Below are 55,156 nucleotides of genomic sequence, written 5' to 3'. Positions count from 1 at the left end.
AGGCAGACTCCATAAAGCGAGACGGCCCCGACGCCCAAATTTCGAAAGACAGGGCGACGGGACCGCTTCAAAAAGGGTCAAGCCTTGTCCGACGAGGGGGCCTGATAGTCAACACCGCCGCCGAGGCGACCTGACGCCTTGGCCTCCGCCACAAGCGCACGAAAGCGATCCATCTGATCACCATCCAGCAGCCGTTTGGGAAGAACCGGATTGTTCGATGGAGTAACGAGAAATAGAAAGCGGTCAGCTTCCTCCTGAACAGTCTTCACCCCGGCCCAATCAAGACGGTTGGACTGCAGGCCATTCTCAAAAAGCAGCCCTTGCTGATCGATACTCCACCGCCACTTCAATGACCCGGTCGGCGCGCTCCGCGTCGCTGATGCCGATGCGCGCTGAACCAGTCTCAGCCCGCCCCGCCACACCAGCCAGGACGCGACCACAACCCCACTGAACAACAGTGGCGGCAACACGTCGCCAGCGATAACGCTAACAACGACCCCATACACCAACAACCCAGCCAAGAAGGCATAGGTGTAAGGAATGCAGGCCCAGTGAATCGCCCCCCAGCCCTTAGTTATGGTCCTATGCTCTCGAGGCGTCGGCTGGACGTCATCAATGACGATCACGGCGTCACCAACTGCGCATCCAGTTTCTGGATCAGGGCCGCATAGGTGGCGCCGGCGGTGGCGATGGTCGCGCCTTCGACAGCCTCGATGGCGTCGTCCTTGGAGTGGATGACGCGGAAGACCTGGGGCACGAAGCCCTCGGCCAGGCCGTTGTCCTTGCCGCCGTTGAAGGCCAGCCACATCTGGTGCGCGCCGACCTGATCCTGGAAGCCCAGCGACACCACGGGCACGCCCGCCGCCGAGAAGGCGCGGTCGTCCGAGGGCGGATACTCGGGGAAGCCCACGCACTGCATCGCCCGCTCGGCGCACAGTTCCTGGGTCGCACGCGTGACGAAGGCCGACTGCGCCCCGTTGTTCTGGCCGTACATCAGGGTGTCGCCATAGGCGGCGACGTCCGAGTTCACCACGGCGGCGACATTGGCGACGCCGTGCGCCTCGATCCACTTCCTGGCGCCGATCAGGCCCAGCTCTTCCTGATCGAAGAAGATGACGCGGACCCGGTGGCTCAACGGCTTGTCGCGCAGGATCTTAGCCGCTTCGATCAGGGCCACGACCGAGCCGGCGTTGTCGACCACGCCCTGAGACATGGTCCCGTCGCGCAGCTTCACCGCGTCATAGTGGGCGGTCAGCAGGATGTCTTTCGGGCCGTCGCCGATGGTGACGACCACGTTCGAACCCTGCATCGGCCCGGCGCGACCGCCGCCCTCGAAGGTCTCGACGGTCGGGTTGAAGCCCGCGGCGCGCAGCTGGGCCACCAGAACATTCATCCGCTCGGCGTTGGACGGCTGAACATAGGCGCCGACCTGGGCCTTCATGGCTTCCGCGTCTTGAGCGGCCGCAGGCGTGGACAGAAGCGCAGCGACGGCGACGGCCGACGCCAGAACGGATCGAAACAGCATAGGAACCTCCCAAGCCCCTCCCCTGGGGCGTTCAGTTCTGCCTAACGGTTCAGCTCTTCAGACGCCAGCCCGAGCGGAACACCAGCCAGCAGGCCGCGCCCATCAGCACGGTCAGCACGCCGCTCATGACGACGCCGACCCACAGGTTGCCCTCGGCGTGGCCGATGAAGCCCGCCCGGAAGCCGTCGATCAGGTAGAAGAAGGGGTTGAAGCGGCTGATGCTGGCGAACGGCTCCGGCAAGCTGTCGATCAGGTAGAAGGTGCCCGACAGGAAGGTCATCGGCATGACCACGAAGTTCTGCACCGCCGAAAGATGGTCGAACTTCTCGGACCACAGACCCGCCAGCACGCCCATCATCCCCATCAGCAGGGAGGCGATCAGGCCGAACCAGACGATCAGGGCGACGTTGGCCAGACCCAGCTTCGCAAACGGCAGGACGCACAGGGCCGTCACCAGACCGACCGCCACCCCGCGCGTCGCCGCGCCCAGGGTAAAGCCGATGGTCAACTCCAGCGGGCTGAGCGGCGGAGTCAGGAAGTCGGTGGCCGTGCCCATGATCTTGGCCTGGATCAGGCTGGACGAGGCGTTGGCGAAGGCGTTCTGAAGAATGGCCATCATGATCAGGCCCGGCGCCACGAACTCGGCGAAGGGGGTGCCGTGCAGCGGCGGGCGCGCGCCTTTCAGCGCCACCACGAAGACCAGCATATAGAGCAGGGTCGTCACCACCGGCGCCGCGACCGTCTGGGCGCCCACCTTCCAGAAACGGCGCACTTCGCGCAGGTAAAGGGTGCGCAAGCCCACCCAGTTGATGCCGTCATAGCGACGCGGCTGGGGCAGGCCGGAAGGGCGAGTAGAGGCGAGATCGGTCTTCATGGAGGCCCAGATGCGCCCGCTAAGCTGGTTTCGCAAGGCGCCCGACGTTCGATGAAGGGGCGCAAAACTGATTCAAAACGGGACGTTAACCACACTACATCTGGTTTCTGTGGACAGCTGAATTGCCACATCTTGCGTGTTTTAAGGGCTGCTTTACGATTAGTAGCAGGTCGAGGCGGGGAAATTCGTCGGCGACCCAAGATATTGAATCCGATCCCCGGGAGGGTGGCCATGACCACAGCTAGCTGGACTGAAGACCGCGTCGGCGCGCTGAAGAAGCTCTGGCTGGAAGGCCAGTCGGCAAGCCAGATCGCCAAGACCCTCGGCGGCGGCGTGACCCGCAACGCCGTGATCGGCAAGGTGCACCGCCTGGGCCTGTCGGGCCGCGCCGCGCCGTCGCAACCGGCCCGCACCACCTTCCGCGCCGCCGCCCGTCCGCGCCCCGCCGCGCCGGCGGCTCCGGTTCAGGCCCCCTCGGCTCCGCGCCGCATCGAGGCCGCCGCCCCGCGTCCGGTCATGGCCGTCCAGCCCTCGGCCCCCGCACCCATGCCGGAACTGCCCGGCACGGCCACGGTGATGACCCTGGGCGCCCACATGTGCAAATGGCCGATCGGCGACCCCTCGTCGCGCGAGTTCAGCTTCTGCGGCCGCCGCGCCACGGAAAACGTCTATTGCGGCGAACACGCCCGCGTCGCCTACCAGCCCCAAGTCCGCCGCGGCGCGACCAAGGACGGCGCCACCGAGCTGGCCCGCAGCCTGCGGCGCTATATCTAGGCGTTAAGAGCGCTATCGCTCGCCGCGCGGCGGCTCGCTGCTTGAGCGCGTCGCGAAGCGCCAGGCCGCGTCGGGTCGAAAAGGCGGAGCCTTTTGACCGCGGCCCAACAAGAAACTGATTTCGTCCGGCTTGCCGGATGAAATCAGGGGGCTGCGGTTCATCCGGGTTGACGCAGCCCTATCGCCCTCGCCTCGCGGCGGGGGTTTTTCTTTGGGCGCGACATATCCGCTACTCGCCATCATCCCGGGGCCGCGCAGCGGAACCCGGGACCCAGACGCCTGATAGGCGCACCGTCGCTTCCGATCTGACCGTCCGGGATGACGGCAAGGTCTATGGATCAGTTCAGCGTCCGCCGCGTGTCCGGCACATCCAGCGAAAACGCCGGGATGGCCGCCTCGAACATCCGCCCGTCCACGTCGGTCATGTAGTAGGCCCCGACCATCGAGCCCGAGGGCGCGCCCAGCGGGCAGCCCGAGGCGTAGGAATAGCTGTCGCCGGCCTCGATCACCGGCTGTTCGCCGACCACGCCCTGACCGCGCACCTCTTCGACATGGCCGTAGGCGTCGGTGATGGTCCAGCGGCGCGCCACCAGCTGCACCGGCGATCCGGTCAGGTTGACGATCTCGATCTGATAGGCCCAGACCCAGCGCCCCGCCGCCGGGTCCGACTGGGCCGCCAGATAGGAGGGGCGGACGCGAACGACGACGCCTTCAGTTTCGGCGGTATAGGCAGGAGGGGCGTGCATGCGCTATATGCAGCCCGCCGACCTCGGGGTTCAACCCGTCTGGCGCATCGGATGTCGCATTCCGAAGCGAGACAGGCGGAAAAATCCGTGTGAGACAGGACGGCATGAGCATCTTCGAGATTTCCGCCCAGCCCGGCATTCTGCCCTATCAGAGCATCGAGACCCTGATCGCCACAGGCGCGATCCGGTCCGACACCCCCTTCGATCATGATCAGGTGCAGCCGGCCAGCCTGGACCTGCGTCTGTCGAACCAGGCCTGGCGCGTGCGCGCCTCCTTCCTGCCCGGTCAGCGCAAGGTCGAGGATCGGATCAAGGACGTGGCCATGCACACGGTCGACCTGTCGGGCGGCGTGGTGCTGGAAAAGGGCTGCGTCTATATCGCGCGCCTGCAGGAACGCCTGACCCTGCCACGCGGCCTGAACGCCCGCGCCAACCCCAAGAGCTCGACCGGCCGCGTGGACGTCTTCGTCCGCCTCCTGACCGATCAGGGCGGCAGCTTCGACGACGTGGACGAGGGCTATGACGGCCCCCTCTATCTCGAGATCGCGCCCCAGACCTTCTCCATCCTGGTCCAGCCCGGCACCCGCCTGAACCAGCTGCGCCTCAAGGCCGGCGATCCGCCCAAGCTGGAGACCCGCAGCGTCGGCGTCGATCTGGAGGCGGGCGAGCACGGCATCGTCGGCTTCCGCGGCCGTCGCCACGCCGGGGTCGTCAACATGGACCACATCGACGGCCACGACCCGCGCGACTTCTGGGAGCCCCTGACCCTGCGCCGCAACGAACTGCTGCTGGACCCGGGCGAGTTCTACATCCTGGCCTCGCGCGAAGCGGTCGAGATCCCTGTGGACCAGGCCGCCGAGATGACGCCCATCGACCCCTCGGTCGGCGAGTTCCGCGTTCACTACGCCGGCTTCTTTGACCCCGGCTTCGGCACGGACGAGGCCCATGGCGCCGGATCGAAAGGCGTGCTGGAGGTTCGCACCCACGACACCCCCTTCCTGCTGGAACACGGCCAGATCGTCGCCCGCCTGGTCTATGAGCCCCTGACGGAACGCCCGTCGCGCCTCTATGGCGAAGGCGGCAGCCACTATCAGAGCCAGGGCCTGAAGCTGTCGAAACACTTCCGCCCCTGGGGGTAGGTTCGACTTTCCTCCCCATTCCATGGGGAGGGGGACCACGAAGTGGTGGAGGGGGCGGCACAACGATCAGCCGTCGAGACGCCCCCTCCGTCACGTCGCCTTCGGCGCCGCGCCACCTCCCCATGGAATGGGGAGGAAAAAGCCATCCTCAGGTCAGCCGGTTCGCCTTCCTCAGGCTGGGGAAGACCTTGGCCCATATCCCCGTCGCGGCCAGGGCCCCGACCCCGCCGAACACCGCCGCCCCGATGGGCCCGAGCAGGCGCACCATGACGCCCGAATAGGCCTCGCCCAGTTCATTAGAGGCGCCGATGAACAGCATGGACACCGAGGAGACCCGGCCGCGCATGTGATCGGGCGTGGCCAGCTGGATCAGGGTCTGGCGGATATTGACGCTAATCATGTCCGCCCCGCCGCCGATGAAGAGGGCCAGGGCGCTGAGCCAGACCCAGTGCGACAGGCCGAACGTCAGCGTCGACAGGCCGAACACCGCCACGGCCGCGAACATCCAGCGCCCGCCGTGCTTCACGATGGGGAAGCGGCTCAGATACAGCGCCACCAGCAAGGCCCCGACCCCGAACGAGGCCCGCAGCAGGCCGAAGCCCTGCGGCCCCACGTGCAAGATGTCGCGCGCGAAGATCGGCGTCAGCAGGGCCACGCCCGCCAGCAGCACCACGACCAGATCCAGCGAGATGGCGCCGAGCACGATCTTGGTCTTCCAGACATAGGACAGACCCTCCTTGACCAGTTCCAGCGGCACCACCCCCGTCTCGACGAACTGCGGCTTGCCCTTGGTGCGGATCAGCAGGAAGCAGCCGATGGCCACGAAGAACAGGGCCATGGCCGAGGCGTAGGCCCAGGGTACGGCGAAGCCGACAATGACGCCGCCGAGCGCCGGCCCGGCGATGGCTCCAGTCTGGAAGGCGATGGACTGGGCCGCGATGGCCGGCGGCAGGGCCTTGCGCCCCACCACCATGGGCAGGAAGGCCTGACTGGCCGGAGCGAGGAAGGCGCGCGCCGCGCCGAAGACGGCGGCCACGGTCAACAGCCCCCACAGGGGCGGCGACCCGTGCAGGGCCATGGCGAGAAAGGCCAGAGCGCACAGGCTCTCGACCACGATGGACAGGGTCACGGTGTGCTTGCGGTCGCGCCGGTCGGCCATGGCCCCGGCGGGCAGGGTGAAGGCGAGCAGCGGCAGGAACTGACACAGGCCCACCAGACCCAGATAGAGACTGGCCTCGGCGATCGGATGGTCCCGACGGGCGATCTCATAGACCTGCCACAACAGGGCCGACGACTGGATCTGGATGCCCAGAACCGCCGCCACCCGCCCGACCCACAGCAGGCGGAAATCACGAATGGCCCAGGGACTGGACGGCCCTCCATCGTGCGACGAAGGCGGCAAGGGCGGCTGGGGCGGGACGGTCGGGGCGGTGTCGATACTGTCTGTGGTCACGTTCTTCGGGGCGTCTTCGGATAGGGGGTTCCGTCGCGATGGAAGTAGCGGTCGGCGCCCTTTGGAAGGATCATGTCGATGTCGGGATAGTCGCAGGCGTCTTCCGTCGGGCGGCGCGAACCGACCTCCAGCAGCACCGCCTCACGGTCGCTGCGGTTTTCTATTCTGTGGCCGTTGGCGACGCCCGCCTTGAAGCCGGCGCAGTCGCCGGGGCGCAGCACCGTCTCGCCATCCTCCTCGACCAGAACCACCTCGCCCTCGACCACCCAGACGAACTCGTCCTCGGCCGTGTGCCAATGGCGCTGACTGGACCAGGCCCCGGCGGGCAGGCGCAACAGGTTGACCCCGAACTGGTCCAGACCGGCCGCATCGCCCAGCCGCCAGCGCCGCCGCGACTTGCACGGGGCGGCGAACTCGTCCGGGTAGCCCGTCCCATGTCCGGTGGGCGCATTGTCGATGTCGATCTTCGGCACGGTTCGGGCCTTCTCGCGGATGCGGGATATGCCTAAAGCATAGAGCCCATGAGCGCCGCATCACATTCCGTCATCGATCCTGTCGAACTGACCCGCGACCTGATCCGCATTCCCTCCGTCACCCCCGCCGACGAAGGGGCGATGGACGTGCTGGAGCGGACCCTGACCGGGCTGGGCTTCACCTGCCGCCGCATGGTGTTCGAGGGGCCGACCGGCGTGGGTCATGACGCCCGCATCGAGAACCTCTACGCCCGGCGCGGCACAGCCTCTCCCAACCTCTGTTTCGCCGGCCACACCGACGTGGTGCCGACCGGCGACGTCGCCGCCTGGACCGCCGCCCCGTTCGAGGGCGAGACCCGCGACGGCATCCTCTATGGACGCGGCGCCGTGGACATGAAGGGCGGCATCGCCGCCTGGGTGGCCGCCGTCTCGCGGGTCCTGGCGGAAGGCGAAGTCCCCGGCTCCCTCTCCTTCCTGATCACCGGCGACGAGGAAGGCCCGGCCCTGCACGGCACCAAGCGCGTGGTCGAGGCCCTGAGGGCCGAGGGCGAGGTCATCGACGCCTGCGTGGTCGGCGAACCGTCCTCGGCCCACCATCTCGGCGACATGATCAAGGTCGGACGGCGCGGCTCGCTCAACACCTGGATCACCGTCCACGGCAAACAGGGCCACGTCGCCTATCCCGACCGCGCCGCCAACCCGGCCCCGGTCGTGGCCAAGCTTTTGGCCCGCCTCGACGCCCACGTGCTCGACGACGGCTATCCTGAATTTCCGCCGTCCAACCTCGAGATCACCACCATCGACGTGGGCAATCCGGCGACCAACATCATCCCGGCCGAGGCGAAGGCGCGGCTCAACATCCGCTTCAACCCGACACACACGGGCGACGGCCTGATCGACTGGCTGAACCGCGAGGCGGGCCTCGTGCAGGCTGAAACCGGCCTGCGCATCGAGCTGACTCACATGTGCTCGGGCGAGGCCTTCCTGACCGAGCCGGGCGTCTTCGTCACGGCGGTGCAGGACGCGGTGGAGGCGAGCCTGGGCCGCCGCCCCGAGGCCTCGACCACCGGCGGCACCTCGGACGCCCGCTTCATCCGCGCCCTGTGCCCGGTGCTGGAGCTGGGCCTGGTCGGCCAGACCATGCACCAGGTGGACGAGCGCGTGCCCGAGGCCGAGCTGCGCGCCCTGACCGACGCCTATCAGGCGGTCATCGGCACGGTGTTCGAACGCCTCTGATCAGGGCGTCCGAACACCGCCGAGGCCTTAATTGCCGCGATAGGTGCTGTAGCCGTAGGGGCTGACCACCACCGGCACGTGATAGTGGACGCTGGGATCGACCACCTGGAAGACCACGTCGATCTCCGGGAAGAAGGGCGGCGTCGTCGGCTCGCCGTAACGCGACATGTCGAACACCAGGCGATAGGTCGCCGCCTCGGTCTTGATTGCGTCGCCGAACGAGCGGACGCGACCGTTCTCGTCGGTGCGGCTGGTCGCCAGATCGCGCCAGCCGCCGTCGGTCGACTTGATCTGCAGCGTGACCGGCACGTCCCGACCGCCGACGCCGCGCGCCAGGTCCAGCACGTGGGTCGAGATCGTCTCGGCCGCGGCGGGGAAGGCGAAGGCGGACAGGGCGGCCGCCGCGACGGCGAGGGTGCGAAGATTCATCGAACGAACTCCTGAAAGTGAAATGCAGTAGCGCGGCCTTATTCGCGCGAAAAACGGCGACGGATGGGTCGCGCCCCACATTTCGTCAGTCGCTGAAGATCAGGCCTCGCCCGCCGCCTCCAACCGCGCGATGCGGCGATCCATGTCGGCGACCTGGTCCTTCAGCCGCTGGGCCTCTGACGCCATGTCGACCGGCGTGCCGTCCTCATAGGTCAGCTGCGCCCCCTTCTCGATCAGGTCGAGCCGGTAGAGGGCGGTGACCCGGGTCGCCTTAAACCGCTCCAGTTCGCTTTCTTTCGACACGATCAGATCGCCGCCACGACGATGATCTCGACCCGATACTCGGGCGAGGCCAGTCTGCCTTCGCTGGTGGCGCGCGCGGGCGGGTTGGCCTTGTCGACCCAGGCGTCCCAGACCGCGTTCATGGCCTCGAAGTCGGCGATGTCGGCCAGCCAGATGGTGGCCATCAGGATCTTGGACTTGTCGGTGCCCGCCGCCGCCAGCAGGGCGTCGATCTCGGCCAGGGTCGTCTTGGTCTGGGCCGTGACGTCGTCGCCCGGCTCCCCGACCTGACCGGCCAGATAGACGGTGTTCCCGTGGATGACGGCCTCGCTCATGCGGGCGCCGGGCTGGATGCGGGTGATCATGGGGAGGCCTCCTGAAATCGGACCCCCGGCTTAACCCAGCATCATCTCCATCGCCAGCAGGGCGGCGAGGAAGACCGCCGCGAAAGCGATGCAGAAGAAGAGCGCGTCGCGCAGACGACCACGAGCGGGACGCAGGGGCGCAGCAGGCGGCAGGTTGATCGGCAGGCGCGACATCGGCGGACCCTCGTCAGGAACCGCGAGGATGCGCCCTGATGCTTACCCCTTGATAAACAGAAACAATCAGTTTTCAGCCGTCCTTTGTGAACTTCCCGTGGCGCAGCGTCGGAGGCCTTGCACGCCCCGCCGCGAACAGCGATCTTCGGCTTCATGAGCAAGACGCCCAAACCCTTCAAGGTGTCGAAGACCCGCTGGAACGAGGTGGTTCTGGTGTGCCGCAAATGCTCGAAGAAGCTGGACGGCGGCTTTGGCCCTGACGGCGACAAGACCCTGAAAAAGGCGCTGCGTCGCTATCTGCACGCCGGCAAGGGGCGAAAGGCGGACCTGGCCGTCGTCGGCGCCGACTGTTTCGACGTCTGCCCCAGGAATGCGGTGGTGGCCGTCAACACCCGCCGCCCCGAGGAACTGCTCATCGTGCCCGCCGGTGCGGACCTGTTCGAGGTCAAGGCGCGCCTGGGTCTGGACGACGGTCGCCGCCTGAAGCGCCCCCTCCCCGCCGTCGATCCTGTCGAGACGACTTCCTAAAGTCGAAAAGCCGTGTCAGAGGCAAATCCATGGACACGACCCGTATCGAGAAGCGTATCGGCGTGCGCGCGCCGTCGGACCGCATTTGGGAGATCCTGTCGGATCTCGAGAACTGGCACAGCTGGAACCCCTATGAGACCGGCCTGAGCGGCGCCCTGGCCTTCGGCGCAAGCATCAGCCTGACCGAGGCCCTGCCCGGGATGGCCGAACGTCAGGTTCAGGCCCGCCTGGGCGACTGGCAGCCCTACGCCCAGTTGGTCTGGGCCGAGAAGCGCGGCTTCCTGTTCAACGCCATCCGCTACTACGAAATCGAGGAGCTGGAGCGGGGCAACTGCATCGTCGCCAACGGCGTGATCTTCTCCGGGCTGCGCGGCGAACTGTTCCACGACAAGCACCGCAAGACGATCCGCAGCGCCTATGACGACATCAGCGAGGCCCTGAGGCGCGCCGCCGAGGGCTGATCAGCCGCCGTTCTTCATCATGTCCTGGATGTTGATGATCGCCGGTCCCAGAATGACCACGAACAGCACCGGCAGGAAGAACAGGATCATCGGCACGGTCAGCTTGGCCGGCAGGGCCGCCGCCTTCTTCTCCGCCGCCGCCAGACGCAGGTCGCGGTTCTCCTTGGCCATCACCCGCAGCGCCGAACCCAGGGGCGTGCCGTAGGTCTCGGCCTGGGTCATGGCCGTGGCCACCGCCTTGATGCCCGGATGGTTGGTCCGCTTGGCCATGCCGTCATAGGCCATGCGGCGTTCCGGCAGATAGCTGAGCTCGGCGGACAGCAGGCTGAGCTCCTCGGCCAGTTCGATCGACTGGCTGCCGACCTCTTGGCTGACCTTCTGGATCGCCGCCTCGATCGACATCCCGGATTCGACGCAGATCAGCAGCAGGTCCAGCGAGTCGGGGAAGGCCGCCACGATCGACTGCCGACGCGCGGCGATGCGGTTCTGGACATAGATGTTGGGCGCATAGAAACCCGCCGCAAACGCCGCGCCGCAGATCGCCAGGATCATGGTCGGGGGCTGACCGAAATCATTGATGACCAGCAGGTAGAAGGCCACCAGCCCCAGGAAGAGAAAGGGCATGGAGAAGCGGAAGAAGTAGAAGGCGTTCAGCGGTTTTGGCCCGCGCCACCCCGCCTGGGCCATGTTTTCGGCCACCTTGGGGTCTTCCAGGAGCTTGCTCAGGTTCAGCCGTTCGACCACCCGCTTCTTGAAGCCCTCGTCGCTGTGACGCAGGCTGGCCCCGGCCCCGCCGGCGCCGCCGTTCATGGCCTGACGCGACTTGCGGCGCAGTTCCTCGCGGCGTTCCGCCACGGCCTGCATCCTCTTGCCCAGGGTCGCCCCGCCCGTATAGGCGCTGAGCAGGGTCAGGACGCTGGCGAAGACGGCGACGCCGACCCCGATGCTGAGCAGGTTCTGGATGTCGGTGATGAAGTGCATGAAGCCGTTCATGTGAGCCTCTGCATCAGAACTTGAACGAGATCATGCGCTTCATCGTGAAGACGCCGCAGGCCATCCAGATGGCCGAGCCCAGCAGCATGACCTGGCCGCGCATGTCGGTGAACAGCAGCAGCATGTAGCCAGGGCTGGACAGGGTCACGAGGATCATCACCACCGGCGGCAGCGAGGCGATGATGCCCGCCGAGGCGACGGCTTCGGACGACAGGGCCTTGATCTTCTCGCCCATCAGGCGCCGCGCCCGCAGCACCGTCGTCAGGTTGCCCAGGGCCTCGGCCAGGTTGCCGCCGCTCTTCTGCTGGATGGCGATGACGATGGCGAAGAAGTTCAGCTCGGGCGTCGGCATACGCTCGTACATCTTCTCCAGGGACTGGCTCAGGGTCATGCCCACGCCCATGCCCTCGACCAGACGCTGAAACTCGCCGGCCAGAGGCTCGGGGCTTTCGCGGGCGATGATCTTGAAGCAGTCATGGACCGGCAGGCCCGTCTTGATGCCGCGCACCAGGATGTCGACGGCGTCGGCGAAGGCCAGCGAGAACTTCTTCATCCGCTTCTTGCCCAGGTGGCCGACGATCCAGCGCGGCAGACCCAGACCCACCGCCACGCCGACGCCCAGCGCCAGGAACAGGTTCAGGCCCGCGATCAGGGCGATCAGGAAGCTGAGCACGCCCGCCACGACGCTGATGATGATGAAGGTGCGCAGGCCTATCGACAGCCCGGCCTGCTTCAGCTTGGCGGCCATGGTCATGCGCGCCTTGCGCTCGCGCCGCTCCACGTCCTGAAGTTGGGTCAGGATCTGCTTGCGGCGCGCCTCGGGCGTGTTGGCGACGGCGGCGGCGGTCCGCTTGGCGGCGGTGGCGTCGCGCGCCCCGCCGATGGCCTTGGCGCGCTTGACGGCCTCAGCCGAGGTGTCATCCCCGCCGACCAGAACCCAGCCGAACCCGCCGATGGTGATGAAGGCCAGGATGGCCGCAAGAATGGGAAGCATCAGGCCCTACTCCGCCGCGTCCAGGGCTTCGGCCAGTTCGCGCTCCAGCCCGTAGTAGCGGGCGCGGTCCCAGAAGCGGGGCCGAGCGATGCCGGTCGAACGGTGACGGCCAGTGATCTTGCCGTGGGCGTCCTCGCCGGTGATCTCATAGACGAACAGGTCCTGGGTCACGATGACGTCGCCTTCCAGCCCCACCACCTCGGTGATGTGGGTGATGCGGCGCGAGCCGTCGCGCAGACGCGCGGCCTGGATGATGACGTCGACCGAGCCGACGATCATCTCGCGAATGGTCTTGGACGGCAGGCCGTAGCCGCCCATGGTGATCATCGACTCCATCCGGCTGATGGCCTCGCGCGGGGAGTTGGCGTGCAGCGTGCCCATGGAGCCGTCATGGCCCGTATTCATGGCCTGCAGCAGATCGAAGGCCTCGGGTCCCCGGACCTCGCCGACGATGATCCGTTCGGGTCGCATCCGCAGACAGTTCTTGACCAGGTCGCGCATGGTGATCTGGCCCTGGCCTTCCAGGTTCGGCGGGCGGGTTTCCAGACGCACCACGTGCGGCTGCTGCAACTGCAGTTCGGCGGCGTCCTCGCAGGTGATGACGCGCTCGGTCGGGTCGATGAAGGCCGTCAGGGTGTTGAGCAGGGTGGTCTTGCCCGAGCCCGTGCCGCCCGAGATGACCAGGTTGCATCGCGCCGCGCCGATGACGCCCAGGACGCGCGCGCCCTCGGGGCTGATGGAGGCGTACTCCACCAGGTTCTTCATCGTCAGCTTGTCTTTTTTGAACTTACGAATGGTCAGCGTCGGGCCGTCGATGGCCAGGGGCGGGGCGATGACGTTGACGCGCGACCCGTCCGGCAGACGGGCGTCGCAGATGGGGCTGGATTCATCGACCCGGCGACCGACCTGGCTCACGATCCGCTGACAGATGTTCATCAGCTGGGTGTTGTCGCGGAAGCGGACGTTGGTCAGCTGCACCTTGCCGCTGACTTCGATGAAGACCCGCCCGGCGCCGTTGACCATGATGTCGGCGATGTCGTCGCGGGCCAGCAGCGGCTCCAGCGGGCCATAGCCCAGGACGTCGTTGACGATGTCCTGAACCAGATGCTCCTGCTCGGCCACCGACATGGAGACGTTCTTGATCGCCACCAGTTCGGCGACGATGTCGCGGATTTCCTCAGCCGCCGCCTTGGTGTCCAGCTGCGCCAGCTGCGACAGGTCGATGGTGTTCATCAGCGCGTTGAAGATGGTGGTCTTCGTGGCGTGATAATAGTCGGACTGCTCGCGGACGATCTCGGCGACCGCCTGGGCCTTCTTCAGCTGTTCCAGACCGGCGGTGGCGCGCGGTCCCTTGACCGGACCGCCGGGCGTCGGCGCAGGGGCCTCGGTGCGGGGACGCGCGGCCAAAGCGTCCAGCCGATCGGCGGCGTCCGACGGCGGGCGCGCCACGGCTTCCAGTTCCTCGATGGAGAAGGCGTCGACGGCGTCCAGCACACGCGCCTGCGCCGCCGGCTGAGGCGCCGGGGCGGGTCGGGGCGCGACCGCGACCCCAGGCTGGGCTGAACGCTTGCCGAACATGGCCTAGCGCTTCTTGCTGAACAGGGAGGCCAGCAGAGAGCCGCCCTTGGCTGCGCCGCTCTTGGCCGCCCCATTCTTGGCTGCTGCGCCCTCAGCCGCCTTGCCGCGCGCGGGAGCCGCGCTCGGCAGTTCGCGTTGCGACACGATCTGGGCCAGGGTCTGGAAGGCCTCGGCGGCCTTGGTCTTGGCCCCGGACTCGACAATCATCTGGCCATTGTTGGCGGCCGAGCCGAAGACCTTGGCGTCGAACGGGATCACCAGGCTGGGATGGACGCCCAGCGCGGCGCCAAAGTCCTTGGTCGGGATTTCGGGACGGCCCGGCACGCCGACCTGGTTCAGCACCAGACGCGGCGGGGCGTCGTTGGGACGCCCCTGCTTGATCAGGTCGATCATGTTCTTGGCGTTGCGCAAGGAGGCCAGGTCCGGCGTCGCCACGATCACCACCTCGTCCGCCGAGATCAGCGTCTTGCGCATCCAGCCCGACCACAGGTGCGGCAGGTCCAGCACCACGAAGGGCGCCGTCGAGCGGATGCGGCTCGTCACCTCCTCGAAGGCGTCCGGCTGGATGTCCCAGTCGCCGTCCAGGGTGGCCGGCGCTGCGAACAGGCTCAGCTTGTCGGTGCAGCGGACCATCATCCGGTCCAGCAGGGTGGCGTCCAGGCGGTCCGGCTGACTCAGGGCGTCGGCGACGCCGCCCAGCGGGTCCTGGTTGAAGTCCAGCCCGGCGGTGCCGAACGGCAGGTCATAGTCGACGATGACGGTGTTGACGCCGATCCGCTCGCTCATGGCGTAGGCGGTGTTGTGGGCCACGGCCGAGGCCCCGGCCCCGCCGCGCGCGCCGACGAAGGCGATGGACCGACCGACGAAGGGCTGAGCCGGATCGGCGAACAGGCCGCCGATGGCCGCGATCAGTTGCAGCGGCTGCAAGGGCGCCACCAGATATTCGCTGACCCCGCGCCGCATCAGTTCGCGGAACAGAAGGATGTCGTTGGTCGCGCCGATGACCACCACCTTGGTGCCCGCGTCGCAGACCTCGGCCAGTTGGTCGATCTCCCACAGCAGGGTCTGCGGGTCCTTCAGGCACTCGACCACGATCAGCGGCGGGGTCGGCTCGGCCTGATAGGCCTCGATCGCCGCCGCGACGCCGCCGACGCGGATCTGGGTGGTGGCGCGCGACATGCGCCTATCCTGCCCCGCCCGCTCGGCGGCGGCCAGGGTGTCCTGACGCTCGGCGAAGACGTGGACGGCGATGCGCGGGATCGAAACCTCGACCGTGGAACCCGCACTGATCGGCAGAGAAGCGGCCTCCGCCAGAGCCGGCGTGAAGGGCTCGGGCACAGCCGGAACCTGGACCTCGGCAACGGGCGTCGCCGCGACCAGAGGCGCCACGCTCGCCGCCGCCGCTTCGGTCGCATCGACCAGACGTCCGACAGGATTATAGGCCTCGACGTCCGCCTCGATCCATTCGTCGGGCGTTTCGTCGAGCGCTACGGCGAAGGGCTCGGAGACGGCGTTCAGGACATCCTGCGGCTGAGCCTGCGGCGACCGGGGCGCGGCGTTGAGGAATTCATCTTCCAGGTCGAAACCGTCCAAAGCGTCGAAATCCTGAGCAGCATAGGATTGGGTCATGATCAGTTCACCGCCCGAGAGACGCGCGACTGAGAGACCAGCTCTTCTCGCGCGGCCGAGGTCTGTGTCCCCTCGCGATAGGCGTCGAACACCACGCTGCGGCGACCGGCCTCGGCGGGGGTCATGGCGCGCGGCGAGACGATGTCGCGCGGGTTGGCGATCTGGGCCGCCAGGTTGGCGTTGACCGCGCAGCCGAAGTTCGAGGCCGACTGATTGTCGCCGGTGCGGCCCAGATTGCCCCAGACGGTTCCGCACTGCGGCGTCACGGCGCGCACCGTTTCGAAGCCGACCAGGACGGGCGCGCGCGGGTCCGGCCCAGCGTAGCTGACCACACGGACGCGATGATCGGGGGCGCCTGCCGCAACCAGGGCCGACTTGACGTTCCAGGCCGTCTGCGTCGCTACGGGATCATCGCCCGCCGGCGCCTCTACCACCAGGGTCGGCGCGCCTTCGAGGGCGAAGCGGCTGACCAGGGCGGTCAGGGCCGCCTGCTGGTTCGCCGACAGGCCGGTTTCGTGCACCGCCAGGGCGATGCGGTCCAGACCCGGCTCGACCTGAAGCGTGTAGCGCGAGAGCGGCGTCAGCGGCGGCTCGCCGCCCAGGCTGGCGGGTCCGCCCATGCAGCCGGCCAGCGCCAGCCCGGCGAGCGCCAGAGCCGCGCTCAGGGAGAGGATGGATTTGGCGGAACGGGTCATGGCGCTCACTCGATCACATAGCCGACAGGCCCCTGCCATCCGCCGCCCGACTGGGCGGCGGGGGCGGGCACGCCATAGGCCTGGTTCAACTGGCCGAAGAAGATGGTCTGGGCGTCTTGCGCGATGCGCAGGCCGTCGGCGGGCGTCTGCATCCGGCCCGGCGCGGTCGGATTGACCACATAGGCCTCGACGATGACCACCAGTTCGGTCTCGCCCATCAGATAGTCGCGCGAGCGGAACAGCTGGCCGAGAACCGGCAGATTGGTCGCGCCCGGCAGAGAGTCGATGTTCTGGCGGGTCGATTCCTGCAGCAGGCCGGCGATCATCATCGAGCCGCCCGACGGCAGTTCGATCGTATTCTCGCTGCGGCGCACCGAGAGGCCCGGCAGGGTGATGGAGGAGGGCGTGCCCGCGCCGATGGTCAGGCCGCCCTGGCTGGTCAGTTCCGACACCTCGACCTTGACCTGCAAGGAGATGCGTCCCTCCGACATCACGACCGGACGGAAGGACAGGCCGACGCCGAAGGGCTTGTACTCGACCGTGATCTGGCCGTTCTGGTCGCGACCAGCGGGCACAGGGAATTCGCCGCCCGCCAGGAAGCTGGCGGCCTCGCCGTTGACCGAGGTCAGGTTCGGCTCGGCCAGGGTGCGGACCAGGCCGACGCGTTCGAAGGCCTTGATCATGGCCTCGCCCTTGTTCAATCCGTCCGAGCCGGGGCCGGTGCCGGGCTTGGCGGTGTCCCAGTTGCTGGGGTCGCCCGGGGCGCCGCCGTCAACCGTTACCGGGCACAGGGACCCCGCAGGAAAGCCGCCGCCGCAGGGCGCCTGCATCTGATAATTCTGGGTGGTGTCGCGCGACACCCCGCCTGTGATCCCGCCTAGCAGCGCCCCGTTGACGCCCCAGGTGGCGGCGCTGCCCAGCAGCCACTGGGTGTCGCCGATGCGGCCCAGCACCGCCTTGGTGTCGAAGCCCAGTTGCTTGATCGCCGTGCGCTGCACCTCGACCACACGCACCTTGAGCGTCACTTGGTCCGAGCCGACGACCGTGGTCATGTTCATGACCTTCTCGGGGGCCGAAACAAAGGCGCGCGCCACCTGGGCCGCCCGGGCGGCCTCGGCGGGGCTGGCGGCCACGCCGCTCAGAATGATGCTGTCGTTGACCGCTTCAGCACGAATGCCGGAGCCCGGCATCACGCGGCTGAGCGTGTCCTGAAGCGCGCTGGTTCCCGCGTCCACGCGGACCCGCAGGGCCAGGATCGTGCGACCGGCGGCGTCCAGGAAGACGGCGTCCGTCTCGCCGGGCGCGAGGCCGATGACGGTGATCCGGCGCGGCGAGTGCAGCATGGCCTCGGCCACCTGCGGATTGGACACGATCACGTCGCGCGCATCCGCCGGCAAGTCGACGGCGAACGACGTCCCGCGCGGCAGGTTGACCATCTGCGGCGCCGCGCCGGTCGACACGGCGGCGCGCGTCGGGGCCGTCTGGCTCCAGGCGACGACGGGCGCCGAGACGGCGCCGCCCAGCGCCAGCAGCGAAACACAGGTCGCGGCGATCAGTCGGTTCATCCCTGGGTTCCTCATCGAACGACGACCGCCTCGGCCTCGCCCTCGCGATAGACGCGCACGACATTGGCGGCGGCGTCGCTGCGTCGCGTCGCGGCGGGCGTCCGCCCTGACGGACCGGCGGTGTCGGCATAGGAGCGCAGCACCAGCGACAGTTCGCCTTCGGACTTGGCCAGGGCCAGGACCTCGGCGTCGCGGCCGCTGATTTCGAGGGTCGCGGTGGCGCCGACCACGGCCTGGGCGTCGTCAGCCGCGCGCGTGGCCTGGTCGATGGCCAGAACCTTGACGTTCTGCATCACCGTCGCGCTGACAAACTTCGTGTCCTCGCCGCTGGCCGAGCCCGCCGGCATCTTGACCTGACGGGTCAGCAGGACGTCGGCCCGGTCGCCGGGCAGAATGAAGCCGCCCGCCGCCGTCTCGACCGTGACGCGGATGGCCATGGCCCTCATGCCCGGCTCCAGGTAGGCGGCCATGAAGCCGCTGTCTCCGGCGCGCACGATCTTGCGGGCGACGATCGGCTCTCCGGCCAGAATGGGTTCGCGCACGACGGCGCCGATATAGTCGGCCTTGGCTCCGCCGGTCGCCAGGGCGGTGGCGGCGCGGCTGACGCGAGCGGCGGCGTCTTCGGCCTTTTTGACCTTGTCGTCCGCGGGCTTGGCCTCCTTGGCCGCCCCCTCGGCGGCGACGCCGGGGATGGGCACGCTGCCGTCGGTGATGAAGACCGGATTGACCTCGGCGATCGGCCAGTCCTTCCACGTCAGATCCGCGTCGGTCAGGCGGCTGCCCGGCTCCAGATTCTTGGCGGCGACCAGGACCTTGGCCATCGGCACGGCTTCAACGGCGGCGACGGCGGTCGCGGCGGGCGCGCCGGACGACGACCCCATGGCGCGGACGACCAGAGCCAGGCCGATAGCCGCCACGGCGGCGATACAGATGACGGCGATTTTTGCAGGCTTCATCGACGGTCTCCGGCGGGCGCGGCGACGTGGATTCAGTTCTCGCCCCTCTGCCGTTAACGATAGTGGCGATCTTCGGTTAACGCCGCCCTAAGCGCCCGCGGGGCGCTCAGACCCCAGCGAAGGCGCGCACCAGGGGGCTGGCGGGATAGGCCAGCAAGGCCCCGATCGCGATCGCCACGCCGTAGGGAACATCGCCCTTGGGCTCCAGCAGACGCGAAACCCAGACTGGACCGTTGCCGGCGTAGACCTGCAAATGAGCGCGCGCCAGGATCAGCACCAGACACAGCCCGCCGCCGGCCATGGCCGTGAACAGCAGGAAAGGCATGGCGCCGGGCAGACCGAGCCACAGCATGACGGCGGCCAGAAGCTTGGCGTCGCCCCCGCCCAGCCAGCGCAGGGCGAACATCCCGGCGCCGATCAGCAAGGCGACGACCGCCGCCCCCACAGAGACGCCGACGACCGACAGGGGCAAACCCAGCGCCAGGGCGGCCGGAAAGAAGCCGAGGATCAGCAGACCCGAGAGCCAGTTGGGGATCTTCATCGTGGTCAGGTCGTGCAGACCCGCAACGATCACCAGAACAGGCATGAGGCCCAGGAGGGCAAAGGAAAGCTCGGTCATGAGCGGATCATGGCGCCTCGATCTTTAAGACCGGGTTTCCTTATTCCCCGATCGCGGATCGGCAAATGAAAACGGCCGGGCGTTTCCGCCCGGCCGTTCCCGATCACAACGACTGGTGTTGCAGCGTCTTAAGCAGCCGGAGCCTTGCCGACGTCGCCGCCGAGGTTGCCGGCGATATTGTCGAACGTCGTCTTCAGCTCTTTGCCGACCAGACCGACGCCGGCGATGATGACGACGGCGATCAGAGCAGCGATCAGGCCGTATTCAATGGCCGTGGCGCCGGATTCGTCTTGGGCGAAGTTCTTGATGAAGTTACGCATGATGTGTCTTCCTTGTTTTCTAAGCGAGCAACAGTTCCACTACCAGGGTCACCGGCTTTGCCCGCTTGACCCCCGTTTGCATGACGAACATGAGCCCGCGATCCTTAAGTTCGAGTAAAACGAAACAGCCGCATCTCGATTATTATTGGTTACTAGTCGTTTACTACGTTTTATGCCTCAAAAGCGACCAGCGTCGCCCTTCAGGAAATCTTGATCTTTGAAGACGACCTTGCGTCCGAGCGATCACGCGCGCGCCTTTCCATGTCACCGGAGCCCTCCGCCATGCCCCGACACCTCCTTCGATCAGCCGCCGCTCTCTTGGCCGCCGCAGGCCTCGTCGTCTCCGCCGCCGCGGCCCAGGCCAGCCCCCTGAACATCGAGATCGACAGCTCGACGCGGATTCAACTGCGCGCGCCAGCCGGCTCGGTCATCGTGGCCAATCCCAAGATCGCCGACGTCACCGTGGTCGACGCCAACACCCTGTTCATCACGGGCAAGGGCTATGGCGTGACCGAGATCGTGGCCGTCGACGCCATCGGCCGCCCCCTGTTCCAGAGCCGGGTGGTGGTCAGCGCCGGCTCCACAGGTTCGGTCCGCGTCTGGCGCGGCGCTGAGGCGACCGACATGGCCTGCGGCGTCAGCTGCTCGCCCAGCGTCCGCACGCCCTCGGCGCCCTGAAATCATGGCGCGGCGGCTTCAACGCGATACGAACCGTCCGTCGTTCGCGCGGCGGCTGATGCGCGCCCGCGAGGGCTCGACCGCGGTCGAGTTCGCCCTGATCGCCCTGCCCTTCTTCATGCTGCTGTTCGCCATCCTCGAAATCGGCCTGATCCTGCTGCTCGACGCCGTGGTCGAGACCGCCGTGGCCGACACCGGCCGTCTGGTGCGAACCGGACAGACGCAGATGCAGAACATCGACAAGGACATGATGAAGGCCAGACTCTGCGAAGAGATGAGCGTCTTCGCCAACGACTGCGCCAGCCGCGCCTATCTGGATGTGCGGGTCGTCAATGACTTCAGCACGCCGCTGGACCCGGAGGACCCCATGGCCTCCGGCGCTTTCGACAAGAGCAAGGTCGACGTCAAGCCGGGCGCTCCCGGCGACATGGTCATGGTCCGGGTCTGGTACGAACACCCGGTGGTGACGCCCTTCCTGAAGCAGGCCCTGACCAAGGGTCAGGACGGCAATATGATGCTGACCACCACCATGGCCTTCCGCAACGAGCCGTTTTTATGACCCGGCGCGCGTCTGCCTTTTTCGCCCGGCTGATCGCCGATCGACGCGGCGTCTCGGCGGTCGAGTTCGCCCTGATCGCGCCGGTCATGATCCTCATCTATTTCGGCCTGACCGAGTTCAGCCAGGCCTATATGGCCCAGCGCCGCACCGGCCACACGGCTGCCATGGTGGCCGACCTGGTGGCCCAGGGCGACAAGACCAGCCCGACCGCCATCCAGCCCGTCTTCGCCATCGGCCAGATGATCATGAAGCCCTTTTCCGCCGATCCGCTGGCGATCCGCGTCACCAGTGTCACAATGGGGTCCAACGGCCAGGCCACCGTCGACTGGAGCCTGAGCAGCAAGGAAACGATCCTGAAAAGCCTGGGCAAGGACTCGCCCATCGCCGACCTTCCCCCCGGCCTGATCGCCACCGGCGAGAGCCTGATCATCGGCGAAACCCAGTATAAATATCAGTCCGCGATCAAGGACATCCTGCCCAAGGCGATCATCTTCGAGCGGACATATTATCTGCGCCCCCGCACCGTGAACCAGGTCGTCTGCACCGGCTGCTAGCCCCCGGACAAAGCGTCCTTCAACGCCCGAATCTTGGCCCCGGTCTCCTCGCATTCCGCGCGCGGATCGCTGTCGGCGACGATGCCGGCCCCGGCCAGAGCGCTCCAGCGCCAGCCCCTCTCATCCTGCTGAAACGACGCGGTGCGGATCAGCACCGAGGCGATCAGCGCCCCGCCTCTCGGCGCATCTCCCGCCAGACCCAGACCGAACAGGGAGCCGCACCACGGCCCGCGCGGCGGCTCGTGCCCGGCGATCACCTTCATGGCCTGATGCTTGGGCGCGCCGGTGATCGAGCCGGGCGGGAAGGTCGCCTCCAGCACTTCGGCGGCGCCGACGCCGGGCCGCGCGGTCGCCGTGACGGTGGACACCAGATGATGCACGGTGGGATGGCTTTCGACCTCGAACAGCCGCTCGACCCGCACTGTTCCGGGGACCGCCGCCCGGGCCAGATCATTGCGCATCAGATCGACGATCATCAGGTTCTCGGCCCGGTCCTTGGCGCTGGCGGCGAGGGCGGCGGCCAGGGCGGCGTCGCGCGCCGGATCAGCGTCTCTCGGACGCGTGCCCTTGATCGGACGGGTCTCGATGCGGCCTGTGACAGGATCAAAGGTCAGGAACAGCTCCGGCGAGTTGGACACCAGCGCCCGCTCGCCCAACCGCCAGAAGGCGCCGTAGGCTGCCCCCCGTTCCACCGCCAAGCGCGCGAAGACCTCGAACGGGTCGCGCCCCCCATTCAGCCGCCCGCCCCAGGCGCGGGCGATATTGGCCTGGAACAGCTCGCCCGCCGCAATGCGCGCCACAACGTCGGCCACGGCGGCCTCATAGGCTTCGGGCGGCGCCTCGCCGGTAAAGGCGTCGGCGGGCGCGGGCGGGATCGGCAGCGTCACCGCCTCCGCCAGCCAGTCTGCTGCACGGCGGCCTTGAGCCTCGGCCTCGGCGGCGTTCGCGCCCCGCCCCACGGCCCGCACTTCGCCCGCCGCATGATCAAAGGCCAGCAGGGCCGGATAGCGGGCCAGCATCAGGTCGGGCCAGACCTCGGCCCGCGCGCCCGTCGCCGGTCGCGCCCCGGCGTCATAGCTCATCAGCCCGACCACGCCGCCGCCTGAAAACTTAGGGTCGCGCAGAGCCTCGAACGCCGCCGCGTCATTGACCGCGCCGACCCGCACCCGGTCCGGCTCGCAGCCGACGAAGGACCAGCGCCCGCCATGCGCCGTCGGATCGCCCGCCCCGGCCAGGAGCGCCAGCGCGCCCTCGCGCCGGTTCAGCCCCGCCGCCACCGCCAGCGGCTCGCACCAGCCCCGCCGCGCGACATGGACGACCGGCAGGCTCATGCCGTCAGCCGCGCCCGGATGCCTTCGGCCAGGGCGTCATCCACGCCCAGCGCCTGCTCCAGATAGGCCCGCAGGGAGCCGTGCCGCGCCGTGATCTCGGCGAAGGCCCCGTCAAGATAATCGGCCTCGACGCCGAGGAAAGCGACCACCGCCCCGTGCGAGGCCGGACGCCCCGTCATCTCGGTCAGCTTCTTCGCAATTCCCTCGGCTCGGCCCTCCAGATCGACGGCGATGTTGGTCAGCAGATAGTCGTGGATGAGGTCATCGCGCGACACGCCCAGCAGACTGTGGGTCAGGGCCGCCAGCAGGCCAGTGCGGTCCTTGCCCGCGGCGCAGTGGATCAGGACGGGCCCGGCGTCCTCGGCCAGGGCGCGAAAATAGCGGCTGAACAGGTCCACATGGGCAGCCCCGAACGGCAGGCGGCGATAGGTGCCGATCATGAAGGCGCGGCCGGAATCCTCGGTCAGGTCGGCGGTCTTCAGGAAGGTGATGTGCGGGGCCTCGCCGCCGTCGTCGTGAGCGCTCTCGATCACCCGGCCGGCCCAGCCTGAGGGCCGCCGCGACGGCTGGTCGCGCCGTTCGCTGGGGCGACGCAGGTCCACCACCGTCGCGATGTTCAGCTGCGCCAACTGCGCCAGATCCGCCTCAGTCGCCTTGGCCTGATGCGCCGAGCGGTAAAGGCGTCCACGCGTCAAACGCGCCCCCGCTACAGCATAGCCGCCATAGTCGCGGAAATTATCGATAGCCTGAAACGGCGGAAGGCGGTCGCTCATGACCGCCTTCTTTAGACTATTCACGCGCCAAGGCTAACGGGCGCCGACCAGACCGGACATGGCGTCCAGATAGGCGACGAAGGCGTCGCGCCCGGCCTCGGTCATGGTCGCCCGCGTCAGGGGCTTGCGGCCCTGAAAGCTCTTGGCGACCTCGACGAAGCCCGCCTCCTCCAGCTTTCTCAGGTGCACCGACAGATTGCCGTCCGTGGCCTGCAGCCGGGTCTTCAGCTCGTTGAAGTCCGCCGTCCCGACGCCCGACAGATAGGCCATGATCCCCAGACGCACCCGCCCATGGATCACCTCGTCGATGCGGCCGATGTCAAAGGCGTCAGCCGCATCCCCCGCCGTGTCCGAAACCATCAGATCACCTCCGACGGTTCCTGACGCACCAGCAGAACGCCGGGCAGCAGGGCGAACAGGAACAGTCCCGCCGCATAAGCCAGCCACATCAGCGGGCTGCCGGTCAGGAAGGCGATCAGCGGCGCGGCGATCCAGCAGGCGATGGCCAGCGTCCACTGCCATTTCTGATCGCTCATAGTGGCCGACACCGCCCAGCCCGAGCCGTAGAGGGCGAAGATCAGCGAGGGGAAGAGCATGAAGCTCACTTCGCTCCCCGTCTTCCAACTGACCACCGTCATCGCCAGGGCCATGACGAAGATGGCCAGACCGACCCCCATCCAGCCCGCGCCTCCGGCCCGGTTCACCACCGAGTTCGCGCCGGGGCGGCCGGTCGTTCGACGAACCTGCAGCATCAAAACCGCAAAGAAAATCAGTCCAGCCCCGCCCCACAGAAAGGCGTAGGCGACCGGCGGCACATTGAGGATGCCGCTGTCGATCCCATAGGCGACGATGGACGCTAGGCCGAACACCAGCCCGGCGGCGATCAGGATCGACCCGCCCAGCAAGGGAGCGCGCCGCCCCTCCTGGGCCAGGGCCTTCATATAGGCGATGTCGTCGTGGACGGACTGAACTTGATCTCGGGTCATGGCGTCTCTCCCTGCCTGTTGATCGGAAGGTGCGCCAAGAACTTTATGTTGTAAAGTTCTTTTTCAGACTCCAACCCGAACCAGGAAGAGTAAGGGCGCCCGGGTGATCCCGGACGCCCTCATCAGCAGGCCATCATTTTCGCTCAAGCAGCGCACGACCGCGTCGCGAGCGATAGCGCCCTTCTTTTACCGGAAAGGCGGCTCGTCGAAGGCGCGCAGCTTGCGGGAATGCAGCTTGGCGCCCTCGGCCCGCAGCAGGTCCACGGCCTGGATGCCGATCTGCAGGTGCTCCGAGATCGAGCCTTCGTAGAAACGATTGGCCTGACCCGGCAGCTTGATCTCGCCGTGCAGCGGCTTGTCCGAGACGCACAGCAGCGTCCCGTAGGGCACGCGGAAACGATAGCCCTGGGCGGCGATGGTGGCGCTTTCCATGTCGATGGCGACGGCGCGGCTCTGGTTGAAGCGCAGGGCCGACTTGGAATAGCGCAGCTCCCAGTTACGGTCGTCGGTGGTGACGACGGTGCCGGTGCGCAGACGCTTCTTGACCTCTTCGCCCGGCGCGCCGGAGACCAGCTTGGTCGCGTCATAGAGGGCGCGCTGCACCTCGGCGATCGACGGGATCGGGATGTCGGCGGGCAGGACCGCGTCCAGCACGTGGTCGTCGCGCAGATAGGCGTGGGCCAGGACGTAGTCGCCGATGGTCTGGCTGGCGCGCAGGCCGCCGCAGTGGCCGATCATCATCCAGGCGTGCGGGCGGGTGACGGCCAGGTGGTCGCAGATGGTCTTGGCGTTGGACGGGCCGACCCCGATGTTGACCAGGGTGATGCCCTGACCGTCGGCGCGGGTCAGGTGATAGGCGGGCATCTGATGCCGGCGCCAGGCCGCGTCCATGATGGCGCGTTCCGGGTCCGGGGTCTCGCGGTCGATGATCACGCCGCCGGCGCACGACAGGGTCTGATAGACGCTGGTCGGATCAGCCAGCTGGGCGCAGGCCCAGCGCACGAACTCATCGACATAGCGGTGATAGTTGGTGAACAGGACATAGGACTGCACGTCCTCGACCGGGGTGCCGGTATAGTGGCGCAGACGAGCCAGCGAGAAGTCGGTGCGCAGACCGTCGAACTGGGCCAGAGGGAAGTCCTCGCCCGGCGCGAACAGGCCGTCCGAGATCTCGTCGCCTATGTGAGCCAGGTCCGTCGTCGGGAACCAGCGCGCGATCGACGCCGTCATGGTGCTGTCCAGCGCCACGCCGGACCCGTCCAGCACATAGGGGAAGGGAATTTCCTGATCCGACGGCTCGACGGTGATCGTGGCGCCGTACTCGGTCGCCAGCAAGGTCAGCTGTTCCAGCAGATAGTCGCGATACAGGTCGGGGCGGGTGACGGTCGTCGTATAGACGCCGGTGCGCGACAGGCGGGCGAAGGCCCGTGTCTCAAGGTCCTGGGGACGGTCGCCGAACCAGCTGACGGTCAGTCGCGGATAGGCGAACAGGCCGGCGGCCCGCGCTTCGGGATCGGCGCGCTCGCCGGTCTCGAGGAAGCGCTTCACTGCATTACGCAGATTGGCGACGGATTGATTGTAGAGGGTTTCGAGGCGGTCCAGCGCCGCCTGGGGGGTCATCTTGTCTGTCATGACTTCCTCTAGCCGAAAACCGTGACCGTGGCGAGACGGGGGAAACACAAGGACACGACTGTTGACCGCAGGCGGCGGTTGGCGTTCCGCTTTCGCTCAGGAGGAACCCTATGTCCCGACAGCTGATTTCGGTCGCCGCCGCCTTGCTGATGCTGACCGCCGCCCCCGCCCTCGCCGAGGTCAAGTCGGCCACGCAGGGCGGGTTCGAGGTCGGCGGCACGGTCGTGATCGAGGCCACGCCCGCCCGCGTCTGGGCCGTGCTGACCGCGCCCGACGCCTGGTGGAGCCGCGACCACCGCTGGTTCAAGGCCTCGACCCTGTCGCTGGACCTGTCGCCCGGCGGCTGCTGGTGCGAGCGGGCGGCGGACGGCCGCGTCTCGCGTCATCTGGAGACGGCCCTGGTCGAGCCGGGATCGAAGCTGGTGCTGCGCGGCGGGCTCGGTCCCTTGCAGGGTCAGGGCGCGACCGGCGGGCTGACGTTCGAGATCAAGGCCGACGGCGAGGGCAGTCTCCTGACCTGGGCCTATATCGTCGGCGGCTATACGCCGGGCGGACTGGAGGCCTGGGCCGCGCCGGTCGACGGCGTCCTGTCGGCGCAGCTGGCCAATCTGAAGGCCCGCGCCGAGGCCGATTAGACCAGTTCGCGGCGGAAGAAGCCGACCACGTCGTCCAGCACCGGCGCCTTCTTCCTGAACAGGGGCGAGAAGGTCGCGATCAGGTCGGCGTGGTCCAGTCCTAGATAGAGACGCGCCTCCGAGCGCCCGCCGACCGCCCGCATCCGGTCGTTGAGGATGGTGGTGTCCTCGGCGTGGACCACCGTGTCGGCGGTTCCATGCCCCAGCCACAGCGGCGGGGCGTCGGCCCGCGCAAAGGTCACAGGCTGGGTCAGGGTCGGATCGGGCGCCCGGCCAAAGGCGTTCTGCGACGCCGCAACGTCGAACGGCAGGAAGTCATAGGGGCCCGCCAGCCCCGCCGCCGCCCGGATCAGATCGGGCCGATCCACGGCGGCCATGTAGCGGCGGTCCAGGGCGATCATCATGGCCAGATGGGCGCCCGCCGAATGCCCCAGCACGCCCAAGCGCCCGGCGTCGCCGCCATAGGTCACGGCCAGTTCGCCGGCCCGCGCCGTCGCCGCCGCGGCATCCTCGATGAAGCTCGGGAAGCGCACCTGGGGCACGACCCGATAGTCCGGCACGAAGACGACAAAGCCGCGCGCCGCCAGCGCCTGGGCCGCCCAGCCATAGACGTCCTTCGACCCTGAATCCCAACCGCCGCCGTAGAAGAAGACCAGCATGGGCAGGTCCGCCGCACCCACGGGCGCGTAGACGTCCATCGTCTGGCGCGGATCATCGCCATAGCGGAGGCCAGAGGCGACCTTGGCCGCGCCCCGGTCGCGCGGCCCCAGGGTGTTGAACAGGGACAGCGGCGAACAGGCCGCCGCCAGTCCCCCCATGAGGGCGGCGAATGCGGGGGCGAACAGGCCTCTACGGGTCAATGGAGCTCCTGAGGATGGGCGAAGAATGACCTTCTACGCACGAAGGCGCCGTTCGGCCCAATGCAGAGCCGCAACGGGGTCGAACGTCACACTTCACTCACTGATTTGTCGCATAATATTTACATTCCAGAAATTGAGCGCATAATTCGATCGGAGTCCGGAGCGAATTCCGGCCAAGGGAGGATATCGCATGCGCCTGTCCGTCGCCGTCGTCTCGGCCCTGCTGCTCGCCGGAGCCGCGCCCGCCCTGGCCCAGACGCCCGCCCAAAGTCCGCACAGTCAGCCCCAGCCGACGCGCGTCTCGACCGCCCAGCCCCAGCGCGTGGTGCTGATCTGCGACGCCGACGCCGCGACCCGCAGCGCCTTTGCCCGCGAATACGGCGCGGAGCCGGTCTTCCTGACCGCCCGCGAAGCCGCCGAGGCCAGGGCGACCGGCCAGGCTTGGACCACCCCGCGCTGCATGACCGAACGCGAGCATGGCCGCTACCTTCAACTGACCCAGGCCTACGCTGCACGCTAAGCCCCGGTTTCGGAACGATAAAGGGCGCGGCCATCGCTGGCCGCGCCCTTCTTCTTAGCTCGATGCCCGGCCCTATTTCGCCAGATACTTGTCCAGCCAGCCGAAGACCTCATTGTGCCATTGCAGGCTGTTGGCCGGCTTCAGCACCCAGTGGTTCTCATTGGGGAAGAAGACCAGTCGGCTGTCGATGCCACGGCGCTGCAGGGCGGTGAAGGTCGACAGGCCCTGGGCCGTCGGGATGCGGTAGTCGAGGTCGCCCTGGACCACCAGCATCGGCGTCTTCCAGTTCTGCACGTGGTTGGCCGGGTTGAACTTCTGATAGCCCTCCGGGTTTTCCCACGGCGTGCCGCCGTATTCCCACTCGGTGAACCACAGCTCCTCGGTCGAATAGCCCATGCCGAAGGTGTCGAAGACGCCGTCGTGGTTGACCAGGCATTTGAACGCATCCGACCAGTTGCCGGCGATCCAGTTGATCATGTAGCCGCCATAGGAGGCGCCCAGCGCACAGGCGTTGTTCCCATCCAGGAAGCCGTACTTCTGCTGCGCGAAGGCCCAGCCCTTCTGCAGGTCTTCCAGCGGACGGTCGCCCCAGTGCTGGCTGATGGCGTCGGTGAATTCCTGGCCGTAGCCGGTCGAGCCGTGGAAATCGATCATCACCACCGCATAGCCCGCGCCCGCATAGGTCTCGGGGTTCCAGCGGTAGGACCAGCCGTTGCCGAACGAGCCCTGCGGCCCGCCGTGGATCAGGAAGGCGACCGGGTATTTCTGACCCTCGACATAGTTGGCGGGCTTGATGACGTAGCCATGCACCGTCTCGTCGTTCCAGCCGGGGAAGCTGAACTGCTCGAACGCGCCAAAGGCCTTGTTCGCGAGTTGCGGGTTCACGTTCGTCAGACGGCGCGGCATTTCCCGACCGCGCCAGGTCTTGAAATAGAGGTCGGCGGGCGAGGCCAGGGTGTCCAGGGCATAGACGAAGCCCGAGGGCGTCTGGCCAAAGGCGCCGACATGGCCTTCGCCGGTCAGCGGCATGACCGAGCCGTTGCGGGCGTCGATGGCGAACAGCTTGGTCTGACCCACGTCGCCGGCGGTGGCGTACAGGGTCTTGCCGTCCTTCGACCATTGCAGGCTGTCGGCCGACCGGTCCCAGTTGGCCGCGATCTGGCGCGTCTGGCCCGTCGCCACGTCGCGCAGGAAGACGGCGTACTTGTCGGCCTCGAAGCCCGGGCGGGCCATGGCGCGATAGGCCAGGGTCTGGCCGTCCGGCGAGAAGACCGGGCCGGTGTCCCAGGCCGGGTTGGCCTCGGTCAGATTGGTCAGCTGGCCGGGCGCCGAAACCGCCACGCTGTAGAGGTCGAAGTTGGTGCTCCAAGGCTCGCTCTTGCCGGCCTTGCGGGCCGAGAAGACCAGGGACTGGCCGTCGGGGGCGAAGGTGAACTCGCTCTCGTCGCCGAAGGGCTTGGAGGGGGTGTCGCCGTCAAAGCCTTTCGTCACCCAGACCGGATCGCCGCCCGCCTTGCCGTCCGCGCCGATGGTCTGGACGAAGAGGTGGTTCTGGGTGTGATCGCTCCAGGTGTCCCAGTGGCGCACGAACATGCGGTCATAGACCTGACCCGTCGACTTGACCTCGGCGGCGGCCTTGGCGCGCTCGACCGAGGCGTTCAGGTCGGGCGCCTCGGGATAGACGGCGAGGGACACGGCGACCGCGTCGCCCGCCGCATTTACCCGGTAGGCGTTGACGTCGGTCGGCAGGCTGGTGACTTGCGTCGCCGTCGCGCCCTTGTCGCCCGACACCCAGACCTGGCTCGAACCCGAACGGCCCGACAGGAAGTAGAGCTTGCCGTCGGCGCCCCAGCGCGCCGTGTTGGCGCCGCCCTCGGAGATGGCCAGCTTCTGCGCCTCGCCCTCGCCCTTCAGGCTCAGGATGTAGAGGGCGCTGGAGCGCTTGTTGGCCGCCACGTCCGTCTGGGTCAGCGAGTAAACCACCCAGTCGCCGTCCGGCGACACCTGGTGATCGCCCAGGCGATTGGCCGAGATCATGTCCTGATAGGTGAAGGCGTTGCTGGCCGCCGGGGTCGAGACCGCAGCCGCCGGAACGGGTGCCTCGGCCAGGGCCGGCAGGGCCGAGGCCGTCAGCAGGGCCACGGCGCTGAGGCCGCTCAGAAGGTGGGGCAGATGACGCATGGGCGATGATCCTCTCGGCTTCGCGAAATTCTTGGCCGCAGGCGTAGCACCGGCGACGCTGGCGTCAAACCCGCGAGGATGGTCACGACCGCTTGCCGCCGTCGCCGGGACCGGCGACAAGCAGGAACGATGAGACCGCCCGTTCCCGCCCCCCATATCGTCGACGTCCTGATCGCCGAGCGCGCCCCGCGCCTGACGCAGTCGGCTGCATGGCCCCTGGTCCGCCCCGCCCTCTACGGCCTGCTGGACTACGCCAAGGCCCGCCGCATGGCCGACGCCATCGGCCCGATGGGCGGACGCCAGGCGCTGGACCACGTGTCCGACCTGCTGGACCTGACGGTCGAGACGCAGAACCTGAACCGCCTGCCGGCTGCGGGCCGCTGCCTGGTCGTCTGCAATCATCCGACCGGCATCGCCGACGGCCTGGCCGTGCACGACGCCCTGCGCACCGTGCGCGACGACCTGATCTATTTCGCCAACGCCGATGCGCTCCGCGTCTCGCCCCGCCTGTCGGAAACCGTCGTCCCGGTCGAATGGGTCACCGCCAAGCGCACCCGTGAAAAGACCCGCGCCACGCTGCAATCGGCGAAAGACGCCTTCGAGGCCGAACGCTGCGTCGTGATGTTCCCCGCCGGACGCTTGGCCCGCGTCGACGATCAAGGCCGCCTGACTGATCCCGAATGGGCTGCGACCGCCGCCTCCCTGGCGCGCAAGTACGACGCCCCCGTGGTCCCGATCCACGTCGCCGGGCCGACCAGCCGCCTGTTCCACCTGTTCGACCGCTTCTCCCAGGAACTGCGCGACATCACCCTCTTCCACGAACTGCTGAACAAGCAGGGCCGCGCCTTCGACCTCAGCGTCGGCCTTCCCATCCCGCCCGACGCGCTCGACATCGACGCCGCCCGCGCCACCGAGGCGCTGAAAGCCTTCGTCGAACGCACCCTGGCCGCCGACCCCGACGCGGTGTTCGCATGAAGACCTTCACGCTTGCCGACGCCGAGGCCACCACCCGCCTAGGTCAGGCCATCGCCCCCCTGCTGGAGCCCGGCGAGTCCGTCCTGCTTTACGGCCCGCTCGGCATGGGCAAGTCGACCCTGGCGCGCGGCCTGATCCGCGCCCTGACCTCGCCTGACGAGGACGTGCCGTCGCCGACCTTCACCCTGGTCCAGTTCTATGAGAGCGATCCGGCCATCGCCCACTTCGACCTCTACCGCCTGACCCGCCCCGAAGAAGCCTTCGAGATCGGTCTGGACGAAGCCCTGGACGAGGGCTGCGCCCTGATCGAATGGCCCGAACGTCTGGGCGACGACCCCGGCCATATGCTCGGTCCCGACCGGCTGGCGATCACCATCGCCGAAGACGGCGAAGGCCGCCTTGCGTCCGTTATTGGCGCAGGGTCGTGGGAAGCGAAACTGAAGGAAGTCCATGTCTGACCGCGAAGCCCTCCGTCTCGATTTTCTGCGCTCGGCCGGTCTGGCCGAGGCCTTCCGCGCGCCCCTGCCCGGCGACGCCTCGACGCGCCGCTACGAGCGCCTGACCACGGCATCGGGCGCGACCCTGATGCTGATGGATCAGGCCCCCGCCGCCGAGAGCCAGCCCTGCGATCCATCCTGGACGCCGGAACAGCGCCACGCCCATGGCTGGAACGCCGTCGCCCGCCTGTCCGCTGGCCGCATCGAAGCCTTCGCCGCCGTCGCCGCCCACCTCAAATCCCTCGGCCTGTCCGCTCCCGAGATCGTCGCTGTCGATGCGCCGAACGGCCTGGCCGTCATCGAGGACTTCGGCGACGCCCTGTTTGCCAATGTCATCGCTGAAGGCGCCGAGGAAGCCCCCCTCTACCGCGCCGCCGTCGAGGCCCTGGCCGTCCTGCACGCCGCCCCGACGCCCGACGTCCTGAGCGGGGCTGCGGGCGATTGGCCCCTGCTGACCTATGACCAGACGGCGCTGCAGGGCGGCGCCGACCTGTTCGTCGAATGGCTGCCGAAGCTGATCCCGTCGCTGGCCTTCAATGACGACGCCGTCGCCGAATGGCGCGCCGTCTGGGCCCCGATCACGGCGGCAGGCGAGGCGGGGGCCACCGTCATGGCCCACCGCGACTATCACGCCGAGAACCTGATCCGGCTGGACGGCAAGACCGGCGCCGCCTCGGTCGGCCTGATCGACTTCCAGGACGCGGTGAAGGCCCACCCGTCATGGGACCTCCACTCCCTGTTGCAGGACGCCCGCCGCGACGTCTCGCCCGCGCTGGAAGCCCTGGCGCTCGACCACTATTTCGCCCTGCGCCCCGACACCGACCGCGAGGCCTTCATGGCCGCCTACGCCGGTCTGGCCGCGCTGAACGAAGCCCGCATCCTGGGCGTCTTCGCCCGCCTGATCGCCCGCGACGCCAAGCCCAGATACGCCGCCTTCATGCCCCGGATGTGGGCCCACCTGAACGCCAACCTGAAGGCGCCGGGCCTGGAGCCCGTCGCCGCCTGGATGGACCGCCACGTGCCGGAGGATGTGCGCCGATGATCTTGAGATCCTCTGTCATCCCGGCCGCAGCGCAGCGGAGAGCCGGGACCCAGGCCTCGGCTTCGGGCATCCGCCGCCTGGGTTCCGGATCGCCCCTTCGGGCCGTCCGGAATGACGGAAAAGGAGAGCGCGCATGACCTTTCCCAAGACCGCCCCTACCACCGCCATGGTCCTCGCCGCCGGGCTCGGCACGCGGATGCGCCCCCTGACCGACGACCGCCCCAAGGCCCTGGTCGAGGTCGGCGGTCGCGCCCTGATCGACCACGTCCTCGACCGGCTGGCCGAGGCCGGCGTCGAGAAGGCCGTGGTCAACGTCCACTGGTTCGCCGACCGCCTGGAAAGCCATCTGGCCGCCCGCACAGAGCCCGCCATCGTCATCTCCGACGAGCGCGCCAAACTGCTGGAGACCGGCGGCGGCCTGAAGAAGGCCCGCCCCCTGCTCGGCGACGATCCCGTCTTCGTCGCCAATATCGACAGCGTCTGGATCGACCACGGCGACGCATTGGCCGACCTGATCCGCCTGTGGGACCCCGAGCGTATGGACGCCGCCCTGCTGCTGGCCCGGCGCGAAGGCTCGATCGGTTTCGAGGGCGGCGGCGACTTCTTCCTCGCCGACGACGGCGCCCTGACCTTCCGGGGCGAGGCCGCCTCCGCCCCCTACGCCTATATGGGCGTCCACATCACCCGCCCCGACTACGCCGACGCCGGTCCCGACGGTCCCTTCTCTCTCAGTCCCCTGTGGCGCCAATCCGCCGCCGAGGGCCGACTCTACGGCTGCGTGCTGGACGGCGACTGGATGCACGTCGGCGACCCTCAGGCCCGCGACGAGGCCGAGGCCCGGCTGAAGGCTGAGAACTGAGCATGACCGGGGGCCGCTTCGATCCGTTCGCCGGAACCGGGCCGCGCTGGCGCGCCGTGCCCGCCTGGCGGCCCTTCCTCGAAGACCTCGCCGCCGGGGTGCTGGACTGGCTGGGCGATCAGACGCCCGAGACCCTGACCGACGCCACCATCCTGCTGCCCAACCGCCGCGCCGCCCGCGCCTTCTCATCGGCCCTGGGCAAGCTGGCCGGCGACCGCCCCGTCCTGCTGCCTCAGGTGCGCCCGCTCGGCGATCTGGAAGAGGACGAGCCGCCCTTCGCCCCCGGCGAACTGGGTCTGGACCTGCCCCCCGCCATCGCCCCCCTGACGCGCCGTTTCGAGATGGCGCGGATGATCGTCGAAGAGTTCGAGCCGGGCCTGAAACCCCTGCGCGCCCTCGAAATGGCCGATGCCCTGGGCGGCTTCCTCGATTCCTGTCAGCTCGAAGAAGTCCAGGACCTGTCGCGCATCGCCGGGCTGGCCGAACAGGATCTGGCCGCCCACTGGCAGGACAGCGCCCGCTTCCTCGGCCTCGCCGTCGAGGCCTGGCCCAGGCGGCTGGAAGTGCTCGGCCTGGTCGATTCCGCCTGGCGCCGCGCCGCCCTGCTGCGCCGTCTGGCCGAGGCCTGGGGCGCCCGCCCGCCGCAACAGCCGGTCATCGCCGCCGGTTCGACCGGCACCGTCCCCGCCGCCGCCGACGTCCTGGCCGCTATCGCCCGCGCGCCTCAGGGCGTCGTCGTCCTGCCCGGCCTCGACCTCGATCTGGCCGACGACGTCTGGGACCGCATCGACGACCAGCACCCGCAGGCCGCACTGAAGGCCCTGCTGCAGCGCGCCGAGGTGTCGCGCGATCAGGTCCGCCCCTGGTTCAAACCCGCCGTCGAGCCGCGCATCGAGGCGCGCGGCCTGGCCCGCCAGCGCCTGATCAACGAGGCCCTGCGCCCCGCCGAAGCCACCGACGACTGGCGCGCCGAGATCGCCCGCCTGCGCGCCGACGCCGCCGAGGCGGGTCAAGCCGCCGACCCCATCAACGAGGGCCTGAAGGGCCTGTCCGCCCTCAGCGTCCGCGCCGAGGAAGAAGCCGCTGCGGCCATCGCCCTGCTGATGCGCGAGACCCTGGAACGGCCCGGCGAGACCTGCGCCCTGGTCACGCCCGATCTAGACCTGTCGCGCCGCGTCGAGGCCCGGCTGGCGCGCTGGAACATCATCCCCGACGCCTCGACCGGCGCCCCCCTGTCGCGGATGAGCGCCGGGGTTCTGGTCGACCTCTGCGCCCGCTTCATCGAGACGCCGCTCAAGCCGCAGACCCTGCTGGCCCTGATCAAGCACCCCCTGACCCGGCTCGATCTTGGCGAAACGCCCTTGCCCGTCGCCGCCTCGGCGCTGGAGGAACACGCCCTGCGCGGCCCGCGTCCGCGCGACTGGGCCGAGCTGCAAAAGCGCCTGGTCAAGGCCGCCGAACCCGGTCGCGGCGGACAGCCCCTGCCCGAATGGAAGGCCGCCCGCCTGTCCGGCGCCCGCGCCCTCGCCGCGCGGCTGGAAGCCCTCGCCGCCGAGGCCCTGTCCGCGTTCACGCCGACCGCAGCCCCCGACGCCGCCGCTCGCGCCCTGACCGCCCTGATCGAAGCCCTCGCCGGTCAGAACGCCTGGGCCGGTCCCGACGGCGAGGCCGCCGCCTCGCTGCTGTCGGCCCTGATCGACGGCGGCGGGTCCCTGGGCGCGGTCAGCCGCGCCGACTTCGCCGCCCTGATCGCCGGTCTGCTGGGCGAGGAGACGGTGCGCACCGGCGGCGCCACCCATCCGCGTCTGCGCATTCTCGGCGCCATCGAGGCCCGCCTGACCCGCGCCGACCGCATGATCCTGGCCGGGCTGGAGGAAGGCGTCTGGCCCCGCCCCGCCCCGGTCGATCCCTTCCTGTCGCGCCCGATGCGCAAGGCCCTGGGTCTGCCCACGCCCGAGCGGCGTCTGGGCCAGACGGCCCAGGACTTCGTCCAGGCCGCCTGCGCCGACGAGGCTGTCCTGATCCATTGCGAACGCCGCGGCGGCCAGCCCGCCGTGCGCTCGCGCTGGCTATGGCGCCTCGAAATGCTGACGCGCGGCGCCGACGCCCCCGCCACCCCCGTCGCCATCCCGGCGCCCGCCGGTCTGGCCGACTGGACCCGCGCCCTGGACGCCCCGCCGCCCGGCGCCGCCCGCTTCGCCCCGCGTCCCATGCCGCGCCCGCCGGTCGATCGCCGCCCGCGCAGCCTCTATGTCACCCGTATCGAGCGCTGGGTGCGCGACCCCTACGCCATCTACGCCCAATGGGTGCTGGGCCTGAACATCATGGACCGCCCCGGCGCCTCAGCCGAGGCCATGGCGCGCGGCAATGCGGTGCACAAGGCCATCGAGCGCATGACCCTGATGTGGCCCCACGTCCTGCCCGAGGACTGCGAAGATCAGATCGAGCAACTACTGATCGAGGAGCTGACCGCCCACGGCTTTGAGGACGCCGCCATGGCCCGCGAGACGCCGCTGGCCCGCAACTGCGCCCGCTGGCTGGCCGGGTTCGAGGCCGAACGCCGGGCGCGCGGCGTCACCCTGCTGATCGAACAGCAGGGGACCATGACCTTCGACGCCCCCGCCGGTCCTTTCACCATGAAGGCCTACGCCGACCGCATCGAGGTCGGCGCGACCGGCGCCGCCATCATGGACTTCAAGACCGGCGGCGTGCCGTCGGGCAAGCAGGTCAAGGCGGGCTTTGCGCCCCAGCTGACCCTGACCGCCGCCATTCTCGCTGACGGCGGCTTTACAGACACCAACGGCCCCGTCCCTGCCGACGAACTGACCTATGTCCGCGTCGTCGGGCGCAAGAAGGCGGGCGAGGTCGCGGTGCGCGCCTCCGGTCCCGAAGCCGCCGCCCTGGGCGAGGCGGCGCTCGAAGGCCTGAAGAAGCGGGTCGCCCGCTTCGATGACCCGAACACCCCCTATGTCTCCTGGGCCGCGCCCCAGTTCATGGGCAATTACGGCGGCAACTACGACCATCTGGCCCGCGTCTGGGAATGGCACGTCGTCGGCGGCGAGGAAGGCGACAGCGAATGAACATCGCCACTCCGCAGATGGCCGCGCGCCCCGATCCGCAGATCCGCGCCGCCGATCCCGCCCTGTCGGTCTTCGTCACCGCCAACGCCGGCTCGGGCAAGACCACCACCCTGGTCAGCCGCGTGGCCCGCCTGCTGCTGGGCGGAGCCGGGGCCTCGGCCATCCTCTGCGTCACCTACACCAAGGCCGCCGCCGCAGAGATGCAGGCCCGCCTGTTCGAGACCTTGGGCAAGTGGGCGGTCATGGACGACGCCGCCCTGTCCGCCGAACTGGCCAAATTGGACGCCAGCGATCCCGCGGGGCTCAACCCCGCCCGCCTGTCCGAGGCGCGCCGCCTGTTCGCCCGCGCCCTGGAGACGCCGGGCGGGCTGAAGATCCAGACCATCCACGCCTTCTGCGAAAAGCTGCTGCGCCGCTTCCCCATAGAGGCGGGCGTCTCGCCCCGCTTCACCGTGCTGGAGAACGAAGCCGCCGTCGCCCTCAGCCACGCCGCGCGCGAAGAGCTGGCCCGCGCCGCCCTGCGGGACCCCGAGGGCCCTGTGGGTCAGGCCTACAGCCATTTCGCCGTCGAGCTGGACTGGGGCCGCTTCGAGAGCCTGCTGGCCATGATCGAGGCCCGGCGCGACGACCTGACCGACTATGTCGCCCGCGTCGGCGACGGCTCGGCTCCCGGTCCCCACGTCCTGACCGGCGCCGATCCCGAGCAGACGCCGGATCAGATCGAGGCCGACTTCATCCGCTGGCTGGATCGGGGCGAGGTCCGCCGCATGGCCGAGCTGATGGCGACCGGCGGCAAGACCGACAAGGACCGCGCCGCCGAACTGATCCACGCCCTCGACCACGAGTGGAGCTTCCACGGCCTCGGCGTCGTCTTCCTCACCGGCTCAGGCTCGCCGCGCAAGTCGATGGCCACCAAGCAGGCCCCGCCCGACGCCGGCGGCTGGCTGACCGATCTGCAGGCCAAGTACCTGGCCACCCTGGACGTGGTACGCGCCGCCAAGGTCGCCGCCGACACCATCAGGCTGCTGACCCTGGCCGTGGCCCACGCCGCCTTCTACGAGGCGGCCAAGGTCGAGCGCGGGGCGCTGGACTTCTCGGACCTGGTGGCCAAGACCGTCGACCTGCTGACCACGCGCTCGACCGCCGCCTGGGTCCTCTACAAACTGGACGGCGGCATCGACCACGTCCTGATCGACGAGGCCCAGGACACGGCCCCCGAGCAGTGGGCCATCATGCGCGCCCTGACCGGCGAGTTCTTCTCAGGCGAGGAAACCGACCGCACCGTCTTCGCCGTCGGTGACGAGAAGCAGTCGATCTACTCCTTCCAGGGCGCCCGCCCCGAGCGGCTGCGTCAGGAATCCCAGGTCTATGACGCCCTGATCCGGGCCTCCGGTTCCGCCTTCGAGGGCGTGCCGCTGGAGACCTCCTATCGCTCGACCGAGGACGTCCTGGCCTTTGTCGATCACGCCTTCGCCGATCCCGAGCGCACCCGCGCCCTGGTCGGCGAGGCCGGCGACATTCCCCGCCACCTGCCCGCCCGCGTCGGCCAGCGCGGCAGCATCGACCTCTGGCCCCTGTTCATGGACGAGGCCCCGCCCGAGCGCGACGCCTGGGACGACCCCGTCGATCAGGAAGGCGTCGCCGGCGCCCGCAAGCGCATGGCCGCCGCCCTGGCCCAGGAGATCAGGCGTCAGGTCGAGACCGGCGCGACGGTCTATGACCGCAACACGCGCCAGCCCCGCGCCAGCGGCTACGGCGACTTCCTCATCCTGGTGCGCCGCCGCGACGCCACGTTTGAAGAGATCATCCGCGCCCTGAAGAGCGCCGGCGTCCCCGTCGCGGGCGCCGACCGGCTGAAACTGTCGAGCCACATCGTCTTCGACGACCTCAAGGCCCTGGCCCGCTTCGCCCTCTTCCCTGGCGACGACCTGTCGCTGGCCGAGGTGCTGCGCAGCCCCTTCTGCGACGTGGACGAGGCCTCGCTCTATGACCTGGCCGGGCGCGAGAAGCGTCAGGGCCTGTGGCGCGAACTGAAAGCCCGCGCCGACGAACGTCCCGAATGGCGCCGGGCGCTGGAGCTGTGCCTGACCGCGCGCGCGGCACGCGACCACGACCCCTTCGCCTTCTTCTCGACCCTGCTGAACCGGGTGGACGACACGGGCGTCTCGGGCCGCGCCCGCGTCCTGGCTCGGCTGGGCCGCGAGGCCGAAGAGGCCATCGACGAGACCCTCAATCAGGTCCTGGCCGCCGAGAACCGGGGCGGGACCGATCTGGAGACCTGCCTCGCCCTGCTGGAAGCCGCCGACGTCGAGGTGAAGCGCGAACTGGAGGGGCCGCGCGGCGAGGTCCGCGTCATGACCGTCCACGGCGCCAAGGGGCTGGAGGCGCCCGTCGTCATCCTGCCCGACACCACCATGAAGGCGAAGGCGCAGGGGCCGAGCCTGATGCCCGTCGCCCTGGACGCCATCGGCATGGGCGACGGCGAGGCCTGGCTGATGTGCCCTGGCTCATCGAAAGAAGATTGCGCCGCCTCCGAGGCCGCCCGCGCCGCACGCGAGGCCCGCGTCAGCGACGAATCCCTGCGCCTGCTCTACGTCGCCCTGACCCGCGCCCGCGACCGCGTCATCGTCATGGGCCGAGGCTCCAAGCGCGCCCCCGAGCCCGGCGACTGGTGGTCGGTGATCGAAGAGACCTTCAACCGCCTCGGCGACGAGGTGCGCACGCTGGACAACAACGTCCGTCGCTACGGCATCGATCTCGACGTCCTGCCCGCCGTCAGCGCCGCCGCCGAGCCCCGCCCCGAGGCCCCCGACTGGACCCGGCAAACACCCGCGCGCGACGCCGCCGCCCGCTTCGCCTCGCCGTCGCAGATGCAGGAGCAGAAGCGCATTCCCGCCCCCTCGCCGCTGGCGCGCGGCGAGGGCCCCGGCGCGGGTCTCGGCCGCTTCCGGCGCGGCGACCTGATCCACCGCCTGCTGGAACGCCTGCCCGACATCGCCGCCCCCGACCGGCCCGACGCCGCCTCCCGGATGCTGGCACGCGAGCGCGACCTGTCGGACGACCAGCGCGCCGAGATGATCGGGGCCGCCTTCGCCGTGCTGGACGATGCGCGGTTCGCGCCCGTCTTCGGCCAGGGCTCCCGCGCCGAGGTCGCCCTGACCGGCTCCTCGCCCGACCTGCCCCCCGGCGTCTCCATCTCGGGCCGCATCGACCGGCTGGTGGTCACGCCAGAACGGGTGCTGGTGGTGGACTTCAAGTCCAACCGCCCGGCCCCCGATCATGTCGAGGACGCTGACCCGGCCTATGTGCTGCAGATGGCGATCTATACCGCCGTGCTGAAACGCCTCTACCCCGACCGCGCCGTCGAGGCGGCCCTGGTCTGGACCGACGGACCCAGGCTGATGGCCGTGCCGCAAGGCCTGATGGACGCGGCGCTTTCAAATGCGCGTTGATTTGTGGAGCAATCGCTCCCACATCTGCGACTGATATCAACGCGCTCAAGCAGCGAGGTCCTGCGGACCGAGCGTTAGCGCACTAAAATGCGTGCTCAAGCAGCAAGGCCCCGCGGGCCGAGCGTTAGCACCTCTAAAGGAGAACCATTCATGGCGACTGTCAAAGTCACCGACGAAAGCTTCGACGCCGACGTCCTGAAATCCTCGACCCCCGTCCTGGTGGACTTCTGGGCCGAGTGGTGCGGTCCCTGCAAGCAGATCGGCCCGGCCCTGGAACAGATCGCCGACGAACTGTCGGGCAAGGTGACGATCGCCAAGATCAACATCGACGACAGCCCCATGACCCCGTCCAAGATGGGCGTCAAAGGCATCCCGACCCTGATGCTGTTCAAGGACGGCCAACTGGCCTCGATGAAGGTCGGCGCCATGCCCAAAGGCAAGATCGTCGAATGGCTGGCCGAGGCCGGCGTCAAGGCCGACTGACGAGCTTCGCCTTCGAGAACTAGAGAGGCGGCGCATCCCAGGGTGCGCCGCTTTTTTCTTGTCTGCCCCTTTCCTCCCCACTCTGTGGGGAGGGGGACCGCGAAGCGGTGGAGGGGGCGGCGCAAACGCCCGCCGTCGAGACGCCCCCTCCGTCACAGCCGCTACGCGTCCGCGCCACCTCCCCATGAAATGGGGAGGAAAGCGCTACCCCCGCAGCTCTCGCCGCAGCACCTTGCCCACCGGCGTCTTGGGCAGAGGCTCTGACCGGAACTCCACCAGACGCGGCACCTTGTAGGCCGTCAGCTGCCCCCGGCAGTGGGCGATCAGCATCTCCGCCGTCAGCTCAGGCGAGCGCGGCACGACCACGATTTTGATCCGCTCGCCCTGGACCGGATCGGGCACGCCGACCGCCGCCACCTCCTCGACCAGAGGGTGCGACGCCACCACATCCTCGATCTCGCCCGGATAGACGTTGAAGCCCGAGACCAGGATCATGTCCTTGATCCGGTCCACCAGCCGCACCCGGCCATTGGCCTGCATCACCCCGACGTCGCCGGTCGCCAGCCAACCGTCCGCCGAAATCGCCTTGGCCGTCTCGTCCGGCCTTTGCCAGTAGCCCAGCATGACCTGGGGCCCGCGCACGCACAGCTCGCCCGGCTCGTCAATCCCGGCCCAGGTTCCGTTCTCGCGCCGCATCCGCACCTCGGTCGAGGGCACGGGCAGGCCCACCGTGCCGTCAAAGCCCATGCGTTCCGGGTGCGCCAGATCAACCAGGCCGATGCAGACCACCGGCGAGGTCTCGGTCAGGCCGTAGCCGTCCACCAGGGGCGCGCCCGTGACCGCCTCCCACTCCTCGGCCACCACCTTCTGCGTCGCCATGCCCCCGGCGATGGTCAACTTCAGGTCCGAGAAGTCGCGATTGCGAAACGCCTCGGTCCTCAGCAGGCTGGAAAACAGGGTGTTCAGCCCCGTCATGCCGACGAAGCGCTCCTTCCTCAGAATCCACTCCACGCGTTTTGAATCGCGCGGATTGGCGATCAGGATGTTGCGCCCCCCCGCCCCGGTGAACATCATCAGGTTCGCCGTCAGGGAGAAGATATGATAGAGCGGCAGCATGGTGACGTTGCCGACGACCTCGCCCTGATCGATCTGATCCAGCACCCAGGCGCGGCCTTGCAGCGTATTGGCCAGGATGTTGCGGTGGGTCAGCATGGCCCCCTTGGCCACCCCCGACGTGCCCCCGGTATATTGCAGGAAGGCCAAGTCCTCCGGCTTGGTCTCGACCGGCTTCAGGGTCAGCCGTCGCGCCCGCCGCATCAGGGCCTTCCAGCCATGCGCGTCGGGCAGACGATAGGGCGGAACCAGCTTCTGCACGTGGCGCATCATGGCGCTGACGGCGACGCCCTTCAGGCCCGGCATCATGTCGCCCATCGCCGTCACCACGACGTGGCGAACCTGCGTCCCCTCGCGCGCCTGCTCCAGCGTCTTGGCGAACATGTCCATCACCACGATGGCGACCGCGCCGCTGTCCTTCAGCTGATGCTGCAGTTCGCGCGGCGTGTAGAGCGGGTTGACGTTGACCACCACGGCGCCGGCGAACAGCACCCCGAACAGGGCGGTCGGATACTGCAGGCCGTTGGGCATCATCAGCGCCACCCGGTCGCCGGGCTGGACCCCGACCGATTGCAGCCAGGCGCCGAAGGCCTTGGCCGCGCTCAGCACCTGGCCATAGGTCAGGGCCGTGCCCAGGCTGACATAGCCGGGCCGCTCGGCGAAGCGGCGCGAGTCCGCCTCGAACATCTGCTGCACCGAGGTCCAGCGCGCCAGCTCGTCCTCGATGCAGGCCGGCACGCTCGCGCGGTAATAGGCGGTCCAGAACCGCTCGGCCCACAGCCGGTCCGCCTCGGCGGAAGCGGCGCTCTCGACAGCCAGATCGCTCATTTCTCCACCACCGCCACCACGCCCTGACCGCCCGCCGCGCAGATCGAGATCAGGCCGCGCCCGCCGCCGCGACGGTCGATCATGGTCGCCAGATTGGCCAGGATGCGCCCCCCTGTCGCCGCGAAGGGATGGCCCGCCGCCAGCGAGCCCCCGTTGACGTTCAGCCGGCTCATGTCGATGGCCCCCGGCGCCCGCTCCAGCCCCAGACGGGTGCGGGCGTAGCCCTCGTCCTGCCACGCCTTCAGGGTGCACAGGACCTGGGCCGCAAAGGCTTCGTGGATTTCGTAGAGGTCGAATTCCTGCAGGCTGAGCCCCAGCCTGGCCAGCATCCGCGGCACGGCGTAGGCGGGGGCCATCAGCAGCCCCTCGTCGCCCTTGACGAAGTCCACCGCGGCCGTCTCGCCGGTGCGTAAGTAGGCCAGAACCGGCAGGCCGCGCGCCCTGGCCCAGTCCTCGCTGGCCAGCAACACGGTCGAGGCCCCGTCGGTCAGGGGCGTGGAGTTGGCCGCCGTCAGCGTGCCGTTGGCCCGGTCGAACACCGGCTTCATCGTCGCCAGCCTGGCCGGGTCGATGTCGGGCCTCAGGTTGTTGTCGCGCTTCAACCCCCGGAAGGGCGTGACCAGATCGTCAAACAACCCAGCCTCCCAGGCGGCGGCGGCGTTGCGGTGGCTGGCCACGGCCAGGGCGTCCTGATCCTCGCGCGGAATGGCCCAGCGCTTGGCCATCTGCTCGCAGCTCTCGCCCATCGACAGGCCGGTGCGCGGCTCGGCGTTGCGCGGCGGCTCAGGCCTGAACGGGGCGCTCAGACCGGCCCCCAGCAGGGCCTTGATCCGCCCGCCTGTGGTCTTCTCGCGGTTGGCGGCCAGCAGGGCCTTACGGAACTTCTCATTGAGCCCGATCGGCGCGTCCGAGGTGGTGTCCACCCCGCCCGCGATCCCGACCTCGATCTGACCCAGGGCGATCTTGTTGGCCACCAGAATGGCCGCCTCCAGCCCGGTGCCGCAGGCCTGGCTGACGTCATAGGTCGGGGTGTCGTGGCCGATGGTGGTGTCCAGCAGGCTCTCGCGCGTCAGAGCGATGTCGCGCGACAGCTTCAGCACCGCCCCCGCCGCGACCTCGCCCAGCCGAAGGCCGTGCAGGTCATAGCGGTCGGCCAGACCTTGCAGCGCCGCCGTCAGCATTTCCTGATTGGAAGCCTCGGCATAGGCGGTGTTCGACCGCGAAAAGGGAATGCGATTGCCGCCCAGAATGGCGACCCGGCGCGGGGCGGAAGCGGTCAGCATGCAACAGAATCCTCAGGCGAAAGGGTCAGCCGACCCCGTAGATGGACGCGGGCGCCGGTCGCATCGCGCACCTCGAAATCACGGAGATCACCAGCAGGCCCGGCGTAGAGCCCGACCTGTCCCGGCAGGAAGAGCGGCGCCCGAAAGGCTACTTCAACCTCGGCGGCGTCCAACGGCCCAGGCGGCGACAGGGCGGCTGTGGCCTGCGCCTTGGTCCACATCCCATGAGCAATGGCGCGGCGAAAGCCGAACAGCCGCGCCCCCAGGGCCGAGGTGTGGATCGGATTGGCGTCGCCCGAAACGCGCGCATAGCGACGGCCCAGATCGGCGGGCACGGCCCAGGTCTCGATCAGCCGGTCGGCCTCGTCGCCGGTCAGCACCGGCGCCGGATCGCCCCGCCCAGGACGCCCGAGCCGCAGATAGACGCTCACCCCCTCCCACACCGTCTCGCCGGCGCGCGCCGCCGTGGTTTCCAGCGTAAAGGCCTGCCCCTTGTCGTGGGCCAAAAACCGCCCCGCCCGCGCCGTCAGCGTCAGCCGGTCGCCGAGGTTCAGCCGGGCGTGCTGGCGGATGCGGTTGTGCAGATGCACCAGCCCGACCGCCGGATAGGGGAAGTCCGCCCCCAGCATCAGCCGCATCTGCAGCGGAAAGGCCAGGATGTGCGGCCAGGTGATCGGCACGCCCTGTTCGGGCGCAAAGCCGCAGAGGTCGGCATAGGCGGCAACCGTCTCGGCCTCCAGCATGACCTCGCGCTGCAAGAGGCGTGGCGGCAACACCGCCTCGTCCGGCCTGGCGCGCAGCATCCCCCGCAGCGCCCCGCCGACCACCGCCGCCCCCGACAGGGGCGCGTCGAACCGCTCGATCGCCGCCGTCATGCGCCCAGCAGGCTCTGGCCGCAGACGCGCACCACCTGCCCGTTGACGCCGCCGGACGCCGGGTGCGCCAACCAGGCGATGGTCTCGGCCACGTCGACCGGATGGCCGCCCTGGCCCATGCTGTTCATGCGCCGCCCGGCCTCGCGGATGGCGAAGGGAATGGCGGCGGTCATCTGCGTCTCGATAAAGCCGGGGGCCACGGCGTTGATGGTAATCCCCTGCCCCGCCAGCTGCGGCGCCAGCCGCCGCACCGCCCCGATCCAGGCGGCCTTCGACAAGGCGTAGTTGCTCTGGCCCATATTGCCGGCGATGCCGCTCAGCGAGGACACGGCGATAATCCGCCCGTTAGGGCGCATCCCTCCGCCCTCGACCAGGGCGCGGGTGATGGCCAGGGGCGCCGACAGGTTGACGGCCATGACGCTGTCCCACTCGCGCGGCTCCATGCGCGCAATGGTGCGGTCGCGGGTGATGCCGGCGTTGTGGATGACCACGTCATAACCGCCGCGTGACTTGGCGTCCGCCAGCAGGGTCTCCGCCGCGTCCGGCGCTGTGATGTCCAGCGCCAGCGCAGCCACGCCGAGTTCCGCCGACAGGGCCGACAGGGCCTCGCTCGCCCCAGCCACGTCCAGGGCGACGACCTGCGCGCCCTCGGCTACGAACAGGCGGGTAATAGCCTCGCCGATGCCGCGCGAGGCGCCGGTGACCAGCACGCGCCGCCCTTTATGACCCGCCCCCGCCTCACCCGTCGCGACCGGCGTCACGACCCGGATCGGCTGGCCCGAGACATAGGCCGAGCGCGGTGACAGCAGGAAGGCCAGGGTGCTTTCGGCGGCGTCCTCCGCCCCCGGCGCGACATAGAGCAGGTGGACGGCGATGCTGCGCCGCGCCTCCTTGGCCAGAGAGCGGACGAAGCCTTCCAGCCCGCGCTGGATAGCCTCGCCCTCGGCGTCAGCCATCAGTTCAGGCGGCGTGCCGATCACTACGATGCGGCCATGCTCGGCCACCGAGCGGATGGCCTGATGGAAGAAGCGATAGAGCCCCTGGGCCGAGGCCGTATCGGCGCAGTCTGAGGCGTCGAACACCAGCCCGCCGTAGCGCACGTCGGGCGACCATTCGACATGGGTCTTCTGACCCGCTGTCCCCGCCAGTCGCCCCAAGGTCGTCGCCAGACGCCCGTCTGTGTCCGGCCCCAACAACAGAGGCCCGACCAGGCCCGCCCCCGCCTCGGCGCGACGACGCAGGGGCGCCGGGCGCGGCAGGCCCAGCGCCCCCGTCAGCCAGCCGCCGACGCCGGAGTTGGCGAAGTCCAGATACCGATCGCTCATCAGGCCGCCTTCTTGGTCGTCTTGCGGGGTGCGATTTCCGCCGCCTGTCGCCGCTCCAGCCCGGCGGCGATGTCGAAGTCGGCGGGGAAGTCGTCCACCTGGATCGCCTGATCGGCATAGACCGCGAAACGGGCGATGGCGGCGCGCTCCTCGGCGGTGATCAGGTCCAGCCCCTCGGCCTTCGCCGCCCAGGCGTTCAGCAGGGTCAGGTTCTGCGGGGCGCGAGCGATTCGGCCCGCGCGGATGGCGTCCTTCAGCCGCCGCTCGATGGCCTCGACCTGGGGATAGAGGTCAAAGGCGACGAGGGTCGCGGCGATGGGATCAACCTCGATCCGCGCCGTCCACGACCCGGCGACCAGGCGGTCGCGGGCCGGTCCATGCTGCTGGATCAGACCGGCCACAGCGGCGGCGCAGGCGTCGTCCGGCCCCGAGGCCTTCAGACCGAACGGCGCCCCGACCAGTTTCAGGAACAGGGCCGCGCCCCGGCTCGGGTGATTGGCCAGCAGGTCGCGCCACGCTGTCCCCGCCCGCGCCAGGGCGTCCTGCGCCGCCCAGTGAACAAAGGGCAGGTCTTCGCTCGGACGGCCCTCGTCCTCGAACCGCTTCAGCACGCTGGACAGGATGAAGAGCTGGGACAGGATGTCGCCCATCCGCCCGGTCATGGCGCCCTTGCGCTTCAACGCCCCGCCGACCGTGGCCATCGACAGGTCCGAGGCCAGGGCCAGCAGGGTCGAAAGCCGTGTCGCCGCCCTGTAGTAGCGCCTCAGTTGCGGCGCCGCCTCACCCGGCGCGGCGATCAGCAGCCCGCCCGTCAGGCTGAAGACCAGGGCCCGCGCCATGTTGCGAAACAGGAAGCCGATATAGCCGAACAGGGCTACGTCAAACGGCTTGAGCTCGCCCGCCCCCGCCGTCCGCATCAGGGTCAGGACATAGGGATGGCAGCGGATGGCGCCCTGACCGTAGATGATCAGGGTGCGGGTCATGATGTTGGCGCCCTCGACCGTGATGGCCACCGGAATCTGCTGATAGGCGCGGGCCAGGAAGTTGCCCGGCCCCATGCAGACGCCCTTGCCGCCGACCACGTCCATGCCGTCATTGATGATGAGGCGGGCGCGCTCGGTGACGTGATACTTGGCGATGGCCGAGACGACCGAGGGCTTCTCGCCCTGATCCAGCGCCGCCGCCGCCAGACGCCGCACGGCGTCCGTGGCGTAGAGATGCCCCGCCATCCGGGCCAGGGCCTCCTGCACGCCCTCGAAGGCGCCGATGGGCTGGTTGAACTGGCGACGGATGGCCACGTAGGCCCCGACCATGCCCACGGCCAGCTTGGACATGCCGACATTGGATGACGGCAGGGAGATGGCCCGGCCCGCGGCCAGACACTCCATCAGCATCCGCCAGCCGGTCCCGACCTGCTCGCGCCCGCCGATGACCATATCCATCGGCACGAAAACATCGTCGCCCGTGGTCGGCCCGTTCTGGAAGACCGCATTCAGCGGCCAGTGGCGACGGCCGATCTCGACCCCCGGATGATCGCGCGGGATCAGGACGCAGGTGATGCCCGGCTCGGCCTCGCCGCCCAGCAGGCCGTCGGGGTCCATGGCGCGAAACGCCAGACCCAGCACCGTCGCGACCGGGGCCAGGGTGATGTAGCGCTTGCGCCAGCTGATGCGAAAACCCAGGGTCTCGACGCCGTTCCACATCGCCTTGCAGACCACGCCCGTGTCGGTGATCGAGGCGGCGTCGGACCCGGCATAGGGGTTGGTCAGGGCGAAGCAGGGGATTTCCTCGCCGCAGGCCAGACGCGGCAGATAGTGGTTCTTCTGCGCTTCCGTGCCGTAATGCAGCAGCAGCTCCGCAGGGCCCAGCGAGTTGGGCACCATGACCGAAACCGCCGCCGCTGAGCAGCGCGTCGACAGCTTCTGGATCACCTGGCTATGGGCATAGGCCGAAAAGCCCAGACCGCCGTAGGCCTTGGGAATGATCATGCCCAAGAAGCCCTTGTCCTTGGCGTAGGCCCAGGCCTCAGGCGACAGGTCCTGCCAGACCGAGGTGGTCTCCCAGTCGTTGGCCAGATCGCACAGATGCTCGGCCTCATTGTCGAGGAAGCTCTGTTCCTCGGGCGTCAGGACCGGCGCCGGGGTGGCCAGCAGCCGCTTCCAGTTCGGCTTGCCCGCGAACAGCTCGGCGTCCCACCAGACGCCGCCGGCCTCGACCGCCGCCTGTTCGGTCGGGCTCATCTTCGGCATGATCCGACGGAAGCCCGCCATGGCCGGGCGCGACAGGACGGCGCGGCGCAGGGGCGTGAGCGTCAGCAGCAGCAGCACCGGCGCGGCTGCCGCCGCGATGATCGCCGCCGTCGTCGGCGCGATCAGTTCCGCCCCCCAGCCCGCCGCGATCCAGGCGGCGGCGGCGACGCTCCAGATCGTCATCCGCGCCTGCACAAATGTCAGGAGAAAGGCCCCCAGGGCCAGTGCGCCAATCCAGATCAGCATGGTCGGTCTTCCCCTCGCCGACACGGTCCCCCCGTCGGCCTCTCGCGTTACAGTCGTCGGTCGTCAGCGGGCGGCGGTGTCAGCGCGCCCGCGTCCAGGTCTGGGTCCGGCACAGCATCCGGGCGATGCAGCCCCGCACCGCCAGCCGGTCGGGCTCGACCAGGGTCAGCGTCCCCGTCGCCGCCCCCTGACCGCTGTCCGGGTCGTAGAGCGGTCCGGCGTTCCACACGCGCGGCCCGCCGGACGCCGCCCGCAGCACCGTCAGCCCCTTGATCGGTCGGGTCCTCAGGGCCGGGTCGCGATTACGCACGTCGCGCTGATCCGGGTTGGCGCGCAGGGCGGCGGCGTCCACCACCTTGGCGCACAGGGCCGCGCCGCAATGCTCGATGGCGACGACGCCGTTCTGGGCCGGCGTGCGCCAGCGCCCCAGCAGGGCCTCGTCCTGCGCCATCACCGGCGAAGCGACCCCAGCGACGAGAGCAGCGGCCAGAACCCCCGCGCGCGCCCTCATCCCTTGCCGCCATGATAGGCGTTGCGGACCGCAGGCGGCACGCGCTGATAGATGGTCGGCGTCGGGATCTTCAGGCGACGGCGGGCGACGTCCAGCGGCTCGGCGAACAGGCGCTCATAGTCCTCGCCCGGCAGCCAGGCGGCGCGACGCCCGTCGCGCCAGGCCTGGAAGACGGCCCGCGCGCAGGGGTATCCGGTGCGGGCGCGCATGAACTGCACCGCTATGCCCGAGGCGATCAGGCCGAAGCCGGCGCTGCGCGTCTGCGGCAGCGAAAACGCCACCACACAGGCCTCGCCCAGAGCATCGGCCTGATAGCCGGTCAGGACGTGCCAGATGTCATGGACATCGCGCATCCGGCGCGCGAACCAGGCGCGCGGGTGGGCCGCCTCGATCTCGCTGTCGGCGATCTTGCGGCTCTCCTCGGCCAGGCCATAGGCCGAGAAGTTCTGCGCGTCGATGAAGTCGCGATAGGCGGCGCCGACCGTTCCCGGCGCGAACTGAGCCAGCCAGGCCCGGTCCTGCAATCGGTCCGCCAGCTCGAGCCGACGATAGGCCTGGGCCCCGCCTTCCGGCGTTTCCAGCAGACGACTGTAGCCCCAGTCGGGCGAACGCCCCGACAGGGCGTTCATGATTTCGAACACCTGTTCGGTGTCGTCCTTGTCCGCCACCAGGCGGCGCATGGCGCGCAGGGCGCGGATAGGCTGAACGCGTGAGGCGGTCAGTTGCGACGGCTGGCGGGCGAAGGCGTCAGCGGTCAGGTCGAAAGCGGGGAGGCTTGAGACGGCTTGCACTTGCGGGTTCCTTTGCGGAAGCCTAGAACGACGAACTATCTACATGAATGTCATTTACACATATGTCAATTGCCAAGCTCGAAAAACCGCGCCGTCGCCGTCGCGCGCCTGATGAGGCCCGCCGCGAGGCCGTGGACGCCGCCCGCGCCCTGCTGTTGTCGGGCGGTCCCACGGCAGTGACCCTGTCGGCGGTGGCGGCGGACATCGGCGTCACCCACGCCAATCTGATCCACCATTTCGGCTCGGCCGCCGGCCTGCAATCGGCGCTGATGGGCTCGATGGTGGCGGACCTGGGTCAGGCGCTGGAAACGGCGGTGACGCGGCTGCGCACCGACGACGGCGCGCCGATGGAGCTGATCAACGCCGTGTTCGACGCCTTCGCTGAAGGCGGCGCCGGACGGCTGGCGGCCTGGATCGCCCTGTCCGGCGACCTGACCCACCTGGACCCGGTGCGCGACGCGGTGAACAACCTGGTCAACGCCATCGCGGAGAAGATGGGCGACGACGGCGAGGCGCGCGAGCGCATCGGCTCGGCGGTCCTGTTCATCGCCCTCAGCGCCTTCGGCGAGGCCCTGATCGGCCCGCCCCTGCGCGCCATGCTGGACCAGCCCGACGACGCCGGCCGCAAGGTGGTGGCCAGCCTGCTGCCCAGCTTCATCAGGAAGCCTTCGCCCGAGGCCTGACGCCGCGGCCCCTAATGCAACCCATTGCATAATGCCGGGATCGCGATACTAGTTATGCAACTGATTGCATAACTAGGCCGCCGCCATGCCCTATCCCGAACTGCTCAAGCCGCTCGACCTCGGCTTCACCACGCTGAAAAACCGGGTGCTGATGGGGTCGATGCACGTCGGGCTGGAGGAGGTCGAGCACGGCTTCGAGCGCATGGCCGCCTTCTACGCCGAGCGGGCGCGGGGCGAGGTCGGCCTGATCGTCACCGGCGGCATCTCACCCAATGAGCGCGGCCGCCCCATGCCCTGGGGCGCCAAGCTGACCACCGAGGAAGAGGCCGGCCACCACCGCCTCGTCACCGCCGCCGTCCACGCCGAGGGCGGCAAGATCGCCTTGCAGATCCTGCATTTCGGCCGCTACGCCTACCACCCCGACCTGGTCGCGCCCTCGGCCATCCAGGCCCCGATCACCCCCTTCGCCCCCCACGCCCTGACCGGCGAGGAGGTCGAGCAGACCATCGCCGATTTCGTCAACTGCGCCGCCCTGGCCCAGTCAGCCGGCTATGACGGCGTCGAGGTCATGGGGTCCGAGGGCTATCTGATCAACGAATTCATCGCCGCCCGCACCAACCAGCGCGACGACGAATGGGGCGGGTCGTACGAGAACCGCATCCGCCTGCCGCTCGAGATCGTGCGCCGCACCCGTGAGCGCGTAGGCCGCAACTTCATCATCATCTACCGCCTGTCGATGCTGGACCTGGTCGAGGGCGGCTCGACGGCGGAAGAGGTGGTGCAACTGGCCAAGGCCATCGAGGCGGCGGGCGCCACCATCCTCAACACCGGCATCGGCTGGCACGAAGCCCGCATCCCCACCATCGCCACCAGCGTCCCGCGCGCGGCCTTCGCCTGGGTGACGAAACGCCTCAAGGGCGAGGTCTCCATCCCCCTGGTCGCCACCAACCGCATCAATACGCCCGAGGTCGCCGAGCGCCTGCTGGCCGAAGGCTATTGCGACATGGTGTCGATGGCCCGCCCCCTGCTGGCCGACGCCGCCTTTGTGCGCAAGGCGCGCGAGAACCGCGCCGACGAGATCAACACCTGCATCGGCTGCAACCAGGCCTGCCTGGACCACACGTTTGCGGGCAAGATCACCTCCTGCCTGGTCAATCCGCGCGCCTGCCATGAGACCGAACTGGTCATCGCCCCCACCGCTGCGCCCAAGAAGATCGCCGTCGTCGGCGCCGGTCCCGCCGGCCTCAGCCTCGCCGTCACCGCCGCCGAGCGCGGCCACGACGTCACCCTGATCGAGGCCGCGAGCGAGGTCGGCGGCCAGTTCAACATCGCCCGCAAGATTCCCGGCAAGGAGGAGTTCGGCGAGACCCTTCGCTACTTCCGCAAGCAGTTGGACCTGACCGGGGTCAAGGTCCGCCTCAACACGCGCGCCGAGGCAGAAACCCTGGCCGACGAGGGCTTCGACGAGATCGTCCTGGCCACCGGCGTGACCCCGCGCACGCCCGAGATCGACGGCGTCGACCACGCTAAGACCCTGTCCTACCTCGACGTCCTGCGCGACGAGATTCCGGTCGGCAAGACCGTCGCCGTCATCGGCGCCGGGGGCATCGGCCACGACGTCAGCGAGTATCTGGTTGAACGTCACGCGCCGCCGTCGATCGACCGCTTCTTCCGCACCTGGGGCGTCGATCCCGACTACCGCACCGCCGGGGGCCGCACCGCGCCCCAGGTCGAACCGGCGGAGCGTCAGGTCTTCCTGATGCAGCGCTCGACCGGCAAGGTCGGCGAGCGCCTGGGCCGCACCACCGGCTGGATTCACCGCGCCGCGCTGAAGATGCACGGCGTCGTCACCGCCAGCGGCGTCGCCTATCGCCGCATCGACGACGACGGCCTGCACGTGACCATCGACGGCGCCGAAAAGACCCTGCCGGTCGACCACGTCGTCATCTGCGCCGGTCAGGCCCCCCTGCGCGACCTGCACGACGCCCTGGTCGCGCGCGGCTGCTCGGTTCATCTGATCGGCGGCGCGGACGTGGCCGCCGAACTGGACGCCAAGCGCGCCATCGACCAGGGCGTGCGCCTGGCCGCCGCTCTCTGAGGAAGGAAAAGCTCATGACGCCGACCCTGCATCCCGCCGCCGCCGCTTCGCTCGCAAAGTGGCACGACATGGTCACAGCCCAAGACCTGGGGGGCTTGCGCGCCATCGCCCATCCCGAGGCCGTCTTCCGCTCCCCGGTCGCCCACAAGGCCTATCACAGCGCCGAGGCCGTGGTTCTGGCCGTCAGCACCGCCGCCAGCGTCTTCTCCGACTTCGCCTACCACCGCGAAGCCGCCACCGCCGACGGCCTCAGCGTGGTGCTGGAGTTCAGCGCCAAGGTCGCAGACAAAAGCGTCAAGGGCATCGACTTCATCCGCTTCGACGAAGACGGCCTGATCGTCGATTTCGAGGTCATGATGCGCCCGCTGAGCGGAGTTCAGGCCATGGCCGAAGAAATGGGCCAACGCCTCGGCGCCCTCCTGCCCGCCTTCAAGGCTCAAGGCTGAGCCCATCATGATCGTCACCCTCGGGCTCGTCCCGAGGGCCTATCGTTCCGCCATGCGCCTCGGATCACCATGGCGGCGCAGCGCTCGAAGTCGCCATGGCCCCTCGGGACAAGCCCGAGGGTGACGGCGGAAGCTCTAAACGGGATAGGTTTCGGGGCTGGCGCCCAGCACTTCGCCGGCCAGATAAAGCGAGCCGCAGATGACCACGCGGCCCGCGCCCAGGGCCAGGGCCCGGTCCAGCGCCTCGCTCACCGAGCCCGCCGCCATGGCCCCGAAGCCGCGCCCCTGGGCCACCGCCGCCAGGGCCGCCGGGTCCGCCGCCGCGCCGTCAAAGCCGACGGTAAAGACCTGGGCCTCCACGCCCTTCAGCGCCTCGAAGAAGCCGCCCGCGTCCTTGTTGGCCAGCATGGCGACGATCAGGGCCAGGGGGCGCGGCGCCCTTGCCTGACGCTCGGCCAGGGTTCGGGCCATGGCGCGCCCGGCGTGAGGATTATGCCCACCGTCCAGCCACAGCTCGGCGTCGGCGGCTTGCGCCCGCTCGGCATAGGGTCCGGCGGTCAGACGCTGCATCCGCGCTGGCCAGCGCACCGATTTCAGCCCCTCGGCGATGGCGGCTTCGGGCAGGTCCAGCTCCAGGGCGGCGGCCACGGCCACGCCCGCATTGTCGAACTGGTGCGGGCCGCTCAGCGCCGGGGCCGGCAGGTCGAGGAAGCGTTCCTGATCCTGATAGACCAGCCCGCCGCGCTCGGCCCAGGCGTCGAAATCCACCCCCATGACGGTCAGGGGCGAGTTCACCTCGGCAGCGCGGCGTTCGATCACCGCCATGACCGCCTCGGACTGACGAGCGATGACGCCGCGCGCCCCGGCCTTGAGGATGCCCGCCTTCTCGGCGGCGACGCCCTCGATCTTGTCGCCCAGGAATTCGGCGTGATCCAGATCGACGGGGGTGATGACGCTCAGCAGGGGTCGGTCGATGACATTGGTAGCGTCCAGCGACCCGCCCAGCCCCACCTCGATGATGGCCAGATCGGCGGGGGTCTCGCTCATGGCCAGAAAAGCGGCGGCGGTCGTGCTCTCGAATACGGTGGCCTCGCCCGACACCGCCTCGATGCGATCAAGGATAGCGTTCAACTGATCGTCGCTGATCAGGGTCCCGGCCAGCCGGATGCGCTCGTTGAAACGCACCAGATGTGGCGAGGTATAGGCGTGGACCCGCAGACCCGCTGCCTCGGCGATGGCCCGGATCAGGGCCACGGTCGAACCCTTGCCGTTGGTGCCGGCGACATGGACCACCGGGGGCAACCGATCCTGCGGATCGCCCAGCGCCGCGCACAGGGCCCGCATCCGGTCCAGCGACAGGTCGATGCGCTGGGGATGACGGGCCAGAAGGCGCTGGGAGATCGGGTCCATAGGTGGCCTTAGGCCGCCTTGCGCTTGCCGCCCATCAGCATGGACATGATCTGGCCCAGGGTCTTGGGCAGGTCGCCGCGCGCCACGACCTTGTCGACCATGCCCTTGCCCTGCAGATACTCGGCGCGCTGGAAGCCCGGCGGCAGTTTCTCGCGGATCGTGGTCTCGATCACGCGCGGACCGGCGAAGCCGATCAGAGCGTTCGGCTCGGCCAGGTGGACATCGCCCAGCATGGCGTAGGAAGCGGTCACGCCCCCCGTGGTCGGGTCGGTCAGGATGACGATATAGGGCAGCTGCGCCGCCTTCACCTCCTGCACCGCCAGGGTGGTGCGGGCCATCTGCATCAGGCTCAGCGCGCCTTCCTGCATCCGCGCGCCGCCGGCGGCGGTGAAG

At 69.0% G+C, this 55,156-nt stretch carries 55 protein-coding genes; 20 read left to right on the top strand and 35 right to left on the bottom strand.

The genetic code is table 11. The annotated features are described in order from the left end of the window. Window positions 1-77: 77 nt before the first annotated feature. Genes HX774_RS20390 through HX774_RS07560 form a run of 3 tightly spaced genes read right to left on the bottom strand, consistent with a single transcriptional unit; the run spans window position 78 to window position 2,399 of the window. On the bottom strand, window positions 78-626 hold the full coding sequence (locus HX774_RS20390) for a YcxB family protein (RefSeq protein ID WP_178825641.1): 549 nt from the start codon (window positions 624-626) through the stop codon (window positions 78-80). Next, the gene (locus HX774_RS07565; RefSeq protein WP_178825639.1) at window positions 623-1,525 is read right to left on the bottom strand and encodes a M20/M25/M40 family metallo-hydrolase; all 903 of its coding nucleotides are present in this window, start codon (window positions 1,523-1,525) and stop codon (window positions 623-625) included. Before HX774_RS07565 ends, HX774_RS20390 begins: the two co-directional genes overlap by 4 nt. A 49-nt stretch (window positions 1,526-1,574) precedes the next feature. Next, the gene (locus HX774_RS07560; protein ID WP_178825637.1) at window positions 1,575-2,399 is read right to left on the bottom strand and encodes an ABC transporter permease; all 825 of its coding nucleotides are present in this window, start codon (window positions 2,397-2,399) and stop codon (window positions 1,575-1,577) included. 231 nt (window positions 2,400-2,630) lie between these two features. Between HX774_RS07560 and HX774_RS07555 the strand changes: the two genes are divergently transcribed. After that, the gene (locus tag HX774_RS07555) at window positions 2,631-3,173 is read left to right on the top strand and encodes a GcrA family cell cycle regulator (RefSeq protein WP_178825635.1); all 543 of its coding nucleotides are present in this window, start codon (window positions 2,631-2,633) and stop codon (window positions 3,171-3,173) included. 338 nt (window positions 3,174-3,511) lie between these two features. Here the strand turns inward: HX774_RS07555 and apaG are convergent, their stop codons facing one another. Continuing rightward, window positions 3,512-3,919 carry a Co2+/Mg2+ efflux protein ApaG gene (apaG, locus tag HX774_RS07550; RefSeq protein ID WP_114816784.1) on the bottom strand — a complete coding sequence of 136 codons (408 nt, stop codon included), beginning with the start codon at window positions 3,917-3,919 and terminating at the stop codon, window positions 3,512-3,514. A 104-nt stretch (window positions 3,920-4,023) separates the two neighbouring features. On the opposite strand from apaG, the gene HX774_RS07545 reads away from it, so the two are divergent. Then, window positions 4,024-5,058, top strand: coding sequence for a 2'-deoxycytidine 5'-triphosphate deaminase (locus HX774_RS07545; RefSeq protein ID WP_178825633.1), 1,035 nt, complete (start codon window positions 4,024-4,026; stop codon window positions 5,056-5,058). A gap of 148 nt (window positions 5,059-5,206) precedes the next feature. On the opposite strand, the gene HX774_RS07540 is transcribed toward HX774_RS07545, so the two are convergent. Next, window positions 5,207-6,511, bottom strand: a complete 1,305-nt coding sequence (locus HX774_RS07540; protein ID WP_370523369.1) for an MFS transporter — start codon at window positions 6,509-6,511, stop codon at window positions 5,207-5,209. Continuing rightward, window positions 6,508-6,984, bottom strand: a complete 477-nt coding sequence (locus HX774_RS07535) for a cupin domain-containing protein (RefSeq protein WP_178825631.1) — start codon at window positions 6,982-6,984, stop codon at window positions 6,508-6,510. The genes HX774_RS07540 and HX774_RS07535 overlap by 4 nt, the downstream gene beginning before the upstream one ends. A gap of 48 nt (window positions 6,985-7,032) precedes the next feature. Between HX774_RS07535 and dapE the strand changes: the two genes are divergently transcribed. Further along, window positions 7,033-8,220, top strand: coding sequence for a succinyl-diaminopimelate desuccinylase (gene dapE / locus HX774_RS07530; RefSeq protein ID WP_178825629.1), 1,188 nt, complete (start codon window positions 7,033-7,035; stop codon window positions 8,218-8,220). 27 nt (window positions 8,221-8,247) lie between these two features. Here dapE and uraH read toward each other — a convergent pair whose 3' ends face one another. The 4 genes from uraH to HX774_RS07510 form a co-directional block, all read right to left on the bottom strand. Further along, complete coding sequence (gene uraH / locus HX774_RS07525; RefSeq protein WP_178825627.1) at window positions 8,248-8,649, bottom strand: hydroxyisourate hydrolase; 402 nt, start codon at window positions 8,647-8,649, stop codon at window positions 8,248-8,250. 99 nt (window positions 8,650-8,748) lie between these two features. Continuing rightward, window positions 8,749-8,952, bottom strand: coding sequence for a hypothetical protein (locus HX774_RS07520; protein ID WP_245945120.1), 204 nt, complete (start codon window positions 8,950-8,952; stop codon window positions 8,749-8,751). A gap of 2 nt (window positions 8,953-8,954) precedes the next feature. Beyond that, window positions 8,955-9,296 (bottom strand): RidA family protein, encoded by a 342-nt coding sequence (locus HX774_RS07515; RefSeq protein WP_178825625.1) that lies wholly within the window; start codon window positions 9,294-9,296, stop codon window positions 8,955-8,957. A 30-nt stretch (window positions 9,297-9,326) separates the two neighbouring features. Beyond that, window positions 9,327-9,470, bottom strand: coding sequence for a hypothetical protein (locus HX774_RS07510; protein ID WP_178825623.1), 144 nt, complete (start codon window positions 9,468-9,470; stop codon window positions 9,327-9,329). Between the two features lie 153 nt (window positions 9,471-9,623). On the opposite strand from HX774_RS07510, the gene HX774_RS07505 reads away from it, so the two are divergent. After that, window positions 9,624-9,998 carry a hypothetical protein gene (locus HX774_RS07505; protein ID WP_178825621.1) on the top strand — a complete coding sequence of 125 codons (375 nt, stop codon included), beginning with the start codon at window positions 9,624-9,626 and terminating at the stop codon, window positions 9,996-9,998. A gap of 29 nt (window positions 9,999-10,027) precedes the next feature. Then, window positions 10,028-10,459 carry an SRPBCC domain-containing protein gene (locus HX774_RS07500; RefSeq protein WP_114816792.1) on the top strand — a complete coding sequence of 144 codons (432 nt, stop codon included), beginning with the start codon at window positions 10,028-10,030 and terminating at the stop codon, window positions 10,457-10,459. Here HX774_RS07500 and HX774_RS07495 read toward each other — a convergent pair whose 3' ends face one another. The 9 genes from HX774_RS07495 to HX774_RS07455 form a co-directional block, all read right to left on the bottom strand. Continuing rightward, complete coding sequence (locus HX774_RS07495; protein WP_178825619.1) at window positions 10,460-11,452, bottom strand: type II secretion system F family protein; 993 nt, start codon at window positions 11,450-11,452, stop codon at window positions 10,460-10,462. 13 nt (window positions 11,453-11,465) lie between these two features. Beyond that, on the bottom strand, window positions 11,466-12,446 hold the full coding sequence (locus HX774_RS07490; protein WP_178825617.1) for a type II secretion system F family protein: 981 nt from the start codon (window positions 12,444-12,446) through the stop codon (window positions 11,466-11,468). Between the two features lie 6 nt (window positions 12,447-12,452). Then, the gene (locus tag HX774_RS07485) at window positions 12,453-14,024 is read right to left on the bottom strand and encodes a CpaF family protein (protein WP_178825615.1); all 1,572 of its coding nucleotides are present in this window, start codon (window positions 14,022-14,024) and stop codon (window positions 12,453-12,455) included. A 3-nt stretch (window positions 14,025-14,027) separates the two neighbouring features. Beyond that, a complete protein-coding gene (locus HX774_RS07480; RefSeq protein ID WP_178825613.1) occupies window positions 14,028-15,653 on the bottom strand; it encodes a pilus assembly protein CpaE in 1,626 nt (541 codons plus the stop codon). A 2-nt stretch (window positions 15,654-15,655) separates the two neighbouring features. Next, window positions 15,656-16,348 carry a CpaD family pilus assembly protein gene (locus HX774_RS07475; protein ID WP_178825611.1) on the bottom strand — a complete coding sequence of 231 codons (693 nt, stop codon included), beginning with the start codon at window positions 16,346-16,348 and terminating at the stop codon, window positions 15,656-15,658. A 5-nt stretch (window positions 16,349-16,353) separates the two neighbouring features. Next, window positions 16,354-17,913, bottom strand: a complete 1,560-nt coding sequence (locus tag HX774_RS07470) for a type II and III secretion system protein family protein (protein WP_370523368.1) — start codon at window positions 17,911-17,913, stop codon at window positions 16,354-16,356. A gap of 11 nt (window positions 17,914-17,924) precedes the next feature. After that, entirely contained in the window at window positions 17,925-18,869 is a 945-nt protein-coding gene (gene cpaB / locus HX774_RS07465) for a Flp pilus assembly protein CpaB (protein ID WP_178825608.1), read from the bottom strand. Between the two features lie 106 nt (window positions 18,870-18,975). After that, a complete protein-coding gene (locus HX774_RS07460; protein WP_178825606.1) occupies window positions 18,976-19,488 on the bottom strand; it encodes a prepilin peptidase in 513 nt (170 codons plus the stop codon). A 128-nt stretch (window positions 19,489-19,616) separates the two neighbouring features. Further along, window positions 19,617-19,808 (bottom strand): Flp family type IVb pilin, encoded by a 192-nt coding sequence (locus HX774_RS07455; protein WP_178825604.1) that lies wholly within the window; start codon window positions 19,806-19,808, stop codon window positions 19,617-19,619. 282 nt (window positions 19,809-20,090) lie between these two features. Between HX774_RS07455 and HX774_RS07450 the strand changes: the two genes are divergently transcribed. The 3 genes from HX774_RS07450 to HX774_RS07440 are packed head-to-tail and all read left to right on the top strand — an operon-like array spanning window position 20,091 to window position 21,599. Beyond that, window positions 20,091-20,486 (top strand): pilus assembly protein N-terminal domain-containing protein, encoded by a 396-nt coding sequence (locus HX774_RS07450; protein ID WP_178825602.1) that lies wholly within the window; start codon window positions 20,091-20,093, stop codon window positions 20,484-20,486. Between the two features lie 4 nt (window positions 20,487-20,490). Then, window positions 20,491-21,045, top strand: a complete 555-nt coding sequence (locus HX774_RS07445; protein WP_255500208.1) for a TadE/TadG family type IV pilus assembly protein — start codon at window positions 20,491-20,493, stop codon at window positions 21,043-21,045. Beyond that, on the top strand, window positions 21,042-21,599 hold the full coding sequence (locus HX774_RS07440; RefSeq protein ID WP_178825600.1) for a TadE/TadG family type IV pilus assembly protein: 558 nt from the start codon (window positions 21,042-21,044) through the stop codon (window positions 21,597-21,599). The genes HX774_RS07445 and HX774_RS07440 overlap by 4 nt, the downstream gene beginning before the upstream one ends. Here HX774_RS07440 and HX774_RS07435 read toward each other — a convergent pair. The 5 genes from HX774_RS07435 to HX774_RS07415 all read right to left on the bottom strand — a co-directional run bounded on the left by HX774_RS07435 (window position 21,596) and on the right by HX774_RS07415 (window position 26,321). Beyond that, window positions 21,596-22,930, bottom strand: a complete 1,335-nt coding sequence (locus HX774_RS07435) for an anthranilate synthase component I family protein (protein WP_178825597.1) — start codon at window positions 22,928-22,930, stop codon at window positions 21,596-21,598. The genes HX774_RS07440 and HX774_RS07435 overlap by 4 nt on opposite strands. Further along, window positions 22,927-23,703: a tyrosine-protein phosphatase gene (locus HX774_RS07430; protein ID WP_178825595.1), complete on the bottom strand. Its 777-nt coding sequence runs from the start codon at window positions 23,701-23,703 to the stop codon at window positions 22,927-22,929. The genes HX774_RS07435 and HX774_RS07430 overlap by 4 nt, the downstream gene beginning before the upstream one ends. Window positions 23,704-23,736: 33 nt before the next feature. Then, window positions 23,737-24,063, bottom strand: a complete 327-nt coding sequence (locus HX774_RS07425; protein ID WP_178825593.1) for a transcriptional regulator — start codon at window positions 24,061-24,063, stop codon at window positions 23,737-23,739. After that, complete coding sequence (locus tag HX774_RS07420; protein WP_178825591.1) at window positions 24,063-24,689, bottom strand: hypothetical protein; 627 nt, start codon at window positions 24,687-24,689, stop codon at window positions 24,063-24,065. The genes HX774_RS07425 and HX774_RS07420 overlap by 1 nt, the downstream gene beginning before the upstream one ends. Before the next feature lie 186 nt (window positions 24,690-24,875). Further along, the gene (locus HX774_RS07415; protein ID WP_178825589.1) at window positions 24,876-26,321 is read right to left on the bottom strand and encodes an AMP nucleosidase; all 1,446 of its coding nucleotides are present in this window, start codon (window positions 26,319-26,321) and stop codon (window positions 24,876-24,878) included. A 110-nt stretch (window positions 26,322-26,431) separates the two neighbouring features. Between HX774_RS07415 and HX774_RS07410 the strand changes: the two genes are divergently transcribed. After that, on the top strand, window positions 26,432-26,956 hold the full coding sequence (locus tag HX774_RS07410) for an SRPBCC family protein (protein WP_178825587.1): 525 nt from the start codon (window positions 26,432-26,434) through the stop codon (window positions 26,954-26,956). On the opposite strand, the gene HX774_RS07405 is transcribed toward HX774_RS07410, so the two are convergent. Then, entirely contained in the window at window positions 26,953-27,816 is an 864-nt protein-coding gene (locus tag HX774_RS07405) for an alpha/beta hydrolase (protein ID WP_178825585.1), read from the bottom strand. The two genes, HX774_RS07410 and HX774_RS07405, sit on opposite strands and share 4 nt — an antisense overlap. Window positions 27,817-28,006: 190 nt before the next feature. Here HX774_RS07405 and HX774_RS07400 point away from each other — a divergent pair, with 190 nt between their 5' ends. Further along, window positions 28,007-28,336 carry a hypothetical protein gene (locus HX774_RS07400; RefSeq protein WP_178825583.1) on the top strand — a complete coding sequence of 110 codons (330 nt, stop codon included), beginning with the start codon at window positions 28,007-28,009 and terminating at the stop codon, window positions 28,334-28,336. Window positions 28,337-28,408: 72 nt separating this feature from the next. On the opposite strand, the gene HX774_RS07395 is transcribed toward HX774_RS07400, so the two are convergent. Then, window positions 28,409-30,517 (bottom strand): S9 family peptidase, encoded by a 2,109-nt coding sequence (locus tag HX774_RS07395; protein ID WP_178825581.1) that lies wholly within the window; start codon window positions 30,515-30,517, stop codon window positions 28,409-28,411. Between the two features lie 129 nt (window positions 30,518-30,646). Between HX774_RS07395 and HX774_RS07390 the strand changes: the two genes are divergently transcribed. From HX774_RS07390 to trxA, 7 genes are all read left to right on the top strand, one after another. Beyond that, window positions 30,647-31,492 (top strand): GNAT family N-acetyltransferase, encoded by an 846-nt coding sequence (locus HX774_RS07390; RefSeq protein WP_178825579.1) that lies wholly within the window; start codon window positions 30,647-30,649, stop codon window positions 31,490-31,492. After that, the gene (gene tsaE, locus HX774_RS07385) at window positions 31,489-31,950 is read left to right on the top strand and encodes a tRNA (adenosine(37)-N6)-threonylcarbamoyltransferase complex ATPase subunit type 1 TsaE (protein ID WP_178825577.1); all 462 of its coding nucleotides are present in this window, start codon (window positions 31,489-31,491) and stop codon (window positions 31,948-31,950) included. Before HX774_RS07390 ends, tsaE begins: the two co-directional genes overlap by 4 nt. Continuing rightward, the gene (gene amgK, locus HX774_RS07380; protein WP_178825574.1) at window positions 31,943-33,031 is read left to right on the top strand and encodes an N-acetylmuramate/N-acetylglucosamine kinase AmgK; all 1,089 of its coding nucleotides are present in this window, start codon (window positions 31,943-31,945) and stop codon (window positions 33,029-33,031) included. The genes tsaE and amgK overlap by 8 nt, the downstream gene beginning before the upstream one ends. 166 nt (window positions 33,032-33,197) lie before the next feature. Continuing rightward, entirely contained in the window at window positions 33,198-33,890 is a 693-nt protein-coding gene (gene murU / locus HX774_RS07375; protein ID WP_178825655.1) for an N-acetylmuramate alpha-1-phosphate uridylyltransferase MurU, read from the top strand. 2 nt (window positions 33,891-33,892) lie between these two features. Further along, window positions 33,893-36,970, top strand: coding sequence for a double-strand break repair protein AddB (gene addB, locus HX774_RS07370; protein ID WP_178825572.1), 3,078 nt, complete (start codon window positions 33,893-33,895; stop codon window positions 36,968-36,970). Beyond that, a complete protein-coding gene (gene addA, locus HX774_RS07365; protein ID WP_178825570.1) occupies window positions 36,967-40,422 on the top strand; it encodes a double-strand break repair helicase AddA in 3,456 nt (1,151 codons plus the stop codon). Before addB ends, addA begins: the two co-directional genes overlap by 4 nt. A gap of 150 nt (window positions 40,423-40,572) precedes the next feature. Next, complete coding sequence (gene trxA, locus HX774_RS07360) at window positions 40,573-40,905, top strand: thioredoxin TrxA (protein WP_114816818.1); 333 nt, start codon at window positions 40,573-40,575, stop codon at window positions 40,903-40,905. 204 nt (window positions 40,906-41,109) lie between these two features. Here the strand turns inward: trxA and HX774_RS07355 are convergent, their stop codons facing one another. The 7 genes from HX774_RS07355 to HX774_RS07325 form a co-directional block, all read right to left on the bottom strand. Further along, a complete protein-coding gene (locus tag HX774_RS07355; RefSeq protein ID WP_178825568.1) occupies window positions 41,110-42,846 on the bottom strand; it encodes an AMP-binding protein in 1,737 nt (578 codons plus the stop codon). Next, the gene (locus HX774_RS07350; protein ID WP_178825566.1) at window positions 42,843-44,129 is read right to left on the bottom strand and encodes an acetyl-CoA C-acetyltransferase; all 1,287 of its coding nucleotides are present in this window, start codon (window positions 44,127-44,129) and stop codon (window positions 42,843-42,845) included. The genes HX774_RS07355 and HX774_RS07350 overlap by 4 nt, the downstream gene beginning before the upstream one ends. Next, entirely contained in the window at window positions 44,123-45,004 is an 882-nt protein-coding gene (locus tag HX774_RS07345; protein WP_178825564.1) for a MaoC/PaaZ C-terminal domain-containing protein, read from the bottom strand. Before HX774_RS07345 ends, HX774_RS07350 begins: the two co-directional genes overlap by 7 nt. Then, complete coding sequence (locus HX774_RS07340) at window positions 45,001-46,329, bottom strand: 3-oxoacyl-ACP reductase (RefSeq protein ID WP_178825561.1); 1,329 nt, start codon at window positions 46,327-46,329, stop codon at window positions 45,001-45,003. The genes HX774_RS07345 and HX774_RS07340 overlap by 4 nt, the downstream gene beginning before the upstream one ends. Continuing rightward, window positions 46,329-48,824, bottom strand: coding sequence for an acyl-CoA dehydrogenase (locus HX774_RS07335; RefSeq protein ID WP_178825559.1), 2,496 nt, complete (start codon window positions 48,822-48,824; stop codon window positions 46,329-46,331). Before HX774_RS07335 ends, HX774_RS07340 begins: the two co-directional genes overlap by 1 nt. Window positions 48,825-48,903: 79 nt before the next feature. Continuing rightward, window positions 48,904-49,335 carry a DUF2147 domain-containing protein gene (locus HX774_RS07330; protein ID WP_178825557.1) on the bottom strand — a complete coding sequence of 144 codons (432 nt, stop codon included), beginning with the start codon at window positions 49,333-49,335 and terminating at the stop codon, window positions 48,904-48,906. Continuing rightward, window positions 49,332-50,126: a Coq4 family protein gene (locus HX774_RS07325; RefSeq protein ID WP_370523367.1), complete on the bottom strand. Its 795-nt coding sequence runs from the start codon at window positions 50,124-50,126 to the stop codon at window positions 49,332-49,334. The genes HX774_RS07330 and HX774_RS07325 overlap by 4 nt, the downstream gene beginning before the upstream one ends. Window positions 50,127-50,188: 62 nt before the next feature. On the opposite strand from HX774_RS07325, the gene HX774_RS07320 reads away from it, so the two are divergent. The 3 genes from HX774_RS07320 (at window position 50,189) to HX774_RS07310 (ending at window position 53,353) form a co-directional block, all read left to right on the top strand. Next, entirely contained in the window at window positions 50,189-50,809 is a 621-nt protein-coding gene (locus tag HX774_RS07320; protein ID WP_114816825.1) for a TetR/AcrR family transcriptional regulator, read from the top strand. An 85-nt stretch (window positions 50,810-50,894) separates the two neighbouring features. Next, complete coding sequence (locus HX774_RS07315; protein WP_178825555.1) at window positions 50,895-52,907, top strand: NADPH-dependent 2,4-dienoyl-CoA reductase; 2,013 nt, start codon at window positions 50,895-50,897, stop codon at window positions 52,905-52,907. A 14-nt stretch (window positions 52,908-52,921) separates the two neighbouring features. After that, window positions 52,922-53,353: a nuclear transport factor 2 family protein gene (locus tag HX774_RS07310; RefSeq protein ID WP_178825553.1), complete on the top strand. Its 432-nt coding sequence runs from the start codon at window positions 52,922-52,924 to the stop codon at window positions 53,351-53,353. A gap of 135 nt (window positions 53,354-53,488) precedes the next feature. Here HX774_RS07310 and HX774_RS07305 read toward each other — a convergent pair whose 3' ends face one another. Together HX774_RS07305 and HX774_RS07300 are read right to left on the bottom strand one after the other, a co-directional pair. Then, window positions 53,489-54,763: a folylpolyglutamate synthase/dihydrofolate synthase family protein gene (locus HX774_RS07305; RefSeq protein ID WP_178825551.1), complete on the bottom strand. Its 1,275-nt coding sequence runs from the start codon at window positions 54,761-54,763 to the stop codon at window positions 53,489-53,491. A gap of 8 nt (window positions 54,764-54,771) precedes the next feature. Then, window positions 54,772-55,156 (bottom strand): carboxyl transferase domain-containing protein (locus HX774_RS07300; RefSeq protein ID WP_304488858.1); only part of this gene is annotated, 385 nt, incomplete at its 5' end.

Source organism: Brevundimonas sp. P7753, from assembly GCF_013386595.1.
GTDB lineage: Bacteria > Pseudomonadota > Alphaproteobacteria > Caulobacterales > Caulobacteraceae > Brevundimonas > Brevundimonas bullata.
The sequence above is the reverse complement of the archived record's forward strand: the minus strand, read 5'-3'. Positions and strand labels throughout refer to the sequence as shown.

What these genes read in the sequence shown, in the direction of transcription:
- HX774_RS07565 (WP_178825639.1), bottom strand. Translation starts at nt 1,525, where the DNA reads ATGCTGTTTCGATCCGTTCTGGCGTCGGCCGTCGCCGTCGCTGCGCTT.
- HX774_RS07560 (WP_178825637.1), bottom strand. Translation starts at nt 2,399, where the DNA reads ATGAAGACCGATCTCGCCTCTACTCGCCCTTCCGGCCTGCCCCAGCCG.
- HX774_RS07555 (WP_178825635.1), top strand. Translation starts at nt 2,631, where the DNA reads ATGACCACAGCTAGCTGGACTGAAGACCGCGTCGGCGCGCTGAAGAAG.
- apaG (WP_114816784.1), bottom strand. Translation starts at nt 3,919, where the DNA reads ATGCACGCCCCTCCTGCCTATACCGCCGAAACTGAAGGCGTCGTCGTT.
- HX774_RS07545 (WP_178825633.1), top strand. Translation starts at nt 4,024, where the DNA reads ATGAGCATCTTCGAGATTTCCGCCCAGCCCGGCATTCTGCCCTATCAG.
- dapE (WP_178825629.1), top strand. Translation starts at nt 7,033, where the DNA reads ATGAGCGCCGCATCACATTCCGTCATCGATCCTGTCGAACTGACCCGC.
- uraH (WP_178825627.1), bottom strand. Translation starts at nt 8,649, where the DNA reads ATGAATCTTCGCACCCTCGCCGTCGCGGCGGCCGCCCTGTCCGCCTTC.
- HX774_RS07515 (WP_178825625.1), bottom strand. Translation starts at nt 9,296, where the DNA reads ATGATCACCCGCATCCAGCCCGGCGCCCGCATGAGCGAGGCCGTCATC.
- HX774_RS07510 (WP_178825623.1), bottom strand. Translation starts at nt 9,470, where the DNA reads ATGTCGCGCCTGCCGATCAACCTGCCGCCTGCTGCGCCCCTGCGTCCC.
- HX774_RS07505 (WP_178825621.1), top strand. Translation starts at nt 9,624, where the DNA reads ATGAGCAAGACGCCCAAACCCTTCAAGGTGTCGAAGACCCGCTGGAAC.
- HX774_RS07500 (WP_114816792.1), top strand. Translation starts at nt 10,028, where the DNA reads ATGGACACGACCCGTATCGAGAAGCGTATCGGCGTGCGCGCGCCGTCG.
- HX774_RS07495 (WP_178825619.1), bottom strand. Translation starts at nt 11,452, where the DNA reads ATGAACGGCTTCATGCACTTCATCACCGACATCCAGAACCTGCTCAGC.
- HX774_RS07490 (WP_178825617.1), bottom strand. Translation starts at nt 12,446, where the DNA reads ATGCTTCCCATTCTTGCGGCCATCCTGGCCTTCATCACCATCGGCGGG.
- HX774_RS07485 (WP_178825615.1), bottom strand. Translation starts at nt 14,024, where the DNA reads ATGTTCGGCAAGCGTTCAGCCCAGCCTGGGGTCGCGGTCGCGCCCCGA.
- HX774_RS07480 (WP_178825613.1), bottom strand. Translation starts at nt 15,653, where the DNA reads ATGACCCAATCCTATGCTGCTCAGGATTTCGACGCTTTGGACGGTTTC.
- HX774_RS07475 (WP_178825611.1), bottom strand. Translation starts at nt 16,348, where the DNA reads ATGACCCGTTCCGCCAAATCCATCCTCTCCCTGAGCGCGGCTCTGGCG.
- HX774_RS07470 (WP_370523368.1), bottom strand. Translation starts at nt 17,913, where the DNA reads ATGAACCGACTGATCGCCGCGACCTGTGTTTCGCTGCTGGCGCTGGGC.
- cpaB (WP_178825608.1), bottom strand. Translation starts at nt 18,869, where the DNA reads ATGAAGCCTGCAAAAATCGCCGTCATCTGTATCGCCGCCGTGGCGGCT.
- HX774_RS07460 (WP_178825606.1), bottom strand. Translation starts at nt 19,488, where the DNA reads ATGACCGAGCTTTCCTTTGCCCTCCTGGGCCTCATGCCTGTTCTGGTG.
- HX774_RS07455 (WP_178825604.1), bottom strand. Translation starts at nt 19,808, where the DNA reads ATGCGTAACTTCATCAAGAACTTCGCCCAAGACGAATCCGGCGCCACG.
- HX774_RS07450 (WP_178825602.1), top strand. Translation starts at nt 20,091, where the DNA reads ATGCCCCGACACCTCCTTCGATCAGCCGCCGCTCTCTTGGCCGCCGCA.
- HX774_RS07445 (WP_255500208.1), top strand. Translation starts at nt 20,491, where the DNA reads ATGGCGCGGCGGCTTCAACGCGATACGAACCGTCCGTCGTTCGCGCGG.
- HX774_RS07440 (WP_178825600.1), top strand. Translation starts at nt 21,042, where the DNA reads ATGACCCGGCGCGCGTCTGCCTTTTTCGCCCGGCTGATCGCCGATCGA.
- HX774_RS07435 (WP_178825597.1), bottom strand. Translation starts at nt 22,930, where the DNA reads ATGAGCCTGCCGGTCGTCCATGTCGCGCGGCGGGGCTGGTGCGAGCCG.
- HX774_RS07430 (WP_178825595.1), bottom strand. Translation starts at nt 23,703, where the DNA reads ATGAGCGACCGCCTTCCGCCGTTTCAGGCTATCGATAATTTCCGCGAC.
- HX774_RS07425 (WP_178825593.1), bottom strand. Translation starts at nt 24,063, where the DNA reads ATGGTTTCGGACACGGCGGGGGATGCGGCTGACGCCTTTGACATCGGC.
- HX774_RS07420 (WP_178825591.1), bottom strand. Translation starts at nt 24,689, where the DNA reads ATGACCCGAGATCAAGTTCAGTCCGTCCACGACGACATCGCCTATATG.
- HX774_RS07415 (WP_178825589.1), bottom strand. Translation starts at nt 26,321, where the DNA reads ATGACAGACAAGATGACCCCCCAGGCGGCGCTGGACCGCCTCGAAACC.
- HX774_RS07410 (WP_178825587.1), top strand. Translation starts at nt 26,432, where the DNA reads ATGTCCCGACAGCTGATTTCGGTCGCCGCCGCCTTGCTGATGCTGACC.
- HX774_RS07400 (WP_178825583.1), top strand. Translation starts at nt 28,007, where the DNA reads ATGCGCCTGTCCGTCGCCGTCGTCTCGGCCCTGCTGCTCGCCGGAGCC.
- HX774_RS07395 (WP_178825581.1), bottom strand. Translation starts at nt 30,517, where the DNA reads ATGCGTCATCTGCCCCACCTTCTGAGCGGCCTCAGCGCCGTGGCCCTG.
- HX774_RS07390 (WP_178825579.1), top strand. Translation starts at nt 30,647, where the DNA reads ATGAGACCGCCCGTTCCCGCCCCCCATATCGTCGACGTCCTGATCGCC.
- tsaE (WP_178825577.1), top strand. Translation starts at nt 31,489, where the DNA reads ATGAAGACCTTCACGCTTGCCGACGCCGAGGCCACCACCCGCCTAGGT.
- amgK (WP_178825574.1), top strand. Translation starts at nt 31,943, where the DNA reads ATGTCTGACCGCGAAGCCCTCCGTCTCGATTTTCTGCGCTCGGCCGGT.
- murU (WP_178825655.1), top strand. Translation starts at nt 33,198, where the DNA reads ATGGTCCTCGCCGCCGGGCTCGGCACGCGGATGCGCCCCCTGACCGAC.
- addB (WP_178825572.1), top strand. Translation starts at nt 33,893, where the DNA reads ATGACCGGGGGCCGCTTCGATCCGTTCGCCGGAACCGGGCCGCGCTGG.
- addA (WP_178825570.1), top strand. Translation starts at nt 36,967, where the DNA reads ATGAACATCGCCACTCCGCAGATGGCCGCGCGCCCCGATCCGCAGATC.
- trxA (WP_114816818.1), top strand. Translation starts at nt 40,573, where the DNA reads ATGGCGACTGTCAAAGTCACCGACGAAAGCTTCGACGCCGACGTCCTG.
- HX774_RS07355 (WP_178825568.1), bottom strand. Translation starts at nt 42,846, where the DNA reads ATGAGCGATCTGGCTGTCGAGAGCGCCGCTTCCGCCGAGGCGGACCGG.
- HX774_RS07350 (WP_178825566.1), bottom strand. Translation starts at nt 44,129, where the DNA reads ATGCTGACCGCTTCCGCCCCGCGCCGGGTCGCCATTCTGGGCGGCAAT.
- HX774_RS07345 (WP_178825564.1), bottom strand. Translation starts at nt 45,004, where the DNA reads ATGACGGCGGCGATCGAGCGGTTCGACGCGCCCCTGTCGGGGGCGGCG.
- HX774_RS07340 (WP_178825561.1), bottom strand. Translation starts at nt 46,329, where the DNA reads ATGAGCGATCGGTATCTGGACTTCGCCAACTCCGGCGTCGGCGGCTGG.
- HX774_RS07335 (WP_178825559.1), bottom strand. Translation starts at nt 48,824, where the DNA reads ATGCTGATCTGGATTGGCGCACTGGCCCTGGGGGCCTTTCTCCTGACA.
- HX774_RS07330 (WP_178825557.1), bottom strand. Translation starts at nt 49,335, where the DNA reads ATGAGGGCGCGCGCGGGGGTTCTGGCCGCTGCTCTCGTCGCTGGGGTC.
- HX774_RS07320 (WP_114816825.1), top strand. Translation starts at nt 50,189, where the DNA reads ATGTCAATTGCCAAGCTCGAAAAACCGCGCCGTCGCCGTCGCGCGCCT.
- HX774_RS07315 (WP_178825555.1), top strand. Translation starts at nt 50,895, where the DNA reads ATGCCCTATCCCGAACTGCTCAAGCCGCTCGACCTCGGCTTCACCACG.
- HX774_RS07310 (WP_178825553.1), top strand. Translation starts at nt 52,922, where the DNA reads ATGACGCCGACCCTGCATCCCGCCGCCGCCGCTTCGCTCGCAAAGTGG.
- HX774_RS07305 (WP_178825551.1), bottom strand. Translation starts at nt 54,763, where the DNA reads ATGGACCCGATCTCCCAGCGCCTTCTGGCCCGTCATCCCCAGCGCATC.